Annotated in this window: 41 protein-coding genes (1 of these 41 only partly in view); 25 read left to right on the top strand and 16 right to left on the bottom strand. The window is 72.8% G+C overall.

Annotated features, from left to right (window positions below):
• The 8 genes from AC07EG_RS24090 to AC07EG_RS24055 all read left to right on the top strand — a co-directional run.
• Positions 1-696 carry the 3' portion of an MFS transporter gene (locus tag AC07EG_RS24090; protein WP_478255420.1) on the top strand. Its footprint begins 801 nt before the window's first position, so 696 of the gene's 1,497 nt are visible here — the last part of the coding sequence; its start codon lies beyond the left edge, outside the window; it ends in the stop codon at positions 694-696.
• A gap of 108 nt (positions 697-804) precedes the next feature.
• Positions 805-3,156, top strand: coding sequence for a class III lanthionine synthetase LanKC N-terminal domain-containing protein (locus tag AC07EG_RS24085; protein ID WP_478255419.1), 2,352 nt, complete (start codon positions 805-807; stop codon positions 3,154-3,156).
• A gap of 83 nt (positions 3,157-3,239) precedes the next feature.
• On the top strand, positions 3,240-3,434 hold the full coding sequence (locus tag AC07EG_RS24080; protein ID WP_478255418.1) for a ferredoxin: 195 nt from the start codon (positions 3,240-3,242) through the stop codon (positions 3,432-3,434).
• Positions 3,431-4,627, top strand: a complete 1,197-nt coding sequence (locus tag AC07EG_RS24075) for an NAD(P)/FAD-dependent oxidoreductase (RefSeq protein WP_478255417.1) — start codon at positions 3,431-3,433, stop codon at positions 4,625-4,627. Before AC07EG_RS24080 ends, AC07EG_RS24075 begins: the two co-directional genes overlap by 4 nt.
• 117 nt (positions 4,628-4,744) lie before the next feature.
• Positions 4,745-6,202, top strand: coding sequence for a PQQ-dependent sugar dehydrogenase (locus AC07EG_RS24070; protein ID WP_478255416.1), 1,458 nt, complete (start codon positions 4,745-4,747; stop codon positions 6,200-6,202).
• Positions 6,195-7,127 carry a LamG-like jellyroll fold domain-containing protein gene (locus AC07EG_RS24065; RefSeq protein WP_478255415.1) on the top strand — a complete coding sequence of 311 codons (933 nt, stop codon included), beginning with the start codon at positions 6,195-6,197 and terminating at the stop codon, positions 7,125-7,127. The genes AC07EG_RS24070 and AC07EG_RS24065 overlap by 8 nt, the downstream gene beginning before the upstream one ends.
• A 156-nt stretch (positions 7,128-7,283) precedes the next feature.
• Complete coding sequence (locus AC07EG_RS24060) at positions 7,284-9,944, top strand: ATP-binding protein (RefSeq protein ID WP_478255414.1); 2,661 nt, start codon at positions 7,284-7,286, stop codon at positions 9,942-9,944.
• A gap of 25 nt (positions 9,945-9,969) precedes the next feature.
• Entirely contained in the window at positions 9,970-12,456 is a 2,487-nt protein-coding gene (locus tag AC07EG_RS24055) for a DNA gyrase/topoisomerase IV subunit A (protein ID WP_478255413.1), read from the top strand.
• Positions 12,457-13,351: 895 nt separating this feature from the next.
• Here AC07EG_RS24055 and AC07EG_RS24050 read toward each other — a convergent pair.
• From AC07EG_RS24050 to AC07EG_RS24010, 9 genes are all read right to left on the bottom strand, one after another.
• Positions 13,352-14,170, bottom strand: coding sequence for a S1 family peptidase (locus AC07EG_RS24050; protein ID WP_478255412.1), 819 nt, complete (start codon positions 14,168-14,170; stop codon positions 13,352-13,354).
• Positions 14,171-14,455: 285 nt separating this feature from the next.
• Complete coding sequence (locus AC07EG_RS24045) at positions 14,456-15,322, bottom strand: LysR family transcriptional regulator (RefSeq protein ID WP_478255411.1); 867 nt, start codon at positions 15,320-15,322, stop codon at positions 14,456-14,458.
• A gap of 18 nt (positions 15,323-15,340) precedes the next feature.
• The gene (locus AC07EG_RS24040; RefSeq protein ID WP_478255410.1) at positions 15,341-16,519 is read right to left on the bottom strand and encodes an alpha/beta hydrolase; all 1,179 of its coding nucleotides are present in this window, start codon (positions 16,517-16,519) and stop codon (positions 15,341-15,343) included.
• A 44-nt stretch (positions 16,520-16,563) separates the two neighbouring features.
• Entirely contained in the window at positions 16,564-18,390 is a 1,827-nt protein-coding gene (gene cysC / locus AC07EG_RS24035; RefSeq protein WP_478255409.1) for an adenylyl-sulfate kinase, read from the bottom strand.
• The gene (gene cysD / locus AC07EG_RS24030) at positions 18,390-19,310 is read right to left on the bottom strand and encodes a sulfate adenylyltransferase subunit CysD (RefSeq protein WP_478255408.1); all 921 of its coding nucleotides are present in this window, start codon (positions 19,308-19,310) and stop codon (positions 18,390-18,392) included. Before cysD ends, cysC begins: the two co-directional genes overlap by 1 nt.
• Before the next feature lie 334 nt (positions 19,311-19,644).
• Positions 19,645-20,271 (bottom strand): alpha-ketoglutarate-dependent dioxygenase AlkB, encoded by a 627-nt coding sequence (locus AC07EG_RS24025; RefSeq protein ID WP_478255407.1) that lies wholly within the window; start codon positions 20,269-20,271, stop codon positions 19,645-19,647.
• A gap of 34 nt (positions 20,272-20,305) precedes the next feature.
• Positions 20,306-20,965, bottom strand: a complete 660-nt coding sequence (locus tag AC07EG_RS24020; protein WP_478255406.1) for a response regulator transcription factor — start codon at positions 20,963-20,965, stop codon at positions 20,306-20,308.
• On the bottom strand, positions 20,937-21,548 hold the full coding sequence (locus AC07EG_RS24015) for a helix-turn-helix transcriptional regulator (protein ID WP_478255405.1): 612 nt from the start codon (positions 21,546-21,548) through the stop codon (positions 20,937-20,939). Before AC07EG_RS24015 ends, AC07EG_RS24020 begins: the two co-directional genes overlap by 29 nt.
• A gap of 11 nt (positions 21,549-21,559) precedes the next feature.
• A complete protein-coding gene (locus AC07EG_RS24010) occupies positions 21,560-23,248 on the bottom strand; it encodes an AfsR/SARP family transcriptional regulator (protein ID WP_478255404.1) in 1,689 nt (562 codons plus the stop codon).
• Between the two features lie 61 nt (positions 23,249-23,309).
• Between AC07EG_RS24010 and AC07EG_RS24005 the strand changes: the two genes are divergently transcribed.
• From AC07EG_RS24005 to AC07EG_RS23985, 5 genes are all read left to right on the top strand, one after another.
• The gene (locus AC07EG_RS24005) at positions 23,310-23,984 is read left to right on the top strand and encodes a winged helix-turn-helix domain-containing protein (protein ID WP_478255403.1); all 675 of its coding nucleotides are present in this window, start codon (positions 23,310-23,312) and stop codon (positions 23,982-23,984) included.
• On the top strand, positions 23,981-25,225 hold the full coding sequence (locus tag AC07EG_RS24000) for a sensor histidine kinase (protein ID WP_478255402.1): 1,245 nt from the start codon (positions 23,981-23,983) through the stop codon (positions 25,223-25,225). Before AC07EG_RS24005 ends, AC07EG_RS24000 begins: the two co-directional genes overlap by 4 nt.
• Before the next feature lie 82 nt (positions 25,226-25,307).
• Positions 25,308-26,264: an AAA family ATPase gene (locus AC07EG_RS23995; protein WP_478255401.1), complete on the top strand. Its 957-nt coding sequence runs from the start codon at positions 25,308-25,310 to the stop codon at positions 26,262-26,264.
• 3 nt (positions 26,265-26,267) lie between these two features.
• Complete coding sequence (locus AC07EG_RS23990; protein WP_478255400.1) at positions 26,268-27,386, top strand: DUF58 domain-containing protein; 1,119 nt, start codon at positions 26,268-26,270, stop codon at positions 27,384-27,386.
• Positions 27,383-29,482, top strand: a complete 2,100-nt coding sequence (locus AC07EG_RS23985) for a transglutaminase TgpA family protein (protein WP_478255399.1) — start codon at positions 27,383-27,385, stop codon at positions 29,480-29,482. Before AC07EG_RS23990 ends, AC07EG_RS23985 begins: the two co-directional genes overlap by 4 nt.
• A gap of 1 nt (position 29,483) precedes the next feature.
• Here AC07EG_RS23985 and AC07EG_RS23980 read toward each other — a convergent pair whose 3' ends face one another.
• A complete protein-coding gene (locus AC07EG_RS23980) occupies positions 29,484-30,707 on the bottom strand; it encodes a serine/threonine protein kinase (protein ID WP_478255398.1) in 1,224 nt (407 codons plus the stop codon).
• A 7-nt stretch (positions 30,708-30,714) separates the two neighbouring features.
• Positions 30,715-31,329: a TetR/AcrR family transcriptional regulator gene (locus tag AC07EG_RS23975; RefSeq protein WP_478255397.1), complete on the bottom strand. Its 615-nt coding sequence runs from the start codon at positions 31,327-31,329 to the stop codon at positions 30,715-30,717.
• Positions 31,330-31,680: 351 nt separating this feature from the next.
• On the opposite strand from AC07EG_RS23975, the gene AC07EG_RS23970 reads away from it, so the two are divergent.
• Positions 31,681-32,628 carry an ATP-binding cassette domain-containing protein gene (locus tag AC07EG_RS23970; RefSeq protein ID WP_478255396.1) on the top strand — a complete coding sequence of 316 codons (948 nt, stop codon included), beginning with the start codon at positions 31,681-31,683 and terminating at the stop codon, positions 32,626-32,628.
• Positions 32,625-33,434: an ABC transporter permease gene (locus AC07EG_RS23965; protein WP_478255395.1), complete on the top strand. Its 810-nt coding sequence runs from the start codon at positions 32,625-32,627 to the stop codon at positions 33,432-33,434. The genes AC07EG_RS23970 and AC07EG_RS23965 overlap by 4 nt, the downstream gene beginning before the upstream one ends.
• Here the strand turns inward: AC07EG_RS23965 and AC07EG_RS23960 are convergent.
• On the bottom strand, positions 33,424-34,152 hold the full coding sequence (locus tag AC07EG_RS23960) for a hypothetical protein (protein ID WP_478255394.1): 729 nt from the start codon (positions 34,150-34,152) through the stop codon (positions 33,424-33,426). The two genes, AC07EG_RS23965 and AC07EG_RS23960, sit on opposite strands and share 11 nt — an antisense overlap.
• Before the next feature lie 213 nt (positions 34,153-34,365).
• Here AC07EG_RS23960 and AC07EG_RS23955 point away from each other — a divergent pair, with 213 nt between their 5' ends.
• From AC07EG_RS23955 to AC07EG_RS23920, 8 genes are all read left to right on the top strand, one after another.
• Entirely contained in the window at positions 34,366-37,596 is a 3,231-nt protein-coding gene (locus AC07EG_RS23955) for a DUF4132 domain-containing protein (RefSeq protein ID WP_478255393.1), read from the top strand.
• A 403-nt stretch (positions 37,597-37,999) separates the two neighbouring features.
• Positions 38,000-39,100, top strand: coding sequence for an ATP-binding protein (locus tag AC07EG_RS23950; protein ID WP_478255392.1), 1,101 nt, complete (start codon positions 38,000-38,002; stop codon positions 39,098-39,100).
• A complete protein-coding gene (locus AC07EG_RS23945) occupies positions 39,100-41,343 on the top strand; it encodes a DUF5682 family protein (protein ID WP_478255391.1) in 2,244 nt (747 codons plus the stop codon). Before AC07EG_RS23950 ends, AC07EG_RS23945 begins: the two co-directional genes overlap by 1 nt.
• 691 nt (positions 41,344-42,034) lie before the next feature.
• Positions 42,035-43,147, top strand: coding sequence for a VWA domain-containing protein (locus AC07EG_RS23940; RefSeq protein ID WP_478255390.1), 1,113 nt, complete (start codon positions 42,035-42,037; stop codon positions 43,145-43,147).
• Complete coding sequence (locus AC07EG_RS23935; RefSeq protein WP_478255389.1) at positions 43,144-45,063, top strand: SWIM zinc finger family protein; 1,920 nt, start codon at positions 43,144-43,146, stop codon at positions 45,061-45,063. Before AC07EG_RS23940 ends, AC07EG_RS23935 begins: the two co-directional genes overlap by 4 nt.
• Before the next feature lie 71 nt (positions 45,064-45,134).
• Positions 45,135-47,384 carry a molybdopterin-dependent oxidoreductase gene (locus tag AC07EG_RS23930; RefSeq protein WP_478255388.1) on the top strand — a complete coding sequence of 750 codons (2,250 nt, stop codon included), beginning with the start codon at positions 45,135-45,137 and terminating at the stop codon, positions 47,382-47,384.
• Positions 47,385-47,519: 135 nt separating this feature from the next.
• Positions 47,520-48,017: a toxin-antitoxin system HicB family antitoxin gene (locus AC07EG_RS23925; protein WP_478255387.1), complete on the top strand. Its 498-nt coding sequence runs from the start codon at positions 47,520-47,522 to the stop codon at positions 48,015-48,017.
• 30 nt (positions 48,018-48,047) lie between these two features.
• Positions 48,048-48,896, top strand: coding sequence for a DUF4097 family beta strand repeat-containing protein (locus AC07EG_RS23920; RefSeq protein ID WP_478255386.1), 849 nt, complete (start codon positions 48,048-48,050; stop codon positions 48,894-48,896).
• A gap of 35 nt (positions 48,897-48,931) precedes the next feature.
• Here the strand turns inward: AC07EG_RS23920 and AC07EG_RS23915 are convergent, their stop codons facing one another.
• A complete protein-coding gene (locus AC07EG_RS23915) occupies positions 48,932-49,966 on the bottom strand; it encodes a Glu/Leu/Phe/Val dehydrogenase dimerization domain-containing protein (RefSeq protein WP_478255385.1) in 1,035 nt (344 codons plus the stop codon).
• Positions 49,967-50,078: 112 nt separating this feature from the next.
• Here AC07EG_RS23915 and AC07EG_RS23910 point away from each other — a divergent pair, with 112 nt between their 5' ends.
• Complete coding sequence (locus AC07EG_RS23910; protein ID WP_478255446.1) at positions 50,079-50,540, top strand: Lrp/AsnC family transcriptional regulator; 462 nt, start codon at positions 50,079-50,081, stop codon at positions 50,538-50,540.
• Here the strand turns inward: AC07EG_RS23910 and AC07EG_RS23905 are convergent.
• Both AC07EG_RS23905 and cobF read right to left on the bottom strand, forming a co-directional pair.
• Complete coding sequence (locus AC07EG_RS23905) at positions 50,537-51,844, bottom strand: NAD(P)/FAD-dependent oxidoreductase (RefSeq protein ID WP_478255384.1); 1,308 nt, start codon at positions 51,842-51,844, stop codon at positions 50,537-50,539. The genes AC07EG_RS23910 and AC07EG_RS23905 overlap by 4 nt on opposite strands.
• A 92-nt stretch (positions 51,845-51,936) precedes the next feature.
• The gene (gene cobF / locus AC07EG_RS23900; protein ID WP_478255383.1) at positions 51,937-52,677 is read right to left on the bottom strand and encodes a precorrin-6A synthase (deacetylating); all 741 of its coding nucleotides are present in this window, start codon (positions 52,675-52,677) and stop codon (positions 51,937-51,939) included.
• 31 nt (positions 52,678-52,708) lie between these two features.
• Between cobF and recD2 the strand changes: the two genes are divergently transcribed.
• The gene (gene recD2, locus AC07EG_RS23895) at positions 52,709-54,916 is read left to right on the top strand and encodes an SF1B family DNA helicase RecD2 (protein ID WP_478255382.1); all 2,208 of its coding nucleotides are present in this window, start codon (positions 52,709-52,711) and stop codon (positions 54,914-54,916) included.
• Here recD2 and AC07EG_RS23890 read toward each other — a convergent pair.
• Positions 54,902-57,322: a BTAD domain-containing putative transcriptional regulator gene (locus AC07EG_RS23890; RefSeq protein WP_478255381.1), complete on the bottom strand. Its 2,421-nt coding sequence runs from the start codon at positions 57,320-57,322 to the stop codon at positions 54,902-54,904. The genes recD2 and AC07EG_RS23890 overlap by 15 nt on opposite strands.
• Positions 57,323-57,671: the final 349 nt, after the last annotated feature.

Below are 57,671 nucleotides of genomic sequence, written 5' to 3'. Positions count from 1 at the left end.
TTCACCGACCGCACCTTCGCCGCCACGCTGGTGGTGCTGCTGCTCGGGCTGATGGCGCTCAACGGCGTGGAATACCTGGTGCCGCAGTACCTGCAGTTCGTCACCGGGCTGTCGCCGCTGGCCACCGCCTTGTGGTTGCTGCCCGGTGCCGCCGGGCTGATCGCGGGTTCGCAGCTGACCCCGGTGCTCGCCGCGCGGATCCGCCCCGCCTTCGTGATCGCGGCGGGTCTCGGCACGGCGTTGCTCGGGCTGGCCTGGATGGCGGTGGCGTCCGGGGTGGTCACCGCGGCGCTCGGGCTCACCGTGGTGATGTTCGGCATCGCGCCGATCACCGTGCTCGGCACCGCGCTCGCGGTCGGCGCCGCCCCGCCGGAGAAGGCCGGTGCGGCGGCGGCCACCGGCCAGACCGCCTACGACCTCGGCCTGGCGCTGGGCATCGCGGTGACCGGGAGCGTGGCCGTGGCCGTCTACCGCGGTGAGTTCCCCGCCGCCGGCGCGGAAGCCACCATCGGCAGCGCCACCGCCACGGCCGCCACGCTCCCGCCGGGGGAAGCGGCCACCCTGCTCGACGCGGCCAGGTCCGCCTTCACCGACGCCTTCCAGGCCGCGGCGACGGTCAGCGCGGGCCTGGCGCTGGTGCTCGTCGTGGTGGTGCTGCGGGCACTCCGCCACGTCGGCCCGACCGGTTCCCGGTGACCGCGCGGGTCCCCGGTGTTATTCGTCAAGTGGTGGTTGGACCGTTCGGCGCCTGGCCACGGCAGGCCCGGTGTGCGGGAATTCCGGGGAAGGGGGTCGGCGCACCGCATGACAGACGAAGTACTCGACCGGCTCGGGCGGATCGCCGGCGGCCGACGGATCACGGTGCGCGGCGACCGGGCGGCGGTGGGCGGGCCGGGCACGCGGCTTCCGGCGCAGGGCTGGAAGATCCACGTCTCGGCCCGCCCGGTCACCCTCGGCCAGACCCTGGAACTGGTGCTGCCGGTGCTGCTCGCCGCCGACTGCGAGTTCTCCGTGGTGCGCTCGGCCGGGGTGCTGCGCGAGCTGAACGCCGGTGACCCGGCCACCGGGCACGCGCTGACCGTGCACGCCGAGGACGAGGTGGCCGTGCGCCTGGCGGGCGAGCTGGCCACCGCGCTCACCGGCCTGGCCGCGCCGGAGGTGACCGGTGCCCGCCGGTTCCGCCCGGACGCCCCGGTGTACTACCGGTTCGGCGCGTTCGCCCCGCAGTTCCGCGCGGACGAGTACGGCGAGTTCGAACCGGTGGTGCTCGGCCCCGGCGGGGAGGTGGTGCCGGAACGGGCCGGCTGCCCGCCGTGGGCCCGCGACCCGTTCCCGGCGGGCGAACCGGCCGAAACCGGCCGGATCGGCCGCTACCGCGTGGTTTCCGGACCGCACGGCGACGTCTACCGGGCGCTGGGGGTCTCCGGTGACCCCGTGGTGGTCAAGCGCGCTCGTGCTTTCGTCGGGGAGAACGACGAGGGCATCGACCTGCGCTGGCAGCTGCGCAACGAACGCCGGGTGCTGCAGGCGCTCGCCGGCGTCGACGGGGTGCCGGACCTGGTCGACCACTTCCGCGTCGACGAGGACGAATACCTCGTCACCGCCGACGCGGGCACCCGGACCCTCGCCGACGCGGGACCGGTGTGGCGCATCGGCCCGCTGGCGGCCCAGCTGGTCGCCCTGCTCGACCGGGTGCACGCGCGCGGGGTGGTCGTCCGCGACCTCTCGCCGAAGAACCTCGTGCTCGGCGACCGCGGCTGGACCCTGGTCGACTTCGGCATCAGCCGGTACGACGGTTACCAGCTGCCCGGCTGGACCCCCGGGTACAGCGTGCCCGGCCAGTGCGCCGACCGCGCGGCCGTGCCGGAGGACGACTACTTCTCCCTCGGCGCCACCCTGTGCTTCGCCGCCACCGGACTGGACCCGGTCACCGCCGACCCCGATCCGCGGCGCAACCTCGAGCGCACGCTGCTGGCCTACCACCGGGTCGAAGCGGGCGGGCTGGTGCCGCGGCTGCTCAGCCTCGACCCGGCGGAACGCGCCGCCGCGGTCGCCGACGTCCGCGCGGGCAGGCGCCGCCGTGCCCCCAAGCGATCCGGTGACCCGGTGCTCACCCCGGACCTGCTCGCCTCGGCGATCGAGTCCACCGTGGCGGAATGCGTCCGCCACGCCGAACGGCTGCTGGACGGCGAACCGGTGGCCACGAACGTCTACCGCGGCACCGCCGGACTCGGCATGGAACTGCTGCACCACCCCGGTGGCGTGGCGGCGGCACGGGAGCTGGCCCGCCGGACCGCCGAGCGCCCGCCACCGGCGGCGCCGCCGAACGGGCTGTTCTCCGGCCGCACCGGCACGGCGTTGTTCCTGGCCACCGCCGGCCTGTCCCAGCCGGTGCTCGACCTCGCGGCCACCGAAGCCGCCGACTACGTGCACGGCGTGGCCGGCATCGGCACCGGGCACCTGCTGATGCAGTCGGTGGCCGAGCACTCGGACAACTTCACCGTCGCCGACGAATGCGCCCGTCGCCTCCTGACCGGCAGCGGCACCGGGTGTGGTTACGCCCGCGGGCACGCCGGGATCGCCGCGTTCCTGCTCGCGCACCACCGCGCCACCGGTGATCCCGCCACCGGCGCCGCCGCCGCCGGGCTGTTCGAGCGGCTGCGGGCCGAGGTGGCCGAGCGGACGCCGGTGCTGCGCCGCCGCACCACCCCCGCGCACGCCGCCGACTGGTGGCGTGGCCTGGCCGGACTCGTCCCGCCGCTGCTGGCCGCCGCCAGGGCCTACGGCGACCCGGGGTACACCGACCTGGCCAAGGAGGGTGCGCGGGCCTGCCTCGGCGCGGCGCCACGCGTGCCGTCGGTGTCCCAGTGCCACGGCCTCGCGGGCATCGGCGACACCCTCGTCGACGTCGCGCTGGCCACCGGGGACGAGGAGTTCTGGGCCGCCGCCACCCGCGTCGCCGAACTGGTCCTGCTGCGCTCGGGTGGCGAATACGGGGCACCGCTGCTGCCCGGCGGCGGTGGCGGCTGGGCCTGCGGGGCCGCCGGGGTGCTCGGCTTCCTGCGCAGACTCCACGGCCGGGCGGGGGCCCGCCCGTGGAGCCCGGGGTGGGCGCCGCCCGCGGTGCCCACCCCGGGCCACCCCGAATCGCGATAGCGTGGGAGTCGAGCCGGACTCTGGGGAAGTCTCGACCCCGGGACGGGGACAATGGTCCGGCACCACGAGAACAGGAGGCGCCGATGAAGATCACGATCGACCGCGACCGCTGCTGTGGCGCGGGTCAGTGCGTGCTCGCCGCACCGGACGTGTTCGACCAGGACGACGACGAGGGCCTGGTCGTGGTGCTCAACGAGGCACCGGGCCCCGAGCACCACCAGGCGGTGCGCGAAGCGGCGTCGGTCTGCCCCACCGCCACGATCGAAGTCACCGAGTGAGCGTTGTCGTTGTCGGCGCTTCGGCGGCCGGCCTCGCCACCGCCGAAGGACTCCGCCGCAACGGCTACGAGGGCCCGCTGACCCTGGTGGGCGCGGAACCGGAGCTGCCGTACGACCGGCCGCCGCTGTCCAAGCAGGTGCTCACCGGGGCGTGGGAGACCGACCGGATCCGGCTGTGCCGACCGGACAAGGCCACCGAACTCGGGCTGGACCTGCGCCTGGGCACCCCCGCGGCCGCGCTGGACCCCGCCGTCCGGCGGGTGGTGCTGGCCGACGGCACCGAGTTGCCGTACGAGCAGCTGGTGCTGGCCACCGGTGTCAGCCCGCGTCCGCTGCCCGGTACCGAGGGGCTGCGTGGCCTGCGCACGCTGCGCACCCTGGACGACGCGCTCGCGCTGCGTGCCGACCTGACCCCCGGATCGCGACTGGTGGTGATCGGCGCCGGCTTCCTCGGCACCGAGATCGCCGCCGCCGCACGCGCGCTGGGTGCCGAGGTGTGGCTGGTCGAACCGGAACCCGTGCCGCTCGGCCTCGCCGTCGGTGCCGAGGTCGGCGGATTCATCGCCGGGCTGCACCGCGAGCACGGCGTGCACCTGCGCACCGGTCCCGGCGCGATGGTGCGCGACTTCAAGGCCAACGCCGGTGCGGTCGAGGCCGTGGTGCTCGACGACGGCACCGAACTGCCCTGCGACCTGGCCGTGGTGGCCATCGGCTCGGTACCGGCCACCGGCTGGCTGACCGGTTCCGGACTCGCCCTCGGTGACGGGATCCAGTGCGACGCCCGGTGCGCGGCCGCGCCCGGTGTGTACGCCGCCGGTGACGTCGCGTCGTGGTTCCACGAGGGCGCCGGGGCCCGGGTCCGGCTGGAGCACCGCACGAACGCCACCGAACAGGGTCTGTACGTGGCCAAGGCGCTGCTCGGCCAGGCCGAGGAACCCTTCACCCCGGTGCCCTACTTCTGGTCCGACCAGTACGACACCAAGCTCGTCGCCTTCGGCCTGCTGCGCGGGGCCGACGAGATCAGGGTGGTCGAGGGCGCGATCGCCGACGGCGAGTTCGTCGCGTTGTACCGCAAGGGCACCCGGCTGAGCGGGGTGCTCGGCGTGCGCCGCGCCAAGTCCGTGCGGCAGTGGCGGGTGCGCCTGACCGCCGGGTCCGGTTGGGACGAAGCGCTGGCTGACGGTCCTAAGTAGACCTGTCCGCAATCGGACAGCTCCTGGCCGGTTCCTTGCCCGGAGCGCCTCCCGCTGGGTAGTGTCAGCTCCCGCGAGCCTTTGAAAGCGCTTTCACGACGTCGTGGGAGGTAGCTGATGAGCGGAAGGTCCCGACCGGCGCGCTGGTTGCTCACCGCGTGCGCGGTGCTGCTGCTGGCGGTGCCGCCCGCACCCGCCGTGGCCGACGAACCGATCACCGACCCGTTCCCGGAGGACCCGGCACCGGCCGACTTCGGCCTGGTCCTCGAAGAACTGGTCCAGATGCCGAAGACCGAGCCGGTGCCGCCCACCCCCGACGACCGGATGAAGCGCCACGCGCGGATCAACTACGTCGGCGAGGTGCCAGACGGTTCCGGGCGGCTCTACGTGCCGGACCTCAACGGGCCGATGTACCTGCTCGAAGACGGCGTCCCGCACGTCTACCTGGACGTCGGCGCCACCTTCGAGCCGGACTTCTGGTCGCACCGCGGTCTCGGGAGCGGCTTCGGCTTCGTCGCCTTCGACCCGGGGTTCGCCGAGAACGGCCGCTTCTACACCACGCACACCGAGGCCGACGCCGCGCTGGTGAACAAACCGCCGGACCTCTGGCCGCAGCCGAAGACGATCATCCACAGCGTGGTCACCGAGTGGACCGCCGACGACCCGGCCGCCCCGGTTTTCTCCGGCACCAGACGGGAAATGCTGCGGATCGGCTTCATGAGCTACATCCACGCCATCCAGCAGATCGGCTTCAACCCGGCGGCGAAGCCGGGGGACGAGGACCACGGCCTGCTCTACCTGGCCGTCGGCGACGGCGGACGCGGCGTGAGCAGCGACGACCCGCAGAACCTCGCCGTGCCGCAGGGCAAGGTCCTGCGCATCGACCCCCGCGGCACCAACAGCCAGAACGGCGAGTACGGCATCCCGGCGTCGAACCCGTTCGCCGGCCGGCCCGGTGCGCTCGGCGAGATCTACGCCTACGGCTTCCGCGACCCGCACCGGTTCAGCTTCGACACCGGCGGCCGCAACCGGCTCTACGTCGGCAGCATCGGCGAGCACGAGATCGAGTCCATCTACGACGTGCGGGCCGGGGACAACCTCGGCTGGGGCGAACGCGAAGGCCCGTTCGTGTTCAAGCGGTCCGATAAGTGCAACCTCTACCCGCTGCCCGCCGACGACGCGAAGTACCGCTACACCTACCCCGTCGCCGCCTACGACCACGACCCGCCGCCGGGCCTGCCGTGCGGGGCCGACAGCGGGCACGCGGTGGCGGGCGGCTTCGTCTACCGGGGCGCGGCCATCCCGTTCCTGCAGGGCAAGTACCTGTTCGGCGACCTGGTGGACGGGCGCGTCTGGTACACCGAATCGGGCGAGATGCGGCACGGCGGCAAGAAACCGGCCACCATGCACCAGCTGCGGCTGTTCGACACCGCGGGCAACGAGAAGACGATGGCCGACTTCGCCGGGGACGACCGGATCGACCTGCGCTTCGGGGTGGACGGCTCGGCCGAGCTGTTCGTCCTGGCCAAGGCCAACGGCAAGATCTGGCGGATCACCGGGGTGAAGCATGTCTAGGCGGTGGGTGGCGGGCGCGCTGGTGGTGCTCGGCGGTGTGTCGCTGACCACGCCCGCGTCGGCGGCCGGCGAGTACGTGCTGCCGTCGCTCCAGCCGGACCTCGTGGCGTTCTACGACTTCGAGCACCCCGTGCCCGGCGATCCGGCACGCGAGCAGGACCGGGGCTTCTCCGGCACCACGCTGGACCTGGTCAACGGCGGCGCGCTGATGCGCACCGCGGGTGGTGCGCACCCGGCCAGCGCGACGCACCTGACCACCAAGCAGGTCGCCCCGGACACCGCGGGCAACGACGACTGGAAGGCCGGGGTCTACGCACCGACCGGGGTGCCCAGCCTGCGGGCGTTCAACGCGGTGAGCCAGACCACGGTGATGGGCTGGTTCCGCGCGTCGGCGGCCAACCCGGCACCCAACTCCGGCACCCCCGGCCCGGGGGACTTCTACAACGCCGTCGGCCTCGCCGGTGTGCTCTCCGGCACATCCGACGGGCACGGTGTGCGGGCCCTGCTCGAACTGATCCAGGTGAACGGCGAACTGAAGGTGGTCGCCCTCGGGCGACGACTCGACAGCGGAGCGTCACAGACCTTCGCCGCGAAGGAGGACTGGCGGCGCATCCTGCCCCCGGACGAGTGGGTCTTCCTGGCCGCGACCTTCGACTTCGGCACCGGTGAGCTGGCGCTCTACCGCAACGGCAGGCCGCTGCCGGGGTTCTACGTCACCCCCGGTGACCCCTGGCAGCTCGACGGCCCCGGCCCGCACCACAGCTCACCGACCGACCCCCGCGGCCTCAAGATCGGCGGCAGCTTCCCCCAGGACAACCGGGAGGCCAACCCCTGCGACTGCGGGTTCGACAGCCTGATGTTCCTCGACCGCGCGATCACCCGCTGGGAGGTGCTCGCGCAGTACCATCGCGCCGTGCGCGGGTGAGGCCGGTTTCCCCGGAACTGACGCGCGGGCACCCCGTGACCGAACATATGGTCGGGGGTGCCCGCTAGTCTCGAGTGGGGCGAGTCGCCGCCGCGTGCCGCCCCGCATGTCGAGATCAGGCGTGCCTCGCACGCCGTGAGCTGGGAGAACGACCTCGTGACTGCTTCTGCCGAGTCCCTGTACGGGGCGAACGACCTCACCCACCTGGAAGGTCTGGAAGCGGTCCGGAAGCGGCCCGGCATGTACATCGGGTCCACCGACAGCCGGGGCATCAACCACCTGCTCTCCGAGGTGGTGGACAACTCCACCGACGAGGGCGTGGCCGGGCACGCCACGAAGATCGTGGTCACCCTGCACGCCGACGGCAGCGTCCAGGTCGACGACGACGGCCGCGGCATCCCCACCGGCGTGCACGCCAAGTCCGGGCTGTCCGGGGTCGAGCTGGTGCTCACCCGGCTGCACGCGGGCGGCAAGTTCGGCGGGTCCGGCTACAAGACCTCCGGCGGCCTGCACGGGGTCGGCGCCTCCGCGGTGAACGCGCTCTCGCACCGGTTCGACGTGACCGTCAAGCAGGACGGCAAGGTGCACCACATGTCGTTCTCGCACGGGAAACCGGGCGCCTTCGACGGGCCGGGGCCGAAGGCCAAGTTCACCCCGCGCTCCGGCCTGCAGGTGGTCGGCAGGATGAAGCGCGGTGAGCGCACCGGCACCTCGATCCGCTACTGGTACGACTCGCGCTACTTCGAGAACGGCGCCGCGCTGGACACCCAGGCCGTGCGGATGAAGCTGCGCAACACCGCGTTCCTGGTGCCGGGTGTGACCTACGTGCTGCGCACCGCGGTGGACGACTCGATCAGCGAGGAGACCTTCCACTTCCCGGACGGCCTGCGCGACATGGTGGAATTCCTGGCCCCGGACAGCGAAAAGCCGGTGTCCGGCACGCTGCTGATCACCGGTGAGGGCACCTACCGCGAGAACGCCGCCGACGAGAACGGCGTGATGCAGTCCAAAGTGGAGCGCCGCGCCGAGGTGGAGGTGGCGCTGCGCTGGGGCACCGGTTACGAGCGCACGGTGGAGTGCTTCACCAACACCATCCGCAACGTGCACGGCGGCACCCACCGGCGCGGGTTCGACCGGGCCGCGGTGAAGGCGGTCAACGAGGCGGTGGCGAAGACGCGCGGGCTGCTCAAGCCCAAGGAGGACCCGCCGACCATCGAGGACGTGCTCGAGGGCATGACCGCGGTGATCCACGTGCGCATCCCGGAGCCGCAGTTCACCTCGCAGACCAAGGACGAACTGTCCACCGCGGGCATCACGAAGGTGATCCAGGGAGTGGTGGAACGCCACATCAAGGCCTGGACCGAGGACCGCCGCACCAAAACCGAAGCCAAGACGGTCCTGCAGAAGATCGTCGACGCCTCACGGGTGCGGCTGACCCAGAAGCAGCAGAAGGACGCGGCCCGCCGCAAAACCGCCCTCGAAGGCGCCGCGATGCCGCCGAAACTGGTCGACTGCCGCTCCACCGGCGTCTCCCGGGCCGAACTGTTCCTCGTGGAGGGCGACAGCGCCCTCGGCTGCTTCACCGGTGACACCATGGTGGCGCTCGCTTCCGGGCGGAGCCGCTCGTTCGCCGACCTCGCCGCGGACTGGGAACGGGGTGTCACGCACTTCGGCTACACCACGGACGAGGCGGGCCGCGTCGTGGTGGCCCCGCTGGTCGAGCCCCGGCTCACCAAGCGGAACGCGCCGCTGGTCCGGGTCACCCTGGACCACGGCGAGTCGGTGCGCTGCACCCCCGACCACCTGTTCCGCCTCCGCGACGGCTCGTACCGCCGGGCCGACGCACTGGCCGAGGGGGCTTCGCTGATGCCCCTGTACCGGTCGACCTCGGCCAAGTCCGCCGGCGACGAGCTGGACGGGTACGAGCGCGTGTGGATGAACGACCGCCCGGAATGGGTCTGCACCCACTACCTGGCCGACGCCCACCACTCCGGGCCCGGCCAGCGCCTCCTGGACGAATACCACGGCGGCGACCCCACCCGGCTGCGCGAAGCCGCGGAGTTGGTGAACCACCGCGTCGCCTCGGTCGAAGCGCTGGAGGAGACCGCCGACGTCTACGACCTCACCGTCGACGGCTACCACAACTTCGCGCTCGAAGCGGGCGTCTTCGTGCACAACAGCGCTCGAATGGCCAGGGTGTCCGAGTACCAGGCGCTGCTCCCGTTGCGCGGCAAGATCCTCAACGTGCAGAAGGCCAGTCTCGGCGACACGCTGAAGAACGCCGAAATCGCCTCCATCGTGCAGGTGCTCGGCGCCGGTACCGGCCGCACCTTCGACCTGTCCTCGATGCGCTACGGCCGGGTCATCCTGATGGCCGACGCCGATGTGGACGGTTCGCACATCCGCACCCTGCTGATCACCCTGTTCGCCAAGTACATGCGCCCGGTGATCGAGGACGGCAGGCTCTACGCCGCGATGCCGCCGCTGCACAAGGTGGTCACCAAGGGCCGCAACCCGGAGACCATCTTCACCTTCACCCAGCGGGAGATGGAGAGCACGGTGGCCAGGCTGGAGGCGGCGGGCAAGCAGGTCGTCACCCCGGTGCCGCGGTTCAAGGGCCTCGGCGAGATGGACGCCGACGAACTGTGGGAGACCACGATGAACCCGGCCACCCGCTCGGTCCGCCGGATCACCCTGGACGACGCCGAAGCCGCCGAAGCCGCGCTCGAACTGCTGATGGGCGAGAAGGTCGAACCGCGCCGCAACTGGCTCGTCGAGTCCTCGCACCGGGTCGACCAGGAAGCCATCGACGCGTAGCCAGCGTCGATCTACGAGGAGAGAAATGGCTCGCCGCAAGGGAACCACCACCAAGATCGACCCGTCGGCCTTCGACCGGGCGGGCGCGAACGTCTACGACAACTCGATCAAGACCGAGATCGAGGACTCGTACCTGGAGTACGCCTACTCGGTCATCCACTCGCGTGCCCTGCCCGACGCGCGCGACGGGTTGAAGCCGGTGCACCGCCGGATCCTGTTCTCGATGAACGAGAACGGCTACCGGCCAACGCACGCGTACGTGAAGTCCTCGCGCGTGGTCGGCGACGTGATGGGCAAGTACCACCCGCACGGCGACACCGCGATCTACGACGCGATGGTCCGCATGGCGCAGGACTTCTCGATGAACGTGCCGCTGGTCGACGGGCACGGCAACTTCGGCAGCCCGGACGACGGCCCGGCGGCGAGCCGGTACACCGAGGCCCGCATGTCGCGCGAGGCCATGCTGCTGGTCGGTGAGCTGGGCGAGGACACCGTCGACTTCCGGCCCAACTACGACGGTTCGCTGGCCGAGCCGTCGGTGCTGCCCGCCGCCTACCCGAACCTGCTGGTCAACGGCACCTCCGGGATCGCCGTCGGAATGGCGACGAACATGATCCCGCACAACATGTTCGAGGTGATCACCGCCGCGCGCTGGCTGATCAACCACCCGAACGCCACGCTGGACAAGCTGATGGAGTTCGTGCCCGGCCCCGACCTGCCCACCGGCGGGCTGCTGCTGGGGCTGGACGAGGTGCGCAAGGCCTACGAGACCGGCCGCGGGGTGGTGCGCATGCGCGCCAAGGTGGAGACCGGCCCGCTGGAGGGCAGCCGCGGCCGCCAGGCGATCACCGTCACCGAGCTGCCCTACGGCGTCGGCACCGAGCGGATCATCGAGAAGATCACCGACGAGGTCAACAAGTCCAAGCGGCTCACCGGCATCGCCGACGTCAAGGACCTGACCGACCGCGAGAACGGCACGCGGCTGGTGATCGAGTGCAAGGTCGGGGTGAACCCGCAGGCGCTGCTGGCCGACCTGTACCGGCTCACCCCGCTGGAGCAGTCGTTCGGCATCAACAACCTGGTGCTGGTCGACGGCCAGCCGCGCACGCTCGGGCTGAAGGCGCTGCTGGAGGTGTTCCTGGCGCACCGGTACGACGTGGTCACCCGGCGGACCAGGTACCGGCGCCGCAAGCGCGAGGAGCGGTTGCACCTGGTCGAGGGCCTGCTCAAGGCGCTGCTGAACATCGACAAGGTGATCCGGCTGATCCGGAACAGCGAGAACGCGCAGGAGGCCAAGGACGGCCTGATGAAGCAGTTCAAGCTGTCCGAAATCCAGGCGAGCTACATCCTGGACACCCCGCTGCGGCGGCTGACCAAGTACGACCGGCTGGAGCTGGAGGCCGAGCAGGATAAGCTGCGCGAGGAGATCGCGGAACTGACCCGCATCCTCGAGGACGAGTCCGTGCTGAAGAAGGTGGTCTCCACCGAGCTGGGCAAGATCGCGAAGGAGTTCTCCAGCGAGCGCCGCACCGCGTTGATCGACGGTGACCTCAAGGAGGTGCTGGCCGCGTCGAAGCCGGCCGGTCCGCTGGAGGTGGCCGACGACCCGTGCCAGGTGATCCTGTCCGCCACCGGCCTGGTGGCGCGCACCGCGGCCGAGTCGGAGGAGGTTTCGGAGGGGCGGCGGCGCAACGGCCGGGCCCGGCACGACGCGGTCGCCGCGGTGGTGCACTCCACCGCCCGCGGGCAGGTGCTGCTGGTGACCAGCCGCGGGCGGGCGTTCAAGACCGACGTGCTGCCGTTGCCGGTGCTGCCGGAGCAGGTCGGCACGGTGTCGCTGCGCGGTGGCATGGCGGCGAGCGAGCTGGTGCCGCTGGAGAAGGGCGAGCGGGTGATCGGCGTGGCGCCGCTGGGTGAGCAGGCCGCCGGGTCACCGGGGCTGGCGCTCGGCACGCGCAACGGCGTGGTGAAGGTGTGCGCGCCGGAGTGGCCGGTGCGGTCCGACGAGTTCGAGGTGATCTCGCTCAAGGACGGCGACGAGGTGGTCGGTGCCACGTGGCTGACCGACGGCACGGAGACGCTGGCGTTCCTCACGTCGCAGGCTTCGCTGCTGCGGTTCGCGGCTTCGCTGGTGCGGCCGCAGGGGTTGAAGAGCGGTGGCATGGCCGGCATCAACGTCGGCGCCGGTGGCCAGGTGGTCTTCTTCGGCGCGGTGCGCACGGACGACGGCGAGCACGGTGAGCCGATGGTGATCACGGCGACCGGGCAGAGCGTGAAGGTGACCCCGTTCCAGGAGTACCCGGCGAAGGGCCGGGCCACCGCGGGTGTGCGGGCGCACCGCTTCCTCAAGGGCGAAACGGGTCTGGTGGTCGGCTGGATCGGCCCGCGCCCCGCGGGCTCGTCACGCAGCGGCTCGCCCGTCGAACTCCCCGAGCCGGACCCGCGCCGAGACGGCTCCGGCGCCGCCCACCCCGGCCCGGACGTCGTCGGCCACCTGATCGAACGAGGCTGAGCTCGTGGGTGGGCCCGCCCGGGCGAGCCCACCCGCGAGCCTTGAACCGCGCACTCGCCCCGCCGAGTCGCACGTTCGCTGCGGCGGAACCCCCCGCTGAGCTACTCCGCCGCCGAGCCACCAGCTGGGTGCCGCGCGCCTGACAGCGGCGTGCCACCTGACGCGGCGTGCCGCCTGACAGCGGCCTCGCCGCGGCAGTAGTTCCGCCGCCGCCGGTAGGGCCCGCCGAAACAATGGGCCTGTCACAGCTGCGGGCCCGTCGCGGCAGTGGACCCGGCGCGGCAGTGGGTTTGCTGTGACGGTGGGGCTCGCCGTGACAGTGGGCCTGTCACAGCTGCGGGCCCGTTGCGGCAGTGGACCCGGCGCGGCAGTGGGTTTGCTGTGACGGTGGGGCTCGCCGTGACAGTGGGCCTGTCACAGCTGCGGGCCCGTCGCGGCAGTGGACCCGGCGGGACAGTGGGTTCGCCGTAACGGTGGGCTCGTCGCGACGGTGAGCTCGCCGTGACAGCGAGCCTGTCGCGGCAGTGGGCCCGTCGCGGCAGTGGCCTGCCGCGATAGCGAGCCCACCGGGACAGGAGGCCCGCCGGTACAGCGGGCCCGCCGAAACGTGGGGCCAGTCGCGACAGTGGGTTCGCCGTAACAGTGGGCTGGTCGCGACAGTGAGCGCGCCGCGACAGTAGCCCGCCGAAACAGCGGGCTCGCCGCAATAGCGGGCCCGGCGCGACAAAAGGTCCGCCGACAGAAGCGCGCCGTGGCCGGTAGGCCCGCCGAAACAGTGAGCCGCCCGGGTGGTGGGGCTCGCTCATCGGTGTGCTGCCGAAACCTGAGGAAGCAGAGGAATGAGCAAGGAAGTGGCTTCCGAGAATCCCGGAAGCCACTTCCCGCTCAGCAGAACCTAGAGGTTGTTCGCCGCCGTGGCGATGGCCGAGGCGAAGGTGCTCACCTCGGTGTAGACGCCCGGCTTCTTCGCCAGGGCGCAACCCTCGCCCCAGCTGACGATGCCGACCTGGATCCAGGCGTTGTTGTTGTCCCGCCGGAACATCGGGCCGCCCGAGTCACCCTGGCAGGTGTCGATGCCGCCGGTGGCCCACACGCCGGCGCAGATCTCGGCCGCGTCGATCAGGCCCGCGTAGCTGCCGCCCGCCGACTTGCACTGGGTGTCGCTGATGAACGGGACCTTCGCCTTCAGCAGGTACCGCTGCTGCGCCCCGCCCTGGGTGGCGGCGCCCCAGCCCGCCACGTCGAAGGTGCCGCTGTTGTATGAGGCGTTCGTCGCGATCGGCAGCAGCGGGATGTTGTTCACCGGCGACGCCAGCTTGATCAGGGCCCAGTCACCGCCGGTGGCGGTCGGGTAGGTGGGCGAGCGGTAGACGTAGGTGGACTTCACCTTGATGGCGCTGGAACTCTGCAGGTCCACCACACCGAGCGTCGCGGTGATGCTGGTGTTGGCGCCCGTCCGGCTGACGCAGTGCGCCGCGGTCAGCACCACGTTCGGCTTGTACAGTGCCCCGCCGCAGCCCATGGAGAGCCGCACCATCCACGGGAACTCACCCTGCGCGGCCTTGGTGCCGCCGACCACCGTCGGCTGCACGCCACCGTCCGGCGTCGGGGGCGTGGCCACCGCCGGCGCGGTGGCGAGGCCGAACGCCGTCGCGGCCCCGGCCAAGACGATCGCGGATTTTTTGAGCAGACTGGCCCACCTGCTGGTCTTCATCGGGCATTCCTTCCGGTGACCGCTGGAAGCGGGGAGGGGGAGGAGAAGTGTGTCCGATCGACTACAGCAGAATTGATTCCCCGGAAGTACCGACTTTCCGGTGGTTTTTTGCCGGTAACGCCCCGGTTGGGCTTTGTGGGTGACTCACCTGGCTGGAACACCTGGTCAGCCGGGCTTCAGGCGCGCTTCAGCGGCGTGTCTAGGATGCCGGGCCGGTGGGTTTCGCGCACGTTGAAACTGTGAAATCACGGTGGTTGACACCCCCGGTGAACATCATTCGCGCGCTTACCCGCAAGCCGCGGCGAGCGCCCGGATTCGGGTGGTTTCGCCCGAAGCGAGCCACACCAGGCCCCAGTGCACCTCGGGTGCGTGCCGGAACGGGACGAAGCGCAGCGACGGCCGGGCGAAGTGGTCGGCGGCGTGGGCGGCCAGCGGGCAGATGCCCGCGCCCGCCGCCACCGCGGACAGCAGTTCCTGGAAGGTGGCCACCGGTTCCCCGCGGCGCACGGGGTGCCCGCCCGGGGTGTGCCAGGGGTCGTCCTGCCAGTACGGGGCCGGCGGGTGCGCGGCCCGCAGCACGGTGTCGCGGGCGAGGTCGTCCAGGGTGACGAACTCCCGGCGCGCGAACGGGTGCCGCGCCGGGACCGCCAGCACCATGTGTTCGCTGTAGACGGTCGGCCCGGTGACCACGCCGGGTTCGTCGGCGGGGAGCAGGGTGATCAGCGCGTCCACCTCGCCGTCCCGCAGTTTGCCGAACAGGTCGGTGAAATCGGCCTCGCGGACGCGTACCTCGCAGCCGGGGTTCCCGCGGCGGAACTTGTCCAAGGTGGACGAGATGAGGTCGGCGACGCCGGGGGCCTCGAAGCCGAGGTTCAGCACGCCGGTGACCCCGCGACCGGCCTCCTTCGCCCGCGCCAGCCCCTCCTCGATGCGGCGGTACGCCGGGCGCAGGTCCTCGTGCAGCCGTGCGCCGATCGGCGTCAGGGCCACCCGGCGGCTGGTCCGCTCGAACAGCGGCGCGCCGAGCTGCCGCTCCGCCTTCCTGATCGACTGGCTGACCCGCGCCTGCGACACCCGCAACCGCTCGGCGGTGCGGCCGAAGTGCAGTTCCTCGGCCAGCGTCAGGAAGATCTCGATCTCACGCAGCTCCACGGGCCGACCATACGGAGGTCATCGGCCGAGCCCGCCGAGGGTGAGCCGGGCGGCGAGTACCTTCCCGAGCACCCGGCCCGGACCGCGGCGCGGCAGCGCGGCGAGCCTCGGCGCCAGCTCCGGCAGCCGCCGGTGCCCGCCGCCGACCACGATCCGCGCGGCGGTCAGCGCCGCCAGCCGGTGCGTGTCCAGGGTGCTGTGCCCGGTGTCCGCCAGCGGCACCAGCACCCCGTCCGGGGCCAGCGAAGCGATGCGGGCGGCGATCGAGCGCGGGGTGCGCAGGTCGTGGTCGCCGGAGAGCACGGCCACCGGCCAGTGGAACCGGCGCAGCGCGGTCCTCAGGTCGAACGGCTCCCCGCGGAACGGCGGGTACCGCGCGGCCAGGTCGCCGAAGTGGAGGTTGACGTCGAGCGGCAGGCCGTCCGGCGACGGCGCGAACCCGAGTTCGGCGAAGGCGATCGCGCCGACCAGGTCGAACTCCATCACGAACCGGTTCACCTTGGTGGTCTCCAACTCGCCGAGACCGTTGAGCCACCGCCACACGCGCTCACCGCGACCACTGGCCATCAACCGCAGCAGGCGCTCGACCTGCCGCGGGCCGCCGAACTCGTGCACCACCTGGAGCACCTGCCCGGTCTCCTCGGCGGGCACCACCCCGGCGGCGATCAGGTCGGCGAGCGGTCCGCCGGCGTACAGCGCGCGCAACGCGGCGCGCTGGGCCTCGTCGTCGTCGGCCGAGAGCATCGGCGAGTCGAGCACCATCGACTGCACCCTGGCCGGGTACCGCACCCCGAGCCCCTGCGCGAGGTAGCTGCCGTACGACGAGCCGTAGACCACCGCGCGCCGCACCCCGCAGTCGTCGAGCACGGCCACCAGGTCGTCGACCACCTGGTCCACGGTCAGCGCGGAGAACGGCAGGTCGGCGCCGTCGTCGTCGGTGCGCGACAGCCCGACGCCCCGGTGCTCCACCATCACCACGTCGAGCCCGCGGGCCGCGGCGCCCCGGCGCAGGTGGTGGTACGGCAGCACCGAGGCCAGCCCCGGCCCGCCGGGGAGGACCAGCAGGGGACAGGCGCCGGGCGGCCCGGCCCGCACGTAGTGCAGGTCGAACGAGCGCCCGTCACCGGCGGGGCGGCGCAACCGGTGCACCCCCGGCATGGCCGCGACCCGGGTGCGCAGGGCTTGCCCCTTGACCATCGCCGACCTCCTGCGGTCGAACATAGCAAGGGAACAGCCGCTGGTTATCCCAGCAGCGCGAGGACCAGCGCGGCCATCGCCGCCGGGTCGCCGTCCTCGGGCCGCAGCACCAGCTCCGGCGCCTCCGGGACCTCGTACGGGTCGTCGACCCCGGTGAACCCGCTGATCAGGCCCGCGCGGGCCTTGGCGTACAGGCCCTTGGGGTCGCGGTCCTCGCAGGTGGTCAGCGGGGTGTCGACGTGGACCTCGAAGAACGGCAGACCGGCCAGTTCGTGCGCGGCCCGCACCTTCGCCCGGTCGGCGCGGTACGGGCTGATCAGCGATACCACCGCGACCACCCCGGCGTCGGCGAACAGCTTCGCCACCTCGCCGGTGCGCCGCACGTTCTCCACGCGGTCGGCGGCGCAGAAGCCGAGCCCGGCGTTGACCCCGGTGCGCAGGTTGTCGCCGTCGAGCAGGTAGGCGGGACGGCCGTCGGCGACCAGCCGCCGCTCCACCTCGGCCGCCACGGTGGACTTGCCGGAGCCGGACAACCCGGTGAGCCAGATCGTCGCGCCCCGCGTGCCGCGGTCCTCCCTGGTCACCGCGGTGCCCTGCCAGACCACGCCGGTGGTGCCACCCGGCCCGAGCACGGTGCCCGCCGCGACGGTGGCGCCGGACTGCTCGTCGACCAGGATGAACCCGCCGGTGGCCCGGTTGCGGCGGTACTCGTCGAAGAACAGCGGCTCCTGCGTGCGCAGGCTGATCCGGCCGATCTCGTTGAGCGCCAAGGAATCGGCGGTTTCGTCGCGGTGCAGGGTGGTGATGTCCAGCCGGTAGTCCACCGACCGCACCAGCGCCCGGGTACCGCGGGTGGTGTGCCGGATGACGTACTTGCCGCCTTCGGCCAGGTCGGTGCGCTCGGTCAGCCAGCAGACCATCGCGTCCAGCTCCTGGCTGACGTGCGGCTGGTTGCGCGGGCGGCAGATCAGGTCACCGCGGCCGACGTCGAGCTGCCCGTCGAGCTGCACGGTCACCGCCTGCGGTGGGAACGCCTCGGCCAGCGGTTCACCGCCGGGCCCGCAGATCGCGGTGATGGTGGTCTTCGTGCGCGAGGGCAGCACGAGCACCTCGTCGCCGGGCTTGAACACCCCGCCCGCGACCGTGCCCGCGTAGCCGCGGAAGTAGCCGCTCTCCTGCTGCCGCCGGATCACGTACTGCACCGGCAACCGCGCGTCGATCAGGTTCCGGTCGGAGGCGACGTGCACCTCTTCCAGCTGGTGCAGCAGCGAAGTGCCCTCGTACCACGGCATCGCCGTGCCGCGGTGCACCACGTTGTCACCGGTGAGCGCGGACAGCGGGATGAAGGTCAGGTCGTGCACGTCCAGTTTGGTGGCGAACCGGCCGAATTCGGTGCGCAGCTCGTCGAACCGTTCGCGCGAGAAGCCCACCAGGTCCATTTTGTTCACACACAGCACCAGGTGCGGAATTCCCAGCAGGGAGGCCAGGAACGCGTGCCGCCGCGACTGTTCGACGATGCCCTTGCGCGCGTCGATGAGGATCAGCGCGAGGTCGGCGGTGGAGGCGCCGGTGACCATGTTGCGCGTGTACTGGAGGTGGCCGGGGGTGTCGGCGATGATGAACTTCCGGCGTGGGGTGGCGAAGTAGCGGTGCGCGACGTCGATGGTGATGCCCTGCTCGCGTTCCGCACGCAGGCCGTCGGTGAGCAGGGCGAGGTTGGGCTGCTCCTCACCGCGTTCGCGGCTGGTGCGTTCGACCGCGGCGAGCTGGTCGGTGAACAACGCCTTGGAGTCGAACAGCAACCGGCCGATGAGCGTGGACTTGCCGTCGTCCACGCTGCCCGCGGTGGCGATCCGGAGCAGTTCGCCCATCAGAAGTACCCCTCCCGCTTGCGGTCTTCCATGCCCGCCTCGGAGATCCGGTCGTCGGCGCGGGTGGCACCGCGTTCGGTGACCCGGCTGGCGGCCACTTCGGCGACCACCGCCTCGGGGGTGGCGGCGGTGGACACCACGCAACCGGTGCAGGTGGCGTCGCCGACCGTGCGGAAGCGCACCAGCTTTTCGTGCGGCTGCTCGTCCGGGCGCGGGCTCAGGTGCTCGGTGACGGCGAGCAACATGCCGTCGCGCTGGAAAACCGTGCGCCGGTGGGCGTAGTACAGCGGTGGCAGCTCGATCCGCTCGTCGGCGATGTACTGCCAGACGTCCAGTTCGGTCCAGTTGGACAGCGGGAACACGCGGATGTGCTCACCGGGGCGGTGCCTGCCGTTGTAGAGGTTCCACAGCTCGGGGCGCTGGTTGCGGGGGTCCCACTGGCCGAACTCGTCGCGGAAGCTGAACACGCGCTCCTTCGCGCGGGCCTTCTCCTCGTCGCGGCGGGCGCCGCCGAACACCGCGTCGAACCGGTGCTCACCGATCGCCCGCAGCAGGGTGGTGGTCTGCAACCGGTTGCGGCTGGGCTCGTCGGCCACGCGCCCGGCGTCGATGTCGTCCTGGACCCTGGCCACGGTCAGCCGGACGCCGAGCTCCGCCGTCGTGCGATCGCGGTATTCGAGGACCTCGGGGAAGTTGTGGCCGGTGTCCACGTGCAACACGCCGAACGGCAGCGGGGCCGGCCAGAACGCGCGGGTGGCCAGGTGCAGCATGACCACGGAGTCCTTGCCGCCGGAGAACAGCAGCACCGGCCGCTCGAAGGTGGCCGCCACCTCACGGAAGATGTGCACCGATTCGGCTTCGAGGGTGCGCAGGTGGGACAGCTGGTACGTGCTCGCCATCGGCCCACGCTCCTCCGCCATTGGTAGAACGTGTTCTAATTTGCCAGTCGGCGGCGCTCGGGTCAACGGGTCCAGGGGTGCGCTGTTCTCCGGTCACCTCACGGGGCGGCGGCCCCTCTTGGTCTTGGCGGTCACCTGTGGCTCGTTGGTCGTGGCTGAGGCGGGCCTGCTCGCCGCCGGGGTCGGCGTCGGCGTGCTTGGCATTGCTGTCCGGCTCGTCGAACGCCACTCCGTGGAGCCGTTCCTGGCCGTGATGCTGGGGCGGCCCTGCCGTCACGCTCCAGCCAAGCGAGTGGCGGCCGCCCTGCTGGTTCTGGCGGTCACCTGGGCCGGAATGCGCCTGCGGGTCAAGCGGTCAGCGGACTCCTCTCGGGCGGAACTGGATGCTGATCCTCGGTCCCACCGGTTTGCTCGTCTTCGGGATGGCGTGCTCCCAGGTGCGCTGGCACGAACCACCCATCACGATCAGGTCGCCGTGGCCGAGTGGGCGTTTCACCGGCTCGCCGCCGCTGCGTGGCCGCAGGGCCAGCGTCCGCGGCGCGCCGACGGAGACGATCGCGACCATGGTGTCCTCACTGCTGCCGCGGCCGATGGTGTCGCCGTGCCAGGCGACGCTGTCCCGGCCGTCCCGGTAGTAGCACAGCCCCGCGGTGCGGAACGGCTCGCCGAGTTCCGCCGCGTAGTGCGCGCTCAGCCGCTTGCGCGCCTCGGTGAGCACCGGGTGCGGCAACGGCTGCGACTCCTCGTAGAAGCACAGCAACCGCGGCACGTCGACGATGCGCTCGTACATCCACCGCTGCTCGCCGTACCACGGCACCTCGTGCACCAAGCGCTCGAACAACTCGCTCGCGCCGGTGAGCCAGCCGGGCAGCACGTCGATCCAGGCGCCGTCACCCAGCGTGGTGCGCTCGAGGGCGCCGAGCGGGCGCAGGCCGACCTCCGCCCCGGTGTCGAACAGGGAACCCTGCAGCTCTGTGGCCATGCTCCCGACCATACACGATGATCGAACACCTGTTCTACTGGTCGAGCCGGTACCCCACCCCGCGCACGGTGTGGATCAGCGGCGGGTTCCGCAGCTTGCGCCGCAGTTGCGCGATCACCACGTCCAGCACGTTCGACGCCGGACTGGCCATCTCGTCCCACGCCGTCCGGATCAGCTCGCCGCGCGCCACCGGCCGCCCGTCCGCGGCGAGCAGCAGCCGCAGCACGGTGAACTCGGTGCGGGTCAGCGTGAGCAGCACCCCGCCGCGGCGCACCTCGCGCCGCCCGAGGTCGACCTCCAGGTCGGCCCGCCGCAGCACCGGCGGCGGGCCGGTGCCCGCGCGGCGGCACAGGCTGCCCACCCGCGCCACCAGTTCCGGCACGGCGAACGGCTTGACCAGGTAGTCGTCCCCGCCGTCGCGCAGGCCCGCGATCCGCTCGGCCACCGCGTCCAGCGCGGTCAGGAACAGGACCGGGACCGCCCAGCCCGCCCGCCGCCGCGCCCGCACGTAGGCCAGCGAGTCACCGGCGGGCAGCATCCGGTCGAACACCGCGCAGTCGTAGGCGTTGACGTACAGCGCCTCGTCCGCCGCCGGGAGGTCGGCCGCCGCGTCCACGGCGAACCCGGTGCCCCGCAAGGCTCCCGCCACCGCCGCCCGCAGGTCCTCATCGTCCTCGACCACCAGCACACGCACCCAGCGATGCTACGGGAACCGGGTCCGGTGACCCGGCGGGCAGCCAGCCGCGGTCCGCCGCCCGCGCACCCGCCTGGAACCGGCTGCGCGCCCCGAGCCGCAGCATCAGGTCCGCCGCCGTCCGCCGCACGGTCCGCACGGAGATCCCCAGCCGCAGCGCCGCCGATTCGTCGGTCACTCCCTTCGCCAGCAGCGACAGCAGTTCGCGTTCGCGGTCCGACGGCGGTTCCTCCCCGCGTGGCGCGGAAACCGCCCAGATCCGTTCGAACAGCTCGACCGTGGTGCCGACCACGCCGGGCAGTTCGAACGCCGCGAAACCGCCGCGCTCGGCGGGGAGCACGGCGACGGCGCGGTCCACCACGAGCGCGTCCGACGGCACGCTCGGCGCGGTGCGGACCTCCGCGTTGCCGGGCAGGGCGAACTCGCCGGGGCACAGCACGCGGTAGGCGACGCCGCGGCGCAGGTTGTACCGGTCGACCTCGCGCGGCCGGGCCAGCGCGAGCGAACCGGTGCTCATCACCAGCACCTCGGCCGTGGCCGAGGCCAGCAGGGCGGACAGTTCCCGGTGTCCTCGATTCAGCACGGCGACCCCCATCACGCCACCCGCACCGGCAGGCCGGTGGCGGCCACCGACCGCACCGCGGGGTGGCAGGCGTAGACCTCGCCGGGCCGCGGGTCGAGCAGGTGCCGGTCGGCCAGCGCCTCCAGCGCCCGCACCGCTTCGCCTCGGCTCAGCCCCGCCACCTCGGCGGCCAGCCGCACGTCCAGTTCGGCGTACCGGCCGAACCCGGCGAACAACCGCCGCTCCGGCTCGGCCAGCCGCCGGTAGGACGGCTCCAGCAGTTCGGCCATGCCGGGCAGGCCGTCGGCGGCCAGCCGGCGGGCCAGCCCGCCCACCGTCCACAGCGGACGCGACCGCAGCCGGGCCGCGGCGGCGCGGAGCACGGCGGGCAGGCCCCCGCACAACCCGACGACCTCCGCCACCGCCGCGGGTTCGGCATCCGTGCGCCAGTCCCCGACGCCGGTGCGGAACACCTCCGCCGCGGACCAGGCGTCCAGCGGCGCGAGCGTCAGCCCGCGGCCCCCTTCGACGGCCAGCGCGCGGTTGCGGGTGGTCACCAGCACCAGGCAACCGGCCGTGCCCGGCAGCAGCGGGACGACCTGGGCCGCGTCGGCCACGTCGTCGAGCACCAGCAGCACCCGCCGCCCGGCCAGTTCACCCCGCCAGCACGCGGCGCGTTCGTCCGGATCGGCGGGGATCGCCGAATCGGGCACCCCCGAGGCGCGCAGGAGCCGGGCCAGCACCTCGGCCGCGGACAACGGCCTGGTCCGTGCCCGCAGGTCGACGAACAACCGCGCGTCGGGGTAGTCCGTCGAGACCTCGTGCGCGAACCGCACCGCCAGCGCGGTCTTGCCCACCCCCGGCATGCCGTCGACCACCAGCACCGGCACCGGGCCGCCGGTCTGCCGCTGCGTGCGCAGGGTGTCCAGGTCGACCTCGCGGCCGGTCAGCGACGGCAGGTCCCGCGGCAGGTCGCAGCACCGGCGGCGGCCACCGGGTTCCCTCGCTTCGGCGACCGCGGCGTTCAGCTCGGGACCCGGCTCGATGCCCAGTTCCGCGGACAACACGGTGCGAGCCCGGCCGAAGGCGGTGACGGCCTCGTCGCGCCTGCCCGCCCGGTGCAGCGCCCGCACCAGCCGGGTCCACGCGGCCTCCCGCAGCGGGTCCTCGTCGGTCAGTTCGCGCAGCAGCGCGATGGCTTCGGAGAAGCGGGCCCCGGCCAGCCAGGCGTCGGCGAGGCAGAGCCGGAGTTCACCGCGGAGCTCCGCCAGCCGGGCGAGCACCGGCTCGGCGAACTCGGTTTCGACCCCGTCGAACGGACGGCCGCGCCAGTGGGCCAGCGCGCCGGTGCACAGCTTCGCCGCGGTTTCGGCGTCGCCGTCGGCCAGCGCCCGGTGAGCCGCCGGGACCGCCGCGGCCACCAGGTCGGCGTCGAGTTCGCCGCGCTCGGCGCGCAGCCGGTAGGCCCCCGGCCTGCTCTCGATCCGGTCTCCCGGCAGGGTTCGCCGCAGCTGCCAGATGTAGGTCTTCAGGTTCGCTTCGGCCGACGCGGGCGCGGCCTGTTCCTGCCAGGTCGCGCCGATCAGCTGAGCCACGCTGGTCCAGCCGTTAGGGTTCAGCAGCAGGGTGGCCAGCACCCTGGTGGGTTTCCTGGCCCCCAGCTCGAGCACAGCCCCGTCCGGCGTCTGCGCCTCGAGCGGTCCGAGCACCCGGAACAGCAAGCCGCACCTCCTCGTTCGGTTGATCCGCGGCCCACCTTCCAGCAGCACACATGAGGATTCGATGACAGCTTCAGGCCAGGCGCGGGTGATGGTGGTCGAGGACGACGAGGACCTCCGGGTGGCGGTCTCGGCCGAGCTGCGGGCCGCCGGGCTCGACGTGCTCACCGCCGCCGACCTGGCCACGGCCGGACGCCTGGCCGGGCCGCTGGCCTGCGCCGTGTTCGACCGGATGCTGCCCGACGGCGACGCGATCACCCACGTGCACCGGCGCCGCCAGGCCGGCTGGGCGGTCCCGGTGTTGTTCCTGACCGCCCGCGACACGCTCGCCGACCGCGTCGACGGCTTCGCCCACGGCGGTGACGACTACCTGGTCAAGCCGTTCGCGCCGGGGGAGCTGACCGCGCGGGTGCTGGCGCTGTGCCGTCGCGCGGGCGCCGGGCGGCCGTCGGTGCTGCGGCACGCCGACCTCGAGGTCGACTGCGCCCGCCGCGAGGTCCGCCGCGGTGGTGTGCTGCTCACCCTCAGCGGCAAGGAGTTCGCCGTGCTCGAGTACCTGGCGGCCCGGCCGGACCAGGCGGTGCCGCGGGCCGAACTGCTGGAGCACTGCTGGGACGCCGAGGCCGATCCGATGTCCAACGTGGTCGACGTGGTGGTCCGGCGGCTGCGGCGCAAACTGCGTGAGCCCGACCTGATCCACACCGTGCGCGGGCACGGCTACCGGCTGGCGGCTTCGTGAAGAGCGTCTCCGCCGAGCGCCTGCGCCGCCTGCGCCTGCTGCTGACCGCGTTGTTCACCGCGCTCAACGCGGCCGGGCTGGTCCTGCTGGCCTGGCTCGTCCTGGAGTCCGACCGCGCACGCGGCGAGCAGTGGCTGGACGGCGAACTGAACCGCGTCACCTCCACCGCCTCGCGCGTGGTCCAGTACGGCGACGGAATCGTCACCGACTACATCGGCAAGGACGTGCTGAGCGACCAGTGCCCGCAGTTCGCCGTGCTGCCCGGCGGTGCGGCGACCCCGTTCGCGCCGTACTACAGCTCACGGGTCTGCGTCGAAGTGGACCGGGCCGAGCTGGACCGGTTCGCCGCGCGGGCGGTCAGCGAGAACCTGGCGCTGTCCACCTACTTCGACGACGGCGCGGTGCGGGTGCGGGCCGAGCCGCTGCGGAACGAGTTCGCGCAGAACGTCGGGGCGATCGTCGCCTGGGTGGACACCGCCCAGGTCGAGGCCGCCCACCAGCGCCTGGTGCTCGGCGTGGTCGCCGGGTGCGTGGTGCTGGTCGCCGCGGTCGCGCTGGCCGGGCACGTGTTGTCCGGCCGGGCGATCCGGCCCGCCGCCGCCGCGCTGGAACAGCAGGAGGTGCTGCTCGCCGAGACCGCGCACGACCTGCGGACGCCGGTGGCCGCCCTGCGGGCGCTGGCCGAAACCGCGGTCCGGCACCCCGACCAGCACGCCGAGCTGCTGCCGCGCACGGTCCGGCTGGCCGGCCGGATGGGCGGCATCATCGACGGCCTGCTGGTGCGGGCGCGGCTGGCGGCCGGGGTGGAGCAGCTGGCCATCCAGCCGGTCTGGCTGGACCAGCTGGTCACCTCGCTGGTCGAGGAGACCCCGCACGACGGCGCCAGGGTCACCGTCACCGCGGCGGCCACCAAGGTCTCCGCCGACCCGGCGCTGCTGCAACGGGCCATCGGCAACCTGCTGGACAACGCGCTGCGGTACGGGAAGCTGCCGGACCAGCCCGCCATCGTGCACGTCACGGTGGCCGGTGGCCGGGTCACCGTGGCCGACCACGGTCCCGGCATCGACGCCGCGCTGGCCGAGGAGGCGTTCGACCGGTTCACCGGCGGCGGCGGTTCGTCCGGGCTGGGCCTGTCCATCGTCAGCTGGGTGGCCCAGGCCCACGGCGGCACGCTCGGCGTGTACAACGCCGAAGAGGGCGGCGCCATCTTCGAACTGAGCCTGCCGGTGCTGCGTGACTGACCGGGACCGATCGGGGGACCGGTCCCCGGCCGGACGGCCTATTCTCGCCGGGCAGGTGGAATCGTTGGCAGGGGGAGGGGAAGTGACCCAGCCGAAGTCGGCCGAGGTCTACGCGCTGATCGCGGGCAACGTGCAGCAGGTGATCCGCGGCAAGCCCGAGGTGGTGCGCCTGGCGGTCACCGCGTTGCTCGCCGAAGGCCACCTGCTCGTCGAGGACGTGCCGGGGCTGGGCAAGACCACCCTGGCCCGCTGCCTGGCACGCAGCGTCGGCGGCACCTTCAACCGCATCCAGTTCACCCCGGACCTGCTGCCGGGCGACATCACCGGCGTGATGGTCTACCACCAGAAGGACGAGCGGTTCGAGTTCCACGGCGGCGGCATCTTCGCCAACGTGGTGCTCGCCGACGAGATCAACCGCGGCACCCCGAAGACCCAGTCGGCGCTGCTCGAGGTGATGGCCGAGCGCACCGCGACGGTGGATTCGGTCCGGCACGAGGTGCCGCACCCGTTCCTGGTGGTGGCCACGCAGAACCCGATCGAGATGGAGGGCACCTACCGGCTGCCCGAAGCCCAGCTCGACCGGTTCCTGATGCGGCTCTCCGTCGGCTACCCCGATCTCGACGCCGAGGTCCTGGTGATCATGAGCGACTGCGCGGGCATCAGCCCCGAGGAGCTGCCGCCGGTGGTCGACCTGGCCCGCCTGCGGCAGGCGATCGCGGAGGTGCGCTCCTCGCACATCGATCGCGCGGTGGTCGAATACGCGGCCCGGCTGGCGGCGGCCACCCGCGGGCACGCGGCGGTCCGCTACGGCGCCAGCCCGCGGGGGAGCATCGCGCTGGTGCGGGCCGCGCAGGCCTACGCCGCCACCGACGGCCGCCTCTACGTCACCCCCGACGACATCAAGGACGTGGCCGAGCCGGTGCTCGCGCACCGGCTGGTGCTGACCGCCGACGCCGAGCTGAACCAGCGCGGTGCCGGGGAGATCCTCGACGAGATCCTGGCCTCGGTGCCGGTTCCGTCGGCCAACGCGGGCCGCTGACCGATGCGCCTGACCCGGCGCGGGGTGGCCGTGCTCGTGCTCGCCCCGGTGCTGCTCGGCGCGGGGATCCTGCTGGGCCACCCGATGCTGCGGGCGCTCGGCGGGAGCTGCGCCGGCGCGGTGCTGGTGGCCGCGTTGCTGGTGGGGCGCCAGCCCAGCGTGACGGTCTCGCGGGAGGTCTACCCGGACCGCGTCGAACGCGGCCGCCCGGCCCTCGCCCGCCTGCTGGTGCGCAACGAGGGCACGCGGCGGCAGGCCGGGTTCACCGCCGGGGACCGGGTGGGTTCCGGCGTGCGCACGGTCGGCGTGCGGGCGCTCGCCCCCGGCGCGCAGGCCGGTTACCACTACGAACTGCCCACCGAGCAACGCGGCCGGTTCGAGGTGGGCCCGCTGGTGCTGGAGCGCTCCGATCCGCTGGGCCTGGCCAGGAACCGCCTGGCCACCGGGAAGTCCGTGACCCTGTGGGTGCACCCGCGGTGCCACCCGGTGCGGGCGGTGTCCGGCGGGCAGCCCCGGCACCACCACGAGGGCCGAGCCGCCGACGACGCCCTGCACGGCTCACTGGACCTGCGGGAGGTGCGTGAGTACGTACCCGGTGACGAGGTGCGGCACCTGCACTGGAAGGCCACCGCGCGCACCGGCAGGCTGATGGTCCGCGAGTTCGCCGACCCCGACCAGCCCCGGCTCACCCTGCTGCTGGACACCCGGCAGGAACGCGGTTTCGAGGAGGCCGTCGAGGTGGCGGCGTCGATGCTGAACGCCGCCGCGTTGTCCGGTCACCGCTGCCGCCTGCTCACCCCGTCCGGCGTCGACGTGTCCGCTTCGGACGGGCCGCAGGGCGCGCGGCGGTTGCTGGACGAACTGTGCGTGGCCGCACCGGAACCGGCGCCGGTGCCGCTGGTGCCGCCCGCGCTTTCGCTGGCCCGCTCCCGCGGTGGGGCGCTCGTGGTGGTCGCCACCGGGGACCCGGGAGCGGCGGCGCTGGCCCGGCTGCGGCCGTTCTACCCGGTGCTCAGCGTGTTCTCCCTCGGCACCCGGTCGACGGCGGTGCCCGGGGCGCGGGTGCTCGAAGGGCCGTCGGCGGCGGGGCTGCTCCAGCGGTGGAACGCGGTGGTCGCGTGAGGACCCGCGTGGAGACCCTCGGTGTGCTGCTCGCCGGTGCGGTGGCCGGGCTGCTGTTCGCGCCGGTGTTCGGCCTCGGCACGCTGCTGGTGCCGATCCTGGTGGTCACCGTGCTGGCGTTCGCCGTCGCGGAACTGGCCGGGCGCCAGGCTTCCCTGGTGCCGTGGCGCCCGTTGCTGGTGGCGGTGGCCGGGCTGCTGGGGCTGGTCGAGGCCGTGTTGTTCCCGACCACCGCCGCCGGGCTGCCCACCGGTGAGACGTTCGGCGCGCTGTCCGCCGGGCTGACCCAGTCGTGGCGGCTCGCGCTCCAGTCCACCTGGCCCGCCCGGCCGGACGTGCAGTTGTTCCTGTTCGTGCCGCTGGCCGTGCTGGCGGCCGCGGTGCTCGGCCTCGAACTGCTGCACCGCACGCGCAAACCGTTGCTCGCGTTGCTGCCCAGCCTGGCCGTGCTGTGCCTGAGCCAGCTGTACCTGGCGGCGCCGGGCACGTCGGCGGTCCCGGGTGCGCTCGGGTACACCGCCGCCGCGGCGATCGCGCTGGCCGGTGCCGCGCGCTGGTCGAAGACGGCGGTGGTGGCGGTGGTCGCGCTCGTCGTGGTGGCGGTCGGTGGCGCGTCCGCGGCGGCGTTGTTCGACCCCGTCGGCGGGGTCGCGTATTCGCTGAAGCAGGAGGAAACCACGCCGGTGCCACCGGCCAGGGTGGCCAGTCCGCTGGCCGAGATCGGGGCCCGGCTGGGCAAACCGGACGTGCCGTTGTTCCGGTACAGCGCACCCGGTCCGGTCGACCGGTGGTCGCTGGCGGTGCTGGACGCCTTCGACGGGGTGAACTGGAAGCCCAGCGGGGAGTTCCGGCGGCTGGGCCTGCAGATCCCGCCCGGCCCCGGCTTGACCGCGCCGGTGACCAGGCGGGAAGCGTCGGTCAGCACGGCCGGCCTCGGCGGGCCGTGGTTGCCCAGCCAGGCGTGGCCCGCCTCGGTGACCGGCGCCGATCCGTTCGTCGACGAGGGCCGCGGCACGCTGCTCGGCCCCGGCACGCCGGTCGCCTACCAGCTGAGCTGGTGGGAACCGCAGGTCGACGTGGCCAGCCTGGAGCAGGCGGCGATCGACGCCACCGCACCCGGCGGCCTCGGTGAGGTCGGCGTCATCCCACCCGGCATCAGCGAACTGGCCGACCAGGCCACCGGCGGGCAGCGGCCCTCGTTCCAGTCCGCCATGCAGCTGGAGCGCTACCTGAGCCGGCACTACCGGGTGGTCAACGGGCCGGACCGGCCGACCGGGCACTCCTGGCCGCAGCTGCGGCACTTCCTGCTGGAGAGCAAGCAGGGCACCAGCGAGCAGTTCGCCGCCGCCTACGTGGCGCTGGCGCGGATCGAGGGCATTCCGGCACGGCTGGTGGTCGGGTTCCAGTCACCCGCGCTGCCCGGTCCGGACGGGGTCTACCAGGTGCGCAACGCCGACGTGCTGGCCTGGCCGGAGGTGGCGGTGGCGGGCATCGGCTGGGTGGCGCTCGATCCCACCGGCACCGCGCAGCGCAGCCGGACCGGCGCGGGGCTCGGTGAGGTCACCGCGAAGGCCCGTGACCGCCTGCCGCCGCCGGAAGCGCTGGAGGGCGCCGGTTCCGACGACGAGGAAGGAGCCGCGCCGGACGAGCCGGAGGAAACCGGTGGTGGCGGGCCGTCGTGGTCGCTGCTGCTGGCGCCGGTGGTGGTGCTGCCGGTCGGCTGGCTCACCGGGGTGCCGCTGCTCAAGCAGCTCCGGCGCCGTCGGCGGCGCCGTGCGCTCGGCAACGGTTCGATCGCCGGTGCCTTGGCCGAGGTGCGGGACCGCCTGCGGCCGCACCGGGTTCCGGTGCGGCCGGGGATGACCGTGCGGGAACTGGCCGACGCCACCGCCGCGGTGGCCGATCAGTCCACTGTGGATGGTGTGCGGGCGCTGGCCGGTGCGGTGGACACCGCGCTGTGGTCGGGTGCCCACGCCGGTCCGGAACTGGCCGAACGCGCTTGGCTGGCGGAGGCGGCGGTCCGCCGGGGGCTCCGGCGGCGGCCGTGGCGCGACCGGTTGCGTGCCGCGCTCGACCCGCGCGGGCTGCGCCCGTAGCTCACCGGTTGCAGGTCGCGCCGCGGATCGGCCTCGGGTCGGTTTCCACCGTCTGCGCACCGTTGGTGCCCTGGACGGCGAAGCAGTACTGGAGGCCGGGGGACACCGGTACGTCGAAGGTGCGCTTGCGGTCGACGTAGGTCGCCTTGTTGGGTTGCCCGGCCGGTGCCACGATCACCACGAAGTCCAGCACGTCCGGTGTCGACCAGCTCAGCCGCACGGTGTCACCGAGGTCCTCCGGTTCGGCGAGGTCGAGCTGCAACGGCTTGGCCGGCGTGGGCACCAACGGCGCCAGCGGGACCGCCGCCCCGGACGCGGCGGCGGGCGGTTCGGCGGACCGCTGCGAGAGCAGCAGGATCGGCGCGGCGGCGAGCAGGGCGAGCGCGGCGGCGATGCCGAGCACCAGGCCAAGCCTGCCCTGGCGTTCGGCGGGCACCCGCCGTTTCACTTCGACCGGCTTGATCAGCTTGACCGGGGTGCGCGGCAGTTCGGGCGCGCGCAACCACGACAGCTCCTCGGCGACCGTCGCCGCGTGGTCCGGCCGGTCCGCGGGGTCCTTGGCCAGCAGCCGCCCGATCAGCTCGCCGAGCCGTTCGCCGGCGACCGGGGCGGGGGCTTCGTGCAGCACCTTGAGCACGCGTTCGCCGGCCTGTTCCCCCGGCTGGAAGTGGAACGGCGGCTCACCGGTCAGCGCGAACCGGAGCACCGCCCCGAGCCCGTACAGGTCGGCGGCTTCGGCCAGGGTGCCGTCGCGCACGGTCTCCGGCGCGGTGAACTCCAAGCCGGGCAGCACATCGCGGGGGAAGGCGGTCCGCAGCACCACGCCGAAGTCGGTGACCAGCGGCTCGCCCGTCTCCCGGAACAACAGGTTCCCGGGGTGCACACCGCCGTGCACGAGCCCGGCTTCGTGCGCGGTGGCGAGCGCGGAGGACAACGCCAGCCCGATGGTGATGGTGTCCTCGGCGGACAGCGGGCCGTTGTGCGCCACGAGGTCGGCGAGCGATTGCCCGCAGCGTTCCATCCGCAGCGCGGGCTTGCCGTCTGGCAGTTCCACGAGCTCTTCGGGGACGAGGATCGGCCGTGCCCCGGCGAGGGTGCGCAGGGTCGCCAGTTCGGCGTCCAGGGCCGCGCGGATCTGCCTGCTCAGCGGTGCCGGGAACACCTTGAGCGCGCGGTCGCCCTCGGCGAGCACCACCGCGACCGGTCCCCGGCCGATCGTCTCCATGGGCCCACTATCCCGGGTCACCGCCGGCGGTGACCACCCCCCGGCCGGTTCCGGTCGGGGTCAGCCGGGTCACCAGGGTGTCGATCACCTCGTCGAGCGGAAAGGGGGCGAGCACCTCCGGCAGGGTCAGGTGCTCCACCACCAGGCCGGTCATCGCCAGGTAGAGCAGCAGCACGGTGTCGCGGTCGCCGGGCAGCCCGGAAGCCAGGTGGAAGTCGATGTTCTGGGCGAGGTTGAGCTTCAGCGTCTCGGTCAGCGTGGCCTGGAGTCCCGGGCGCCGGGTGGCTTCCAGGCGCAGTTCGAGCAGGGCGAGGTAGTTGGTTCGCCCGTCGGACAGCCGCCGCACGATGTCGCGCATCAGCCTGCTCACCAGCTCGCGGTCACGCGGCGCCCGCATGAGTTCCTCGACGTCCGCGGGCTCGGGGCCGAGGCGGAGGTGGATGCGCTGACCGGCCTGGGTGAGCAGGTCGTCGCGGTTGGCGAAGTAGTTGGAGGCGGTGCCGACCGGGACACCGGCCTCGGCATCCACCGCGCGGAAGGTGAGCCCACGGGCCCCTTCCCGCGCGAGCACCTCGATGGTCGCGTCGACGAGCGCCTCGCGCCTGGCTTGGTTGCGCCGCATCACCGCAGACTACTACGACTGAAGTGGTATGACCACACGCGTCGAGTTGCGCCCCTCCGGTAGGCGGACTTCGCGTTCGCTCGACCGGGCGGGCGATTCTTGATCCACTGGTCTGGACCATTAATGGTATGGTCTGGACCATATCCTTCACCGCGCCGGTGGGCCCCGAGCCCGCTGCGACAGCGGAACGATCGCCCATCGCGGCGGGTCCGGCCACCCGCCCCCTGAACGGGTGGGCGGGACTTCGGCGGCTCCGGGTCCCGCCCACCTCTCCCCTTGCTCCTCCCGCCGGGGCACCCTTTTGCCATTCGAACCGTATGGTGTACGGTACAGCGCACGGAAGGGAGTCCGATGAGTACGAACGAGTTCGCCGTCGAAGCCGACGGCCTGCGCAAGAGGTACGGGGACAAGCTCGCCCTGGACGGCTTCGACCTGCGGGTTCCCCGTGGTTCGGTGTGCGGCCTGCTCGGCCCGAACGGCGCGGGCAAAACCACCTCGGTGCGCATCCTCGCCACCCTCGTCCGCCTCGACGAGGGGCGGGCGCGCGTCGGCGGCTTCGACGTGGCGACCGAGGCGCACCGGGTTCGCCGCACCATCGGGCTGGTCGGTCAGCACGCCGCCGTCGACGAGGTGCTCAGCGGCTACCAGAACCTGGTCATGTTCGGCCGGCTGCACCACCTCGACCGGCGAGCCGCCAGGAAGCGCGCCACCGAACTGCTGACCCGCTTCGGCCTCGACGACACCGGGTCCAAGCCGGTGAAGTCCTACTCCGGCGGTATGCGGCGACGCCTGGACCTCGCGGCGAGCATGATCCTCGCGCCCGCCGTGCTGTTCCTCGACGAACCGACCGTCGGCCTGGACCCGCGTGGGCGCAACGAGGTGTGGGAGGCCGTGCGCGAGCTGGTCGCCGACGGCACCACGGTGCTGCTGACCACCCAGTACCTCGACGAGGCCGACCAGCTCGCCGACCGCATCGCGGTGATCGACCACGGGCACGTCATCGCCGAAGGCGGTCCGGCCGAGCTGAAATCCCGGATCGGCGGCGACCGCATCGACGTCGTGCCGCACGACGCGGCCGATCTCGGCAAGGCCGTGGACGTGCTGAAGAAGGCGCTCGGCGGGGAACCGGACGTCGACGGCGACACCCGCCGCATCAGCGTCCGGGTCACCGGGCACGCCGCCGCGCTGCCCGGCGTGGTGCGCGCGCTGGACGAGGCGGACGTCCGCCTCGACGACCTCACCCTGCGCCTGCCCACCCTCGACGAAGTGTTCCTGCAACTCACGGAGGCCCGAGCATGACCGCACCCGCGGTGGACCACGGCCCGCGCTGGCTGCTGGCCGACAGCTGGACGCTGACCCGGCGCGGTTTCGCGCACTGGGCCCGCAACCCCGGCCCGATCGTCTTCGGCCTGCTGTTCAACGTGCTGATCGTGCTGATCTTCGCCTACCTGTTCGGCGGCGCCATGCAGGTGCCCGGCGGCGGGGACTACCGCGAGTTCCTGATGCCGGGCATGTTCGTGATGACCATGCTCTTCGGGGTCGGGATGACCGCCGCCGCGGTGCTCGCCGACGTCGAACGCGGGGTCACCGACCGGTTCCGCGCGATGCCGATGGCCGCGGCCTCGGTGCTGGTCGGCCGGGCGGTCGCGGATCTGGTGCTGGCGGCGGTCACCCTGGTGGTGATGGTGCTGTCCGGCTTGGCCATCGGCTGGACGGTGCACGGTTCGGTGGCGGAGGCGGTGACCGCGTTCGCGCTGGTGTTGCTGCTGCGCTTCGCGTTGATCTGGGTGGGTGTCTACATCGGACTGACCCTGCGCGGGCCGGAGGCGATGACCGGGGTGCAGACGCTGGAGTTCCCGGTCGGCTTCCTCTCCAGCGCCTTCGTCTCACCGGACACCATGCCCGGCTGGCTCGGGGCGATCGCCGAGTGGAACCCGTTGTCGGCGACGTCGACCGCGATCCGGGAGCTGTTCGGCAATCCGGGGGTGACCGGGGATTCGTGGGTGGTCCGGCACGCCACCGAGATGGCGCTGGCCTGGCCGCTGGTGCTGCTCGCGGTGTTCCTGCCGCTGTCGGTCCGGGCCTACCGGCGGCTCAGCCGGTAGGCCGCAGCACCCGGTTCAGCAGGTCGAGCAGTGGTATCCGGGCCAGGCGCCCGGGCCACTGCCCGGCGTTGAACCGGAGCACGAGTTCGGCCGGCCGCGCTTCGATCGCGGTCAACCGCAAGTCTTCCGGGAATTCCGGCAGGGCAACGGAAATCGGCTCGATCCGCGGTGGCAGGCGCAGTCCGGCGACCCGCAGCCCACAAGGGACCAATCGCACCTCGCCGTCGGCCGGCACGGGCGCCAGGTCGAGGTGCCCGAGCCGGGGTGCCTTCTTCCAGCGCACCCGCGCGAACCCGTCCGCCAGTTCGGCCCGCAACTCCGGCCGCAGCTCGGCGATCCGCCCGGTGACCACCTTCGCCGCGACTCTGACCTCCAGCTCCACCGAAGCCGGGGTCGCGGTGATCGACGGCAGCGACCGGATGCGCACGTCCCGGCCGAGCACGGTGACCCGGCGCAACGGGGTGTCCGGCCAGGACACCCCTTCGGCGACCAGCCGCACGTCACCGAGCCTGCCCGCGGCCAGCCGCAGGCTGTCGGCCTGGTAGTCGAGCGCGGTCACGGTGAACCCGACGTCGTGCTCGCCGACCCGCACGGAAAGCCGCCGCCCGGTCATCCGCTCGGCGGCCGTGCGCAGCACCGCCGCCGGCGTCAGCGCCGTTCCCGGCACCAGCGCCGCGGCCAGCCCGGCGAGTTCGCCGAACAAGTTCCCGCCGTCCATCCCCCCAGTGAACACCAGCCCCACCGCCCCCCACCAACCCGAATCCCGTCAACCCCCCATTTCTGTCAGACCCCCACCCTAGCCTCCCCCCATCACCGACCAAGGGGGGAAAACATGCCCGACCACCACCCTCCCGGCACCCCCGGGAACACCGGAGCGGCCTTCGTCCGCCCAGCTCACTGGCTCCGCCTGGTCCACCCCCGCCGAGGCGGGATGCCGGGCCCGCCGCTGCGCCCCCGCCACCCGGCGCCCGCCCAGCGGGCCGCACTGGTGCCCCTGCTGCGCGGCGCGGTCGAGCACCGATCGGGTGAACCCGCCCCGGCCAAGGCCGCCCTGGCCTTCCTCGACGGGGAGCCCACCACGCTGGGCGCCGCCGCACTGGCCACCGTGGCCGCGGTGAAACTCGGCACGGCCCCGAAAAAGCCCACTGCCGACCGGTTCGCCGCCTGGGCCGACGCGTGGCTGCTGGACCACGGGTACGCGTTCGCCGCCGAAGCCGCCACCCGCCTGTCCCGGTTGACCGCAGGCTGGGAATCGGGCGGCTTCCACGTGCGGGAACAGGATCCCGGCCTCCTGCGGGGCGGTCTGCTCGCCGATCCGCTGCTGTACCGGCTGCGCGCGCACCTGGCCGCGGCGTCCGAAGTGGACTACCGGTGCGCGGTCACCGCCCTGGCCGCGCACCGGCAGACCCCCGGTCAGCGCCGCATCGCCGTCTTCCTGGCCCCCGGCGAAGCGGACTGGGCCGACGCCTTCGTGCCCGAGGCGCTGGCACACGGCCACCACGCCCCCGCGGTGTCGCTGTTGTGCGTGCTCGGCAGCGGTGCGCAACTGGACGCCGTGCGCACCACCGACACCCTGGCCTGGGCCCTGCGCGAGCCGCGAGTGGTGCCCACGCTGGTGGACGGGGTCGGCGTCGCGGCGGTGCCCGCGCTGGCCGAATGGGCGGTCTACTACGGCGCCGAAGCGGCGAAGCGGATCGCCGACGCGCTGGCCGCGTTGCCCGCCGACGAAGCCTTCGAGCGCCTGCTCGACCTGGCCGAGCAGCGCCCGGCCCGCGAGGCCCTGCCGGTGGCGCTGCGCCGGTTCCCGGTGCGGGCCTTGCGCGTGCTCACCCGGCGCTGCTCCGGCTCGTCGGGACCGGCGCGGTTCGCCGCCCGGCTGCTGACGGCCAAGGTGCTGGCCGATCCCGAAGCCGTCGACGCCGCCCTGCCCGCCCTCGACGCCCACGCCAGAGCCGTGATCGACGGCATCCGCGCCGCCCACCGCCCGCTGCCGGAGGCGTCGGCCGCGGCGCTGCCGACCCTGCTCACCGCGCCACCGTGGACCAGACCGCGGGCCCTCACCGAGCAGGTGGTGCTCGACGACCTCGATCCGGGGCCGCCCTCGGTGGCCTGGGCGCCCGGCGAGCGCGAAGCCTGGCGTGCCGGGGAAACCTGGGCCTTCCGGCAGCCGGAGGCACTGGCGAACGCCGTCGAGCAGCTGCGGCGCGGTGTGCTGGATCCCCACCTGACCGGCCAACTGCTGGCACACGGCCCCGAGGAGGTGGCCGAACAGCTGCTGACGCGGTGGCGGCCAGGCGATCTGTGGTTCGCCGAATCCTGGCTGCCACCCGCGCTGGCTCGCTACGAGCTGGCGGCGCTGCCGCTGGCGCTGCACGTGGCGAGGTCGGTTCCCCAGGCCACGGGGCGGTTCCTGCTGCCGTTCGCCAGTGCGGAGGTGGCCGGGTTGCTGGCCGACTGGCTGGCCCGGCTCAAGGGCCCGGCCCGCGAGGTCGCGCTGAACTGGCTGGCCCGTCACGGCACCACCGCCGCGAGCCTGCTCATCCCGGCCGCGCTCGGTGCCCCGGGCGGGCCGCGGTCCGCCGCCGAGGCCGCGTTGCTGCTGCTCGATCCCTCCGCTGTGGACGAAGCAGCCCGGGCACACGGCCGGGCGGCCACCGCCGCCGTCGGCAAGCTGCTCGCCACCGACCCGCTCGACGTGCTGCCCAGCCGCATCCCGGAGCTGCCGGACTGGGCGGATCCGGCCACCCTGCCGCAGATCCTGCTGCGGGGCGGTGAGTCGGCGCTGCCCGCGGCCTCGGTCCGCCACTTCCTCACCATGCTCGCGATGTCCCGGCCCGACCAGCCGTATGCGGGTGTCGCACTGGTCGCCGAGCAGACCGATCCCGCTTCGCTGGCCCGGTTCGGCTGGGAATTGTTCGAGGCGTGGCAGGCGGCGGGAGCGCCGAGCACCCACGGCTGGCCGCTCACCGCGCTCGCCTGGCTCGGCGACGACGGAACCGCCCGTGAGCTCGCCCAGGTGATCCGCGCCTGGCCGGGTGAGGGCGGGCACAGCCGGGCGGTGCTCGGCCTGGACGTGCTGGCCGCACTGGGCACCGACACCGCGTTGGTGCAGCTGCACGCGATCTCGCAGAAGGTGAAGTTCAAGGCGCTGAAAGGCCGGGCCACGCAGAAGATCGGCGAGGTGGCTGCCGGGCTGGGCCTGACCGCCGAGCAGCTGGCCGATCGACTGGTACCCGACTTCGGCCTGTCCGCCGAAGGCAAGCTCCGGCTGGACTACGGGCCGCGTCAGTTCTACGTCGGCTTCGACGAGCAGCTCAAGCCGTTCGTCGCCGACGCCGACGGCAAGCGCCGCCGTGAACTGCCCAAGCCCGGCGTCCGCGACGACGCCGAACTGGCGCCCGCCGCCCGCAAGCGGTTCGCCACGCTGAAGAAGGACGTGCGCACGATCGCCGCCGACCAGGTCCGCCGGCTGGAGCGGGCGATGGTGCGCGGTCGCGAGTGGACGGCCGGGGAGTTCCGGCGGTTGTTCGTCGAGCACCCGCTGCTCTGGCACATCGCCCGCCGCCTGGTCTGGCTCGCCGAAGCCGAATCCGGTGGGGCGCGGGCGTTCCGCATCGCCGAGGACCGCACCTTCGCCGATCTCGACGACAACCGGATCCAGCTCCGCGAGCACGACACCATTCGCATCGCCCACCCGGTCCACCTCGGTGAGACCGTGGCGGCCTGGGCCGAGGTGTTCGCCGATTACGAGATCCTGCAACCGTTCCGCCAGCTCGGCCGCGAGGTGCACAAGCTCACCGCGGACGAACGCACGAAGAACCGGCTCGACCGCTTCGCCGAGCACACCGTGCCCGCCGGCAAGCTGTTCGGCCTGGCCCGATCCGGCTGGGAACGAGCCGCACCCCGCGACAACGGTGTCCAGCCCTGGCTCTTCCGGCGCGTCGGCGAAACGCACGCCGTGGTGCTCGGCCTCGACCCCGGCATCGCGGTCGGCCTGCTCGACGAATTCCCCGAGCAGCGGATCACCGCGGTCTGGCTGACCAGCCAACCCGGCGGCGACCAGCACCCACCCGAGACCGGCCCGCCCTTCGGCGACCTGGACCCGGTGACCGCCTCCGAGGTGCTCGCCGAACTCACCGACCTGATCGAGCCGATCCGATGACACCCCCTGGGGCGCCCCGCCGCGCAAAGCCAGGCCGCGAGCTGCTCGCCGGAAGCCTCGCCCACCCGAGCCATCCCGGCCAACGCGGTGATCGCGCCGGGATGGCTGAACACCTCACGAGCCTCGCCCCATCCGGCCGGCACCGAACACAGCCGGACCAGCAGGACGGCGACTTCCATACCCGGACACCCCCGCGCGGCGCGCAACGCGACCAGCCGCAGGCGATGGCAACGCACCCGCGAGCAATCGACGATCACCCCGCCGCGCCTCGGTCGAGCACGCGCACCGCGTGCTCGGTGACAGCCCAATCGATCCCGACGAAGGAACCAGCGGTCGAGTGGTCACTCCGCCTGGTTCCCGCCACCAGCCCCACTCAGGAGCCCGCACGGAAGAGGGTGCACCAATGACCCCGCAACGCGCATCCGAGCAGGTCCAGCGCCCGCCCGCCGAGCAGCGCTACGCCGCCGAGCTGGCCCGCCTGCGCGAGACCGATCACGACCCGCGCCCACCCGGCTGGGCGCTGAGCCTGCGTGCGGCGCGCCGGTTCGTCGTCGGGGACGAGCGGGCGGGCATCCGCCGCAAGTTCGTCGGCGATCCGTCGCTGGTGGAACGGGCGCTGGTGGCGCTGGCCACCAGCCGCGGCCTGCTGCTGCTCGGCCGTCCCGGCACGGCGAAATCCCTGCTGTCGGAACTGATCGCGGCCGCGGTCAGCGGGGATTCCACGCTCACCGTGCAGGGCGGCGCGGCCACCACCGAGGACCAGATCAAGTACTCCTGGAACTACGCGATGCTGGTCGCCGAGGGCCCGTCGCCCCGGTCGCTGGTGCCGGCGCCGATGCTGCGCGGTATGCGCGAGGGCCGGGTCGTGCGGTTCGAGGAACTCACCCGGTGCCCGCTGGAGGTGCAGGACTGCCTGCTCTCCCTGCTGTCCGAACGGGTGCTGGCCATTCCGGAGCTGACCGGCGAGCAAGGCACGGTGTTCGCCGAGCACGGGTTCAACGTCATCGCCACGGCCAACACCGACGACCGCGGGGTCAACGAGATGAGCACCGCGCTCAAACGCCGGTTCACCTTCGAGACCGTGTTCCCCATCGCCGACTTCACCACCGAACTGGAACTGGTCCGGGCCGAGGCGGCGGACCTGCTCCGGCGGTCCGGGGTCGGCACGGCGCCCGACCGCGACGTGCTGTCCGTGCTGGTCACCACCTTCCGGGAACTGCGGGAGGGCACCACCGCCGACGGCCGGTCGATGGAACGGCTTTCCGCCGCGCTGAGCACCGCCGAGGCGGTCTCGGTGGCGCACGCGGTCGGTGTGCGGGGCTGGTACCTGCACGGTGCTCCCGGCTCCCCGGCGGACCTGGTCGAATGCCTCGCCGGAACGGCGGTCAAGGACAGCGAGCACGACCTGGCGCGCCTGCGCCGCTACCTCGACCAGCAGGTCCCTCGCAAGCAGGGCGCCGCCTGGCGCGCGCTGCACGAGGCTCGTGATCGGCTGCCCGGCTGATGCCCGCCACCTTTCTCGGCGTCCGCCACCACAGCCCGGCCTGTGCGCGGCTGACCGGGGCGGTGATCGACCGCCTCCGCCCGGTCCACGTGCTCATCGAGGGCCCGGCCGAGTTGAACGACCGGCTGGACGAACTGCTGCTCGGCCACGAACTGCCCATCGCGATCTTCAGCCACTACCGCGACGGGCAGCGTTCGATGGCTTCGTGGAGCCCGTTCTGCGAGTACTCGCCGGAGTGGGTCGCGCTCACCACCGGCCGGGCGGTGGGCGCGCAGGTGCGGTTCATCGACCTGCCCGCCTGGGACCCCGCGCTGGCCGCGCGCCGCAACCGGTACACCGACGCGGAGCACCGGTACGCCGAGGCGGTGACCCGCCTCTGCGCCACCTTCGCCGTGGACAACGTCGATTCGTTGTGGGACCAGCTGTTCGAGATCGAGCCGCCGGACGGGCTGGCCGAGCGACTGGCGGCCTACTTCGACCTCCTGCGCGGTGAATCCGCCGTCGGCCCGGACGACGCCGCGCGCGAACAGTACATGGCCGCCTGGGTGCGTGCGGCCGTCGCGGACGCCGGGCCGGAGCCGGTCGTCGTGGTCACCGGCGGTTTCCACCGGCCCGCACTGGAACGCCTCGCCGTGGGGGAGTCCGACGGCTGGCCCGGGCTACCGCCCCTGCCCGGTGGCGCGACCGGGGAGAGCTTCCTGGTGCCGTACTCGTTCCGTCGGCTCGACGCGTTCACCGGTTACCAGTCCGGCATGCCGTCGCCGGAGTACTACCAGCGGCTCTGGGAGAGCGGGCCGGACGCCGCGGCGGACAGCCTGCTCGAGGCGGTGGTGACCCGGCTCCGGCGGCGTGGCCTGCCCGCGTCGACCGCCGACCTGGTCGCCGCCCACGCGCTGGCGGCGGGCCTGGCGAACCTGCGTGGCCACCCGCGGCCCGCCAGGGCCGACATCCTCGACGCGCTCGCGGGTGCCCTGCTCACCGACGACCTGGACCAGCGGCTCCCGTGGAGCAGCGACGGCCCGTTCCACGCCGGGTCGCATCCGGTGGTGGCCGAGATGGTGGCCGCGCTCACCGGCGACCGCACCGGCCGCCTCCACCCGGGCACCCCGGCCCCGCCGCTGGTCCGCGCGGTCACCACCGAACTGGCCGAGCTGGGGCTGGACGGCGACGGTCCGATCCGCCTGGACCTCGGCCACGACGGGCACCGCAGCCGGGTCCTGCACCGGCTGCGGGTGCTGGAGATCCCCGGGTTCGAGCGCGTCTGCGGCCCGGCCTCCGGCGCCGATCCGGAATGGACCGAGCACTGGCGGCTGACCGGCACCGACCTGCGGTTGCCCATGCTGATCGAGGCGGGCGCACACGGCGGTACCCCAGCCGACGCCGCCGCGGCCGTGCTCGCCGAACGCGCGGCCGACGCGGTTTTCGGCGACTTGGCCGGGCTGCTGTTCGACGCGGTGTTGTGCGGCGTCACCGCTCTGGCCGAGCGGCTGGTCACCGAACTGCGTGCGGGCATCGCCACCACGTCGGACCTGGGCGCGCTCGGCCGGGTGCTCGCCGGTGCGCTCGGCCTGTGGCGGCACGACCACCTCTGGCACACCGCGGGCAGCGAACCGCTCGCCGCGGTGCTGGCCGCCGCCGTGCCCAGGGTGCTGTGGCTGGCCGAAGGCGTGCGCGGCGGTCCCGCCCCGGCCGACCCCGGCCGGCTGGGCGCAATGGTCGCCCTGCGTGACGCCGTGCGGTACGCCGCCCCGGTGCTCGGCATCGAGCCTTCGGTGGTGCCCGCGGCGTGCCGCCGGATCGCCGCCGACCCGGGCGCGCCACCGGATCTCCGCGGTGCCGCGTTCGGCCTGGTGTGGTCCTCGGGCGCGGGTTGCGATCCGGTCCAGGCGATCCACGGCGGCCCCCGCACCCTCGGCGACTGGCTCGCCGGTCTGTTCGCGCTCGCCAGGGAGGAGGTCCTCGACGGCGACCACGCCGACGGGGTGCTCGCCGTGCTCGACGACCTGGTCACCGGAATGGGCGAGGAGGACTTCCTGATCGCGTTACCCGCCCTGCGGCACGCCTTCGCCTACTTCCCACCGCATGACCGCGAAGTACTCGCCGGTGCCCTGCTCGCCCGCCGGGGTACCGCCGGATCGGGCCGTTCGCTGATCCGCATCCCCGCCGATCCCGTCGCACTGGCCGCGTCCGCCGCCGCTGAGTCCAAAGTGGACGCGGTGCTACGGGAGGAGGGCCTGTGGTAACCGGCCCCGGCTTGCTCCGTTGGCGGTGGTGCTTTGATGCGCAAGATTTTTCCTGTGGCGCGATCGCGACCGCGGTGGTGGGCGCCAGCTTGGTGCTGGCCCCGCCGATGGCGATGACCGAGCCGGAGGGCGCAACCTCCCCGGGCAGCCTGCTCATCGGAGCACCCGCGGCCTCACCGGCGCTGCCGGGTGGGGCCTCGTCGGTCCGCGTTCCGCTGATTCCGTCTTTCTGGAGTCCAGAGTGGACGCACTGTTGCCTGAGCAGGGCCTATGGTGAACCATCCCGGCTTGCGCCGTTGGCGATTAGTGCTGGGAGAACCCGCCACCCGGCACACCCGCGGCCTCGCGGGTGCCGCCGGTTGGGGCCGTTCGCCGGTCCGCCGAAGCAAGCCGGGGCTGGGAGAGCCCGCCCCCGGCACATCCGCATCCTTGCCGGTGTCGCTGGGCGGCACCGTTCGCCGGTCCGCGCCCTCACCGGTGCCGTCTTCCTGGCGTCCAAGTGGATGCATTGTTGCGTGGGAGGGTCTGTGGTGACTGATCCCGGTTTACTCCGTTGGCGTTTGGTGCTGGGCGAGCCCGCCACCCGGCACACCTGTGCCCTCACCGGTGCCGCGGGCCGTTCGCCGGTCCGCGTTCCCGCCGATCCCGTCGTCTTGGAGTACCAAGTGATACCGCGTGAGGAGGACCTGTGGTGACCGATCCCGGCTTGCTCCGCTGGCGTCTGATACTCGGTGAGCCCGCCACCCGGCACACCTGCGCCCTCACCGGCGCCGCCGCTCGGCGGGACGTTGCGCTTGACTGGCTGTACGGCCGCGATCCCGAGTTGGCCGAGCGCGGCGAACGGCGGGGCGGCTCCGGCGCTCCGGTACTGGCCACAGTGGACTGGCTCGACCGCGTCCACCGGCTGTTCCCCAGAGCCACCGTCGAACGACTGGAGCGTGACGCCGTCGAGCGCTACGAGATCCACGACGTGGTCACCGACCCCGCCGTGCTGGAACGGATCGAGCCGAACCAGACGCTGCTGCGGGCCATCCTGCGCACCAAGCACCTGATGCACGAGGAGGTGCGGGCGCGGGCGCGGCGCATCGTCGAGGCCGTGGTGGCCGAGCTGACCAGGAAGCTGGCCACCGAGATCGGCCGGGCGTTCGACGGCACCCGGACCACCCGGCCGTCGAAGTTCCGCCAGGCGCGGAACTTCGACTTCCACGGCACGATCCGCGCCAACCTCGCGCACTACCGGCCCGAAACCCGGCGGATCGCGATCGAGAGCCCGCGGTTCGTGTCCCGGGTCCGCCGCCGGTCCGAGCGCTGGCAGCTGGTGCTGCTGGTGGACCAGTCCGGCTCGATGGCCGGTTCGGTCATCCACGCCGCCGTCACCGCGGCCTGCCTCTGGCGCCTGCCCGGGCTGAGCACGCACCTGGTGGCCTTCGACACCGAACTCGCCGACCTCACTTCGGAGGTGACCGATCCAGTGGAACTGCTGATGAAGGTGCAACTCGGCGGCGGGACCGACATCGCCCGCGCGGTCGCCTACGCCGCTTCGCTGATCGACACGCCCGGACGCGCGATCGTCGCCGTGATCAGCGATTTCTACGAGGGCGGCAACGAACGGGAGCTGATCCGCTCGGTGGCCGGGCTGACCGGCCAGGGCACCCGGGTGCTCGGGCTGGCCGCGCTGGACGAGGAAGCCGCCCCGGTCTACCACCGCGAACTCGCGCAGCGGCTGGTCAACGCCGGGGCGCAGGTCGGCGCCATGACGCCGGGTGAGCTGGCCGGTTTCGTCGCGGAACGGATCGCCCGGTGACCCGCCCGGACCTGCTGGCCCTCACCCCCGCCGCCCTGGTCGCGCTGGCCAACCGCGGCCTGGTCAAACGGGCGGTCAAGGAACTCGACGCGGGCACGGTCCCGGCGCTGGAGACCACCGACGACGGCACGCTGTGCGGCCGGTTCGCCGACGGCTCGGAAGCCCGGTTGCCCGCCGATGCGGGGTTCGACGGGGCGCGCTGCTCGTGCGGGGCCGTGGGCACCTGCCGCCACCGGGTCGGCCTGGTGCTGGCCTACCAGCGGCGGCACCAGCACCCAGCGGGCGAACTGGTGGTTTCGTCACCGGGCGCGATCACCGACGAGGAGCTTACGGCCGCCTTCGGCCGCCGGGTGCTGACCGCCGCCCGGCGGGTGCACGAATCCGGTTACTCGGCCCGGATCCACCGTCCGAGTGCGGCCGATCCGGTGGCCGAGGTGGAACTGCCCGCGTGCACGGTCCGGTTCCTGGTCCCGGGTGACCTGGGTTACGTGCACACCACCGCGGCGAAACGCGAGCAGGCGATCGTGCTGGCGGTGTGGGCGTTCCGGGCGGCCGACTCACGCGCGCCGGACGTGCCCGAGGCACGGCTCGATGTCGGCGGCACCGGGGTGCGGGTGGGCACCGGGCTGGAATCCGCGCTGACCGTCGCCGATCGGCTCCTGCTCGAAGGCGCCGCCGACGCGAGCCCGGTGCTGGTCGCGCGCCTGCGCCGGTTGCACGGCGAACTGGAAGCCGCCGAGCTGCGCTGGCCCGCCGCCGCGGTCGCCGAACTGGCCGATCAACTCGGCTTCCACCGCTCCCGCAGCGCGCACTACCGCGCCCGGCGGTTCGCCGAACTGCTGACCGAACTGCACGCCCGGCACCGCGCGGCCACCGCCGGGGCGAGCCCGCGGTCGCGGGTCCTCGGCACCGGCGAGCCGAGCGAGACCCCACTGCGGCGAGTGCGCCTGACCGGCCTCGGCTGCCGGATCTCCGGGGTGCCGGGCGAACGGCTCGCGGAGGTCTACTTCGCCGACGCGAGCACGGCCTCGGTGCTGGTGCTGCGCCACCCGTGGACGGTCGGCGCGGGGGAGAAGTGCACCGGTCACGAGCTGGCTGCGCAACGGGTCGGCGGCACGTCGCTGCGTTGCCTGGCCGAGGCGAACCTGGTCTCCGAATCCGCGCACCGCAGCGCCAGCCGCGTCCTGCGCCTGTCCTCCGCACGCGTCGGCCAGACCACCACCACGCCGATCGGCGACGCCTGGTCCAGCCTCCCGGCAGCCCTGGTGGTCCGGAACTACGCCACCTGCGCCGCCGACCTCGGTGCCCTGCCCCCGCACCTGATCCGCCCACGCGTCGCCGCCGAACACGTCCGCGTCCTGCACGTCGCCCGAGTCGAGCACCTCGCCTACCACCCCGGTGACCAACGCCTGAGCGCCACCGTCACCGACGAGTCGGGTCACCCCGCCCTCATCTCCGCCCACCACTCGCAATACCGCCCGGGTGCCCTGGACGCCTTGGCCGCCGCCCTCGCCGGCACGCCCCACCTGCTCAGCGGCACCGTGCAGCGGGGCGAGGGCACCCTGGTCGTCGATCCGATCTGCGTGCAGACCGCCTGCGGTCCCGTCCATCCCGACCTGGCGCCCGACACCGGCGACACCCCGCTCCGCCTGGCCCCGGAACCCCTCCCCGACCCCCTCGGCGATGCCCTCGACCTGCTCGCCGGTGCCGCGCACGTCGGCCTCCTGCACGCGGCGCAACGCCCCACCGCCAAGTACACCCGGGTCGCCGCCGCCCTCACCGAGGCCGGTTACCCGACCGCCGCCGCCACCCTCGAAGCCTTCCGAGACGCCCTGCCCACCGCCGACCCCGCCCGGCTCACCCGAACCTGGCGAACCGCCCACCTCCGCCTGCTCCTCACCGCCACCCACCACTGACCCGCCATGCGGAATGTGAGCCTCCACCGGAACGGGGACGGCACACCGGCGGGCTGGGTAGCGTGACGGTCATGAGCAGGCCGCACCTGACCCACTGGGGAGCGTTCCAGGCGAACTCCGACGGCACCCGGCTGACCGGGGTGCAACCGTTCCCCGGCGACCCCGAGCCCAACCAGCTCATCCACAACGTGGCCTCCGCCCAGCACCACGCCACCCGGGTCGGCCGCCCCCACGTACGGGCGGGCTGGCTGGAGAACGGGCCCGGACCGGCGGCGAGGGGTACCGAGCCCTTCGTGCCGCTCGAATGGGACGAAGCCGAGGAACTGCTCGGGAAGGAACTCCGCCGGGTGTACGCCGAGCACGGCGGAAACGCGGTCTTCGGCGGTTCATACGGCTGGGGCAGCGCGGGCCGCTTCCACCACGCCCAGAGCCAGGTCCACCGCTTCCTCAACACCCTCGGCGGCTACGTCCGCGCCTTCGGCACCTACAGCTACGGCACCAGCGAAGCCCTCCTCCCGCACATCCTCGGCGACGCCTGGGCGATCATCCGCGGCGCCACCGCGTGGGAGCAGATCGAGCGCCACACCGACCTGGTCGTCGCGTTCGGCGGGATCTCCGCCAAGAACGCGATGATGTCGTCCGGCGGGGTCGCCCGGCATCGGATCAGGGGGCGGCTGGCGCGGCTCAGGGCCGCCGGGACGCGCATCGTCACGGTGAGCCCGATCGCCGACGACACGCCGGAAGAAGCGGGGGCCGAATGGCTGGCGCCCCGGCCCGGCACCGACGCCGCGCTCATGCTCGCGCTGGCCCACGTGCTGATCACCGAGGAGCTGGCCGACCACGCCTTCCTCGACCGCTACACCGTCGGCTACGACAAGTTCGCCGCGGACGTGCTCGCCGAGCGGCGCACGCCGGAGTGGGCCGCCGAGGTGACCGGCCTGCCCGCGGCGCGCATCACCAGCCTGGCCCGTGAGATGGCCGCCGGGCGCACGATGATCTCGGTGAGCTGGTCCCTGCAACGCGCGCGGTTCGGTGAGCAGCCGTTGTGGCTGGGGGTGGTGCTCGCCGCCATGCTCGGTCAGCTCGGGCTGCCCGGCGGCGGGTTCGGCCACGGCTACGGGTCGTCGGCCTATCCGGGGGAGGGCGGGTCGGCGATCTCCCTGCCCGCGCTGCCGCAGGGCCGAAACCCGGTCCGCGAGTTCATCCCGGTCGCCCGGATCGCCGACATGCTGCTGAACCCCGGTGCCCCGTACGACTTCAACGGGCAGCGGCTGTCCTACCCGGACATCCGGCTGGTCTACTGGTGCGGCGGCAACCCGTTCCACCACCACCAGGACCTGGCTCGCCTGCGTGAAGCCTTCTCCCGCCCGGAGACCGTGGTGGTGCACGATCCGTTCTGGACGGCCACCGCGCGCCACGCCGACTTCGTGTTGCCGTCGACGATGACCGTGGAGCGCGACGACTTCGGCATGGGCAACGCCGACGCCGAACTCTGGGCCATGCCCGCGCTCACCGCCCCGCACGGGCAGGCCCGCGACGACTACAGCATCTTCACCGCTCTCGCCGCGCGCTTCGGCGTCGAGCCGGAGTTCACCGAGGGCCGCGACGCCCGTGCCTGGCTGGAGCACCTGTATTCGACCTGCCGGGCCGAGGGCCTGCCCGACTTCGAGACCTTCTTCGCCGAGGGCGTCGCGAAGTTGCCGATGCGCCCGGCGGACCAGGTGCTGCTGGCGGACTTCCGCGCCGATCCGGACGCCAATCCGCTGCCCACGCCGAGCGGCCGGATCGAGATCCATTCGGCTACCATCGAGAGCTTCGGCTATCCGGACTGCCCCGGCCACCCGGTCTGGCTCGACCCCGGCCCCGAACCGGCGGACCGCCCGCTGCACCTGCTGGCGAACCAGCCGAAATCCCGCCTGCACAGCCAGCACGACGTCGGCGCGCACAGCCGTGCGGCCAAGCACCGCGACCGCGAGCCGCTGCGCATGCACCCCGCTGACGCGGCCGAACGCGGTGTCACCGACGGCGACATCGCGCTGGTGCGGGGTGAGCGTGGCACCTGCCTGGCGGCGGTTCGCCTGTCGGAGGCGCTGCGGCCCGGGGTGGTGCAGTTGTCCACCGGTGCCTGGTACGACCCCGACCCGGCGGATCCGGCGTTCTGCCGCCACGGCAATCCGAACGTGCTCTTCGCCGACGTGCCCACCTCGACGCTGGCCCAGGGCTGCGCCGGGGCGCACACCCGGGTGGAGATCACGCGGTACGACGGTGCGTTGCCGCCGCTCGCCATTCTGGCGCCACCGGTGAGCCAACCCGGCGTCTAGTTGGCAGCGGGAGCGGCGCACCCGCCCGTGGGACACGCCGGGTGATCGACCTCGAATCCGCTGGTCACCGCTAGAGTGCCAGGCTGAGCCGTTCGGAGATTTGCAATGGTGCCAATGTGGTGCCATGATAGTGCCATGGACCTCACGCCGTATGTCGACAGTCTGCGCGCCGAGCTGGCGCTGGCCGCCGAGGCGAGCGGGGACGAAGCCCGCGAACTCGCCGAGCGGCTCACCGCGCCGCTCGAGTCGGCGGTGCGGCTCACCCTGCTCGAGGCGCTGACCGCGGCGGCCGAGGAGATCACCCGTGACCTCGCCCCCGGTTCGGTGGACCTGCGCCTGCGGGGGCGCAGCACCCCGAGCTTCGTGGTCACCACGCCCGCCGCGCCGCCGTCGGAACCGCCCGCGCCCGAGGCGGCGCCGGTGGCCGACGACGACGGGCCGTCGGCCCGCATCAACCTCCGGCTGCCGGAGAACCTCAAAACCCGGATCGAGGAGGCGGCGGGTGCCGAGGGGCTGTCCATCAACGCCTGGCTGGTCCGGGCCGCCGCGGCGGCGCTGGCACCGGGTGCCCGCCGCGCTCGCCCGCGGCAGGACACCTCGGGCGGTCAGCGCCTGACCGGCTGGGTCCGCTGACCCCGCGCCACGACCAGTCGAGGAACGACCATGCCTGCATTTGCCACCCCCGAACCGATCTACCTGCGCGTCGACCTCTCGGTCGGCGACCTCCGGATCATCGCGAGCGAACGCGACGACACCGTGGTCGAAGTGCACCCGGCGAACCCCGCCAAGCGCAACGACGTCGAGGCCGCCGAGCGGACCACCGTCGACTTCAGCGGGGGCAGGCTGGCCGTGCGCGTCCCGGCGGCCAAGTTCGGCAGGTTCGGCCGGACCAGTTCGGTGCGGCTGACCGTGGAGGTGCCCACCGGCTCGTCGGTGCACGCCAACGGGCAGTGGACCACCCTGGGCACCGAAGGCGAACTCGGCGACTGCCGGTTCGCCACGGCCGGGGACATCCGGCTCGACCGGACCGGTTCGCTGTGGCTGGAGTGCAGTGCCGGGGAAGTGACGGCGGAGCACGTGAACGGCACGGCGGAGGTCACCGCCGGGGCCGGTGAGGTGCGCATCGGTGAGGTCGGCGGCGACGCGCTGATCCGGAACTCCACGGGTGGCTGCTGGCTCGGCCGGGTCGGCGGGGAGGCGCGGCTGAACACCTCCAGCGGGCACATCACCGTGGATCGCGCCGAAGCCGGGGTGTCGGCCAGGACGGCGTACGGCAACATCCGGATCGGCCAGGTCCGGCGCGGTTCGGTGGCACTGGAGACCTCGTACGGCGAGATCGAGATCGGCATCCGGTCCGGTGTCGCCGCCTGGCTGGACGTGAGTTCCGGCTACGGCAAGGTCCGCAGCGAACTCGACGAAGCGGACGAGCCCGCTCCCGAAACGACCGACACCGTGGAGATCCGGGCACGCAGTTCCTACGGCAGCATCAAGCTCAGCCGTTCCCCCGGCTGAAGGCGGCTCTCACGACGCTGTGAGGGCCGGGTGGGTCAGCCCTTCGTGCGGGCGTCGGCGAGGCTGATCGCTTCGGCCAGCGGGGTGGTGACGTTCGCCCTGGCGCGGGTGAGCAGCAGGTCGGTGGTCTGCTCGATGCCTTCGACTTCGGCGGTGGCCTGCTCGTGGCTGAGCCCTCGGATCTCCCTGGCGAGGGTGTAGATGATGCCACCGGCGCCGGCCACGAAGTCCGGGATCCAGGTGAAGCCCTGGCTGTCCAGCCGGTGTGCCACCGAATCCTCGGTGAGCTGGTTGTTGGCCGGGCCGACCACCAGCGGGGCGGTGAGCAGGTCGATCACCGCGGGCGAGAGCACACCGCCGACGGCGGACGGCACGAAGATGTCGGCCGGTGCCGCCGGCGCGTCCACCGGGTGCACCCAGCCGTAGCCGAGTTCCCCCGCCCGCAGGCGTTTGGCATCGTCCACATCGGACACCGTGACCGCGGCACCGCCGGCGGCCAGTGCCGAGGCCAGCCGGCTGCCCACCGCGCCGAACCCGCTGATCACCACCTTGCGCCCGGCCACCGACGCGCTGCCGAACACGTGCCGCGCCCCCGACCGCAGCGCGGCGAGCACCCCCACCGCGGTCGGCGTGCTCGACGAACCGACTCCGCCGTGCGTGGCGGGCAGGCAGAAGACCTTTTCCGCGTGGCGGTGCAGCACCAGCATGTCCTCGGGCCCGGTGCCGACGTCCGGTCCCGGGATGTACGAGCCACCCAGCGAACCGATCAGCTCACCGAGGTCCTCCAGCGCCGCGAGGCGCAGTTCGGCGGACGCCGACGGCGGCAGCGCCACCACGCTCTTCCCGCCGCCGAACGGCACCCCGGCGACCGCGCACTTCAGCGTCATCGCCTTGGCCAGCCGCAACGCGTCGGCCAGGCCGTCGCGCCAGTCCGGGTAGTGCCGCAGCCGGCAGCCGCCGATCGCGGGCCCGAGCGCCCGCGAGTGCGCGGCCACGGTGATGGGCAGGCCGGATCTGGCCCCGCGGCGGAGCACGACCTCCTCGTGCTCCCAAACTCCTGTGGTCGACAAATCGCCCTCCTGGTTCGAAGCTGAACAACCGGCAAGGCAAGAAGCTAGCCACACGAGCGGGGTTCGGGCAGGATCGCCGAACGATATTCGGCAGGAAGGGAGAGCGGGCGTGCTGGACGAACTTGATTCGGCGATCGTCCGGCATCTGCAGGAGGATGCCCGGCAGTCGAACCGCGACATCGCGCGCAAGATCGGCATCGCGCCGTCGACCTGCCTGGAGCGGACGCGGTTGCTGCGCGAGCGCGGGGTGATCCGCGGTTACCACGCGGAGATCGACCTGGCCGCGCTCAACCGCGGGGTGCAGGCGCTGGTCACCGCCCAGGTCCGGCCGCTGAGCCGGACGGTGATCGACGCCTTCTGGCAGTCCGTGTCGCAGCTGCCCGAGGTGCTCTCGGTATTTGTCACCGCGGGCAGCGACGACTTCCTGGTGCACGTGACCGCGCAGGACATCGAGCACCTGCACTCGTTCCTGGTGGACCGGCTCGCCAAGCGCCGGGAGATCGTCAGCTTCCGCACGTCGATCGTCTTCCAGCACCTGGCGAAGACCGTGCTCGCCCCGCTACCCGAGCACTAGCGCTTGAACCGGGGCAACTCCGGGGAGTCGGTGTCCAGGGGCACGGTGCCCGAGCGGACCAGGCCCAGCTGCACCGTCTGCCGCTTGCCCAGCGCCTCCAGGGCCCAGTCCACCGCGGTGCGCACGCGGTTGCCCGGCATCGCCATCAGGTGGTAACCGCGGGTGACCACCTTCGCCGGGAAGCCGGCCAGCGGGATGTGCAGCGGGTTCGCCGCCGCCTGCCATTCGCCGAGGTCGACGACGAAGCCGAGGTCGCGGTGCCGGTACTCCTTCAGCTGCCCGCCCTTGAGCGAAGCAGCCACGTTCCGCCCGGCCAGCTTGCCCTGGCGCTGCGCGTGCTGCGCGGTCATCGTGGTGATCTCACCCGGCCTGGTCAGGTCCGGCACGGCCGCGGCGTCCCCGCAGGCGAACACGTCCGGGTGACCGGGCACGTTCAGGCAGGCGTCGGTGACCAGCCTGCCCTTCTCGGTGTCCAGGCCGAGACCGGAGACCAGCGGGTCCGGGCGCACGCCGACGCACCAGACCAGCGTGCGCGAGGGCACGTAGTCGCCGTTGGTCAGCCGCACGCCCTCCTTCTCGGCCTCCTCGATCGAGGTTTCCATCAGCACCTCGACCCCGCGGTCGCGCAGCACGCGGTCGGCCGTGCGGGACAGCCGGTCGTCCAGCTCCGGCAGCACCTTCTTGGCCAGGTCGAGCAGCAGCCAGCGGATCGGCTGGCCGTCCAGTTCGGGGTGCCTGGCGGCCAGCGCCTTGGTGAACGCCGGCCCCTGCGCGGCCACCTCGGTGCCGGTGTACCCGGCGCCGACCACCACGAAGGTGCAGCGCTTGGCGCGTTCGGCCGGGTCGTCGCTGGCTGCGGCCAGCTCGATCTGCCGGGTGACGTGGTCACGCAGGTACAGCGCCTCCGGCACCCCGCGGAAACCGTGTGCGTGCTCGGTGACCCCGGGGATCGGCAGCAGCTTGTTCACGCTGCCCGCGGCCAGGATCAGCTTGTCGTAACCGAGCTTGTGCTCCTCGTCCTCCGGATCGAGGTAGGTCAGCTCGTGCGCGCCGAGGTCGGCGTCGGTCACCTCGCCCAGCACGAGCCGGACCCCGCCCAGCGTGGCGGGCAGCGACACCGACACGCGCCGCGGGTCGATCACCCCGGCGGCGACCTCGGGCAGCAGCGGCAGGTACAGGAAGTAGTCGGTGGGGTTGACCAGGACGATCTCGTGCTCGTCCCGGCTCAGTTCCTTGGCCAGTTGCTTCGCGGCGTGGTAGCCGGCGAACCCGCCGCCGACGACGACCACCCGTTTCCGTGCCATTCCGCCTGCCTCCTGGGAAGTGGGATCTCGCGTTCGCGTACCCGGCCCGAGCGCGGCGGAAACAACGATGGCACCACGGCGGCGTGCTGTCGTCAGTCCGTTGGGGCACGCAGGAGGTAGGTGTCCATGATCCAGCCCTTCTCGGCCCTGGCCTCGGCTCGCCGCCGCTGGATTTCCGGGCCGACTTCGGCCAGCGGACCGGAGAGCAGGATCTCGTCCGCCGTGCCGAGGTAGGCGCCCCAGAAGATCTCCAGGTCCCGGTCGGCGTACTGCTGGAAGGTGCAGTTGGCGTCCAGCAGCACCACGGCGTCACCGGGCAGGTCCTCGGCGAGCCTGCGGCCGGTGGTGAGCTGCACCGGCTCGCCGATCCGGTTCAGCGGGATGCGGTGCCGGGCGGCCAGCGTGGAGACGCTGCTCACGCCGGGGATCACCTCGTACTCCAGGTCCACCCGCCGCGACACGGCTTCGACCAGGGTGATCGTGCTGTCGTAGAGCACCGGATCACCCCACACCAGGAACGCCCCGCGCCCGTCTTCGGGCAGCTCCTCGCGGATGAGCCGGGTGTAGAGCTCCACCCGCAGCCGGTGCCATTCGGCCACGGCCGCGCGGTAGTCGACCGGCTGCCGGTCGCGTGGCGGGTCCTCGGCGTGCACCACGCGGTAGTCGCGGCCGTACCGGCTCAGGATGCGCTCGCGCAGTTCGACCAGGTCGCGTTTGGCCGCACCCTTGTCCAGCACGAAGAACACCCCGGCCCGCTCGATCTCGCGGATCGCCTGCACGGTCAGCTGGTCCGGGTCACCCGCCCCGATGCCGACCACCGATATCTTCCTCACCGCCGGAAGTCTGCCTTAGTAGGGTCCGGGCATGACCGAGCCGTTCCGCCACGCCACGCTGGATGCGACGCTCGAACGCATCACCTTCGCCAACGAGGAGACCGGCTACACCGTGGCGAAGGTGGACACCGGGCGCGGCGGCGACCTGGTCACCGTGGTCGGCGCGCTGCTCGGCGCGCAGCCGGGTGAGGCGCTGCGGATGCGCGGCCGGTGGGGCTCGCACCCGCAGTACGGCCGCCAGTTCCACGTCGAGGACTACCGGACCGTGCTGCCGGCCACCGTGCAGGGCATCCGCCGCTACCTCGGCTCCGGGCTGATCAAGGGCATCGGGCCGAAGCTGGCGGACAAGATCGTCGAGCACTTCGGCCTGGACTCGCTCCGGGTGATCGAGCACAGCCCGGACCGGCTGATCGAGGTGCCGAAGCTGGGCCCGAAGCGCACCAAGCTGATCGCCGACGCCTGGGAGGAGCAGAAGGCGATCAAGGAGGTGATGGTCTTCCTGCAGGGCGTCGGCGTCTCCACCTCGCTGGCCGTGCGGATCTACAAGCAGTACGCCGACCGCTCGATCGACGTGGTGCGCACCGAGCCGTACCGGCTGGCCACCGACGTGTGGGGGATCGGCTTCAAGACCGCCGACACCATCGCGAAGGCGGTCGGCATCCCGCACGACAGTCCACAGCGGATCAAGGCGGGGCTGCAGTTCACCCTGTCCGAGGCCACCGGGGACGGGCACTGCTTCCTGCCGGACACCGAGCTGATCGGCGAGGCGATCAAGATCCTCCAGGTGGACGCCGGGCTGGTGATCGAGTGCCTGGCCGAGCTGGTGGACGAGGAGGGCGTGGTCCGCGAGGAACTGCCGGACGGTGACCACGACCGGGTCGCCGCCATCTACCTGGTGCCGTTCCACCGCGCGGAGCTCTCCCTGGCGGCGCAGTTGATGCGGTTGCTGCACACCGGTGCCGACCGGATGCCCGCGTTCGCCGGGGTCGACTGGGGCAAGGCGCTGGCCTGGCTGCACCGGCAGACCGGGGCGGAACTGGCTCCGGCGCAGGAGGAGGCGGTCAAGCTCGCGCTGACCGAGAAGGTGGCCGTGCTCACCGGTGGGCCCGGCTGCGGCAAGAGCTTCACCGTGCGCTCGATCGTCACGCTCGCCGCGGCGAAACGGGCGAAGGTGCTGCTGGCCGCGCCCACCGGCCGGGCCGCGAAGCGGCTGACCGAGCTGACCGGGCACGAGGCCGCCACCGTGCACCGCCTGCTGGAGCTCAAGCCGGGCGGGGACGCCGCCTACGACAAGGAACGTCCGCTCGAAGCCGACCTGGTGGTGGTCGACGAGGCTTCGATGCTGGACGTGCTGCTGGCGAACAAGCTGCTCAAGGCCGTTCCGCCGGGGGCGCACGTGCTGCTGGTCGGCGACGTCGACCAGCTGCCCTCGGTCGGCGCCGGAGAGGTGCTGCGCGACCTGCTGGCGCCCGGCACGCCGATCCCGCACGTCCGGCTGACCCAGATCTTCCGCCAGGCGGGCGAGTCCGGGGTGGTCACCAACGCGCACCGGATCAACGGCGGCGACTTCCCGATCACCCAGGGCCTGGACGACTTCTTCCACTTCAACGTGGACGACCCGGAGGAGGCGGCGAAGCTGACCGTGGACGTGGTCGCCCACCGCATCCCGAAGAAGTTCGGCCTCAACCCCCGGCGCGACGTGCAGGTGCTGGCGCCGATGCACCGCGGGCCCGCCGGAGCGGGGGCGTTGAACGCGCTGCTGCAGGAAGCGGTGACCCCGCCGAAGGACGGGGTGCCGGAACGGCGGTTCGGCGGGCGCGTCTTCCGCGTCGGCGACAAGGTCACGCAGACCAGGAACAACTACGACAAGGGCGCCAACGGGGTGTTCAACGGCACCCAGGGCGTGGTGGTCTCGATGGACCTCGACGAGCAGACGCTGCTGGTGCGCACCGACGAGGACGAGGACGTCGAGTACGAGTTCGCCGAACTGGACGAGCTGATCCACGCCTACGCGGTGAGCATCCACCGCTCGCAGGGCAGCGAGTACCCGTGCGTGGTGATCCCGGTGACCACCAGCGCGTGGATGATGCTGCAGCGCAACCTGCTCTACACCGCGGTCACCCGGGCGAAGCGGCTGGTGGTGCTGGTGGGTTCGAAGAAGGCGATCGGGCAGGCGGTGCGCACGGTCGGCGCCGGGCGGCGGCACACCGCGCTCGCCCACCGCCTACGAGCAGGATGACGCCTCCTCCGTCGGTGCCGCCCAGTCGCCCGCGCGTGCCTGCTTCTCGGCGAGCACCCGGCGCGGCAGCTGGGACCGGGCCACCTCGCGCAGCAGCGGGCTGCGGAACGAGTACTCGACGCGGATGCCGTCGGCCAGCCGCCGGTGCGCCCGCAGCAGGTCCTGCCGCGCGAGTCCTTCCAGCAGCTTCGCCACTTCGCCGAGGTCGTTCTCGTTCAGCGCGGCGACGGCTTCCGGGGCGAACGGGTCGTCGAGCACGGCCGCGTCCCGAAGCACCGCCTTCTCCGCCGGCGGCAACGCGTCCAGCTGCGCCGCCAGCGTGGCGTGCACGGTCGGCGGCACCGCCGGTGCCTGGCACACCGCCATCCGCCACGCCGGGGAGGGCGTGGCCTCCGGCAGCGCCCTGGCGTATTCGGTGGCGAAGCGGGGATTGCCGCCGATGCGCCGCACCAGCCGTTCGTACTGCCTGCCGGGGCGCCCGGTCAGCGCGCCGAGCAGCCGGGCGGTGGCGGCGTCGGACAGCGGTTCCAGCGTCATCGTGGTGGTGTCGTGGCGCGCCGGTTCCGGCTTGCCCGCGGTGACCACGAGCAGCGGCAGCGGCTGCGCCAGGTCCTCGACGAACCGGTGCACCGGCTCACCGGCGTGCTGCAGGTCGTCCAGCAGCACCACCAGCGGTGCCGTGCTCGCGGCGCCTTCGAGCAGCGCGCGGCAGGCCAGCACCGATTCGGCGAGCGCGGCGTTGCCCGGTTCCCAGAGCAGGGTGCGCAGGTGCGCGGCCACCCAGGCGGCGGCGTGCCCGGTGCCGAGCAGCCGGTGCACGGTCTCGGCCAGCCGGGCGGCGGCGGTGCCGAAGGAGTCACCCGCGTCGATCCCGGCGCACGAGCGCACCAGCTCGGCGAAGACCTCCAGCGGTTCCCCGCCACCCGCCCGGACCACGCGCACCGGCTCCCGCGCCGACCGGCCGAACTCGGCCAGCAGCCTGCTCTTGCCGATGCCCGGCTCGCCGAGGACGGCCACCAGGTGCGACCGGCGCCACCGGCGCACCTCTTCGAGCAGCCCGTGCAGCCTGCCCAGTTCGCGGTCGCGGCCGATCATCGGGCCGGTCGCCGGTTCGGCCGCCGGGCTCAGCGGGCCGTCCACGCGGGCGGTCTCACCGGTGGCGGTGAACGCGAAGGCATGCGCGGTCGCCGCCGTGGTCGCCGCGCACACCCGCACCTCACCGGCCGGTACCGCGGCGAGCAGCCGCAACCCGGCTTCCAGCAGCCCGCCGGAGACCTCGGGCGCCCGCCGCCCCGACAGCGACACCAGCGCTTCGCCGGTGGTCACGGTGGCGTGGGCGCGGTCGAGCCGGTCGCACAACGCCAGCGCGGTCCGCACCGCGTTGACCGCGTCGTGCTCACCGGTGCGCGGCACGCCGAACAACACCAGCCAGGTCGAGCCGATCGCGCCGCGCACGCAGCCGCCGTGCCGCCTGGCCTCGTGGTGGACCACTTCGCTCTGCTCCTCGTGCAGTTCGCCGAGGTCCTCCGGGTCCACCGTGGCGGGGTTCGGTTCGGACCGCACCAGCACCGCGCTGACCCGCTTGCGTTCGAGCGTCACACCGCTGCGCGGTGGTGCCTCGGCGAACTCCAGGCGCGCGATGCTGGCCAGCGCGGGCGGGGTTTCGTCGGCGGGCAGCGTCAGCGACGGGTCGTGGTTGAGGATGGCGCGTTCGAGCTCCTGCAGGTCGCGGCTGGGGTCGAGGCCGAGGCTGTCCACCAGCGCGCTGCGCGTGCGGCGGTAGGCGGTCAGCGCGTCGGCCTGCCTGCCGCAGCGGTAGAGCGCGAGCATCAGCTGCCCGGCCAGCCGTTCACGCAGCGGTTCGGCCTCGGCGACGGCCTCCAGCTCGCCGATCACCTCGTGGTGCCGCCCGCCGGCCAGCTCGGCCTCCATGCAGTCCTCGACCGCGGCCAGCCTGGCGTTCTGCACGGCGAGCAGTTCCGGCCAGCGGACGCCGGACTCGATCAGGTCGGCCAGCGCGGGGCCGCGCCAGAGCGCCAGCGCCTCGCGCAGGGTGGCCGCGGCGGTGCCGTGGGAGCGGGCGGTCAGCTCGGCCCGGCCGCGCTCGACCAGCTCGTGGAAGCGGTAGAGGTCGACCTGCCGCGGGTCCAGCCGGAGCAGGTACCCGGGTGCGGTGGTGAGCAGTTCCGGCGCGCCGGGACCGGCCTCGGCGAGCACCCCGCGCAGGTCGGCGATCGCGTTGTGCAGGATCTTCCGCGCGGTCTGCGGGGCGCTGCCCGCCCACACCGCCCGCAGCAGCCTGCTGGTGGCGACCACGTTGTTCGCGTGCAACAGCAAAAAGCCGAGCGTCGCCCGCCGATTGTGCCCGCTGATGCTGATCCGGTGCTCCCCGGAAAAAACCTCCAACGGACCAAGCACATTGAATCGCATGACCGTCCGCCCTCGGTCGGTGAATCGTATTCGGGACTGGACTGCTAGCGCCCGATCGGGGCGGACTTTCTCAGAAAGCTTACCCGGCGCGGTTCGGCTGGGGAAGGGGTTGGGTGGGTGATTAAGCGGCTTGGTCAATTATTTACTTAGAAAATGCTTATAACCAACCGGTCACGGTCCAGTGGGCGGGATTGGCCCCGGCGCGGGGCGTGTCGCGCGCTAAAGCGTCCTCGCAACCGCCCTGCTCGAGGCTGCTTCCGGTACGGAAAATAATCGAGTGCACACCGAGAATAACTCCGCCATACGGATTAGTACGGGCTAGTGC

It is taken from the genome of Amycolatopsis sp. NPDC045836 (genome assembly GCF_056431745.1).
The sequence above is the reverse complement of the archived record's forward strand: the minus strand, read 5'-3'. Positions and strand labels throughout refer to the sequence as shown.

What these genes read in the sequence shown, in the direction of transcription:
- AC07EG_RS24085 (WP_478255419.1), top strand. Translation starts at nt 805, where the DNA reads ATGACAGACGAAGTACTCGACCGGCTCGGGCGGATCGCCGGCGGCCGA.
- AC07EG_RS24080 (WP_478255418.1), top strand. Translation starts at nt 3,240, where the DNA reads ATGAAGATCACGATCGACCGCGACCGCTGCTGTGGCGCGGGTCAGTGC.
- AC07EG_RS24070 (WP_478255416.1), top strand. Translation starts at nt 4,745, where the DNA reads ATGAGCGGAAGGTCCCGACCGGCGCGCTGGTTGCTCACCGCGTGCGCG.
- AC07EG_RS24065 (WP_478255415.1), top strand. Translation starts at nt 6,195, where the DNA reads ATGTCTAGGCGGTGGGTGGCGGGCGCGCTGGTGGTGCTCGGCGGTGTG.
- AC07EG_RS24055 (WP_478255413.1), top strand. Translation starts at nt 9,970, where the DNA reads ATGGCTCGCCGCAAGGGAACCACCACCAAGATCGACCCGTCGGCCTTC.
- AC07EG_RS24050 (WP_478255412.1), bottom strand. Translation starts at nt 14,170, where the DNA reads ATGAAGACCAGCAGGTGGGCCAGTCTGCTCAAAAAATCCGCGATCGTC.
- AC07EG_RS24040 (WP_478255410.1), bottom strand. Translation starts at nt 16,519, where the DNA reads ATGGTCAAGGGGCAAGCCCTGCGCACCCGGGTCGCGGCCATGCCGGGG.
- cysC (WP_478255409.1), bottom strand. Translation starts at nt 18,390, where the DNA reads ATGGGCGAACTGCTCCGGATCGCCACCGCGGGCAGCGTGGACGACGGC.
- cysD (WP_478255408.1), bottom strand. Translation starts at nt 19,310, where the DNA reads ATGGCGGAGGAGCGTGGGCCGATGGCGAGCACGTACCAGCTGTCCCAC.
- AC07EG_RS24025 (WP_478255407.1), bottom strand. Translation starts at nt 20,271, where the DNA reads ATGGCCACAGAGCTGCAGGGTTCCCTGTTCGACACCGGGGCGGAGGTC.
- AC07EG_RS24005 (WP_478255403.1), top strand. Translation starts at nt 23,310, where the DNA reads ATGACAGCTTCAGGCCAGGCGCGGGTGATGGTGGTCGAGGACGACGAG.
- AC07EG_RS23990 (WP_478255400.1), top strand. Translation starts at nt 26,268, where the DNA reads ATGCGCCTGACCCGGCGCGGGGTGGCCGTGCTCGTGCTCGCCCCGGTG.
- AC07EG_RS23980 (WP_478255398.1), bottom strand. Translation starts at nt 30,707, where the DNA reads ATGGAGACGATCGGCCGGGGACCGGTCGCGGTGGTGCTCGCCGAGGGC.
- AC07EG_RS23975 (WP_478255397.1), bottom strand. Translation starts at nt 31,329, where the DNA reads ATGCGGCGCAACCAAGCCAGGCGCGAGGCGCTCGTCGACGCGACCATC.
- AC07EG_RS23970 (WP_478255396.1), top strand. Translation starts at nt 31,681, where the DNA reads ATGAGTACGAACGAGTTCGCCGTCGAAGCCGACGGCCTGCGCAAGAGG.
- AC07EG_RS23965 (WP_478255395.1), top strand. Translation starts at nt 32,625, where the DNA reads ATGACCGCACCCGCGGTGGACCACGGCCCGCGCTGGCTGCTGGCCGAC.
- AC07EG_RS23960 (WP_478255394.1), bottom strand. Translation starts at nt 34,152, where the DNA reads ATGGACGGCGGGAACTTGTTCGGCGAACTCGCCGGGCTGGCCGCGGCG.
- AC07EG_RS23955 (WP_478255393.1), top strand. Translation starts at nt 34,366, where the DNA reads ATGCCGGGCCCGCCGCTGCGCCCCCGCCACCCGGCGCCCGCCCAGCGG.
- AC07EG_RS23950 (WP_478255392.1), top strand. Translation starts at nt 38,000, where the DNA reads ATGACCCCGCAACGCGCATCCGAGCAGGTCCAGCGCCCGCCCGCCGAG.
- AC07EG_RS23945 (WP_478255391.1), top strand. Translation starts at nt 39,100, where the DNA reads ATGCCCGCCACCTTTCTCGGCGTCCGCCACCACAGCCCGGCCTGTGCG.
- AC07EG_RS23930 (WP_478255388.1), top strand. Translation starts at nt 45,135, where the DNA reads ATGAGCAGGCCGCACCTGACCCACTGGGGAGCGTTCCAGGCGAACTCC.
- AC07EG_RS23925 (WP_478255387.1), top strand. Translation starts at nt 47,520, where the DNA reads ATGGACCTCACGCCGTATGTCGACAGTCTGCGCGCCGAGCTGGCGCTG.
- AC07EG_RS23920 (WP_478255386.1), top strand. Translation starts at nt 48,048, where the DNA reads ATGCCTGCATTTGCCACCCCCGAACCGATCTACCTGCGCGTCGACCTC.
- AC07EG_RS23905 (WP_478255384.1), bottom strand. Translation starts at nt 51,844, where the DNA reads ATGGCACGGAAACGGGTGGTCGTCGTCGGCGGCGGGTTCGCCGGCTAC.
- recD2 (WP_478255382.1), top strand. Translation starts at nt 52,709, where the DNA reads ATGACCGAGCCGTTCCGCCACGCCACGCTGGATGCGACGCTCGAACGC.